The organism is Piezobacter thermophilus (assembly GCF_055386745.1).
The window spans coordinates 2609476-2664817 of record NZ_AP042380.1 but is presented as its reverse complement, the minus strand read 5'-3'; the positions used below and the strand labels follow the sequence as shown (position 1 = coordinate 2664817).

Annotated in this window: 53 protein-coding genes and 1 tRNA gene (1 of these 54 cut by a window edge); 32 read left to right on the top strand and 22 right to left on the bottom strand. The window is 68.3% G+C overall.

Features of this window, described 5'->3' with window-relative positions; genetic code table 11:
• The first annotated feature begins 171 nt into the window (after positions 1 to 171).
• Entirely contained in the window at positions 172 to 1092 is a 921-nt protein-coding gene (locus tag ACZ5CM_RS12870; RefSeq protein ID WP_464639172.1) for a manganese-dependent inorganic pyrophosphatase, read from the top strand.
• A 50-nt stretch (positions 1093 to 1142) separates the two neighbouring features.
• On the opposite strand, the gene ACZ5CM_RS12865 is transcribed toward ACZ5CM_RS12870, so the two are convergent.
• From ACZ5CM_RS12865 to ettA, 4 genes are all read right to left on the bottom strand, one after another.
• Positions 1143 to 1763 carry a thymidine kinase gene (locus tag ACZ5CM_RS12865; RefSeq protein ID WP_464639171.1) on the bottom strand — a complete coding sequence of 207 codons (621 nt, stop codon included), beginning with the start codon at positions 1761 to 1763 and terminating at the stop codon, positions 1143 to 1145.
• A gap of 283 nt (positions 1764 to 2046) precedes the next feature.
• A complete protein-coding gene (locus tag ACZ5CM_RS12860) occupies positions 2047 to 3174 on the bottom strand; it encodes a beta-ketoacyl-ACP synthase III (RefSeq protein ID WP_464639170.1) in 1128 nt (375 codons plus the stop codon).
• Between the two features lie 160 nt (positions 3175 to 3334).
• Positions 3335 to 6679 (bottom strand): carbamoyl-phosphate synthase large subunit, encoded by a 3345-nt coding sequence (gene carB / locus ACZ5CM_RS12855; protein WP_464639169.1) that lies wholly within the window; start codon positions 6677 to 6679, stop codon positions 3335 to 3337.
• 228 nt (positions 6680 to 6907) lie between these two features.
• Positions 6908 to 8563: an energy-dependent translational throttle protein EttA gene (ettA, locus tag ACZ5CM_RS12850; protein ID WP_464639168.1), complete on the bottom strand. Its 1656-nt coding sequence runs from the start codon at positions 8561 to 8563 to the stop codon at positions 6908 to 6910.
• Between the two features lie 153 nt (positions 8564 to 8716).
• On the opposite strand from ettA, the gene ACZ5CM_RS12845 reads away from it, so the two are divergent.
• On the top strand, positions 8717 to 9334 hold the full coding sequence (locus ACZ5CM_RS12845) for a nicotinate-nucleotide adenylyltransferase (protein WP_464639167.1): 618 nt from the start codon (positions 8717 to 8719) through the stop codon (positions 9332 to 9334).
• A gap of 70 nt (positions 9335 to 9404) precedes the next feature.
• On the top strand, positions 9405 to 10910 hold the full coding sequence (gene dacB / locus ACZ5CM_RS12840; RefSeq protein WP_464639166.1) for a D-alanyl-D-alanine carboxypeptidase/D-alanyl-D-alanine endopeptidase: 1506 nt from the start codon (positions 9405 to 9407) through the stop codon (positions 10908 to 10910).
• 29 nt (positions 10911 to 10939) lie between these two features.
• On the opposite strand, the gene ACZ5CM_RS12835 is transcribed toward dacB, so the two are convergent.
• Positions 10940 to 11308: a tellurite resistance TerB family protein gene (locus ACZ5CM_RS12835; RefSeq protein ID WP_464642602.1), complete on the bottom strand. Its 369-nt coding sequence runs from the start codon at positions 11306 to 11308 to the stop codon at positions 10940 to 10942.
• A 174-nt stretch (positions 11309 to 11482) separates the two neighbouring features.
• Here ACZ5CM_RS12835 and ACZ5CM_RS12830 point away from each other — a divergent pair, with 174 nt between their 5' ends.
• From ACZ5CM_RS12830 to ACZ5CM_RS12820, 3 genes are all read left to right on the top strand, one after another.
• Complete coding sequence (locus ACZ5CM_RS12830; RefSeq protein WP_464639165.1) at positions 11483 to 13057, top strand: lysine--tRNA ligase; 1575 nt, start codon at positions 11483 to 11485, stop codon at positions 13055 to 13057.
• Positions 13058 to 13214: 157 nt separating this feature from the next.
• Positions 13215 to 13940, top strand: a complete 726-nt coding sequence (locus tag ACZ5CM_RS12825; RefSeq protein ID WP_464639164.1) for a DUF4336 domain-containing protein — start codon at positions 13215 to 13217, stop codon at positions 13938 to 13940.
• 153 nt (positions 13941 to 14093) lie between these two features.
• Positions 14094 to 16382 carry a glycosyl hydrolase family 28-related protein gene (locus tag ACZ5CM_RS12820; RefSeq protein WP_464639163.1) on the top strand — a complete coding sequence of 763 codons (2289 nt, stop codon included), beginning with the start codon at positions 14094 to 14096 and terminating at the stop codon, positions 16380 to 16382.
• On the opposite strand, the gene ACZ5CM_RS12815 is transcribed toward ACZ5CM_RS12820, so the two are convergent.
• On the bottom strand, positions 16383 to 16868 hold the full coding sequence (locus tag ACZ5CM_RS12815; protein ID WP_464639162.1) for a HugZ family pyridoxamine 5'-phosphate oxidase: 486 nt from the start codon (positions 16866 to 16868) through the stop codon (positions 16383 to 16385).
• Between the two features lie 43 nt (positions 16869 to 16911).
• A complete protein-coding gene (locus ACZ5CM_RS12810) occupies positions 16912 to 17580 on the bottom strand; it encodes a hypothetical protein (protein ID WP_464639161.1) in 669 nt (222 codons plus the stop codon).
• 159 nt (positions 17581 to 17739) lie between these two features.
• Between ACZ5CM_RS12810 and ACZ5CM_RS12805 the strand changes: the two genes are divergently transcribed.
• Together ACZ5CM_RS12805 and ACZ5CM_RS12800 are read left to right on the top strand one after the other, a co-directional pair.
• The gene (locus ACZ5CM_RS12805; protein WP_464639160.1) at positions 17740 to 18060 is read left to right on the top strand and encodes an antibiotic biosynthesis monooxygenase family protein; all 321 of its coding nucleotides are present in this window, start codon (positions 17740 to 17742) and stop codon (positions 18058 to 18060) included.
• 94 nt (positions 18061 to 18154) lie between these two features.
• On the top strand, positions 18155 to 18562 hold the full coding sequence (locus ACZ5CM_RS12800) for a universal stress protein (RefSeq protein ID WP_464639159.1): 408 nt from the start codon (positions 18155 to 18157) through the stop codon (positions 18560 to 18562).
• A gap of 171 nt (positions 18563 to 18733) precedes the next feature.
• Here ACZ5CM_RS12800 and ACZ5CM_RS12795 read toward each other — a convergent pair.
• Together ACZ5CM_RS12795 and ACZ5CM_RS12790 are read right to left on the bottom strand one after the other, a co-directional pair.
• Positions 18734 to 18809: transfer RNA gene (locus ACZ5CM_RS12795), tRNA-Ala, on the bottom strand.
• Positions 18810 to 19014: 205 nt separating this feature from the next.
• A complete protein-coding gene (locus ACZ5CM_RS12790) occupies positions 19015 to 19335 on the bottom strand; it encodes a TIGR02300 family protein (RefSeq protein ID WP_464639158.1) in 321 nt (106 codons plus the stop codon).
• A gap of 99 nt (positions 19336 to 19434) precedes the next feature.
• Between ACZ5CM_RS12790 and ACZ5CM_RS12785 the strand changes: the two genes are divergently transcribed.
• From ACZ5CM_RS12785 to ACZ5CM_RS12760, 6 genes are all read left to right on the top strand, one after another.
• Positions 19435 to 20121 (top strand): M48 family metallopeptidase, encoded by a 687-nt coding sequence (locus ACZ5CM_RS12785; protein ID WP_464639157.1) that lies wholly within the window; start codon positions 19435 to 19437, stop codon positions 20119 to 20121.
• Positions 20122 to 20182: 61 nt separating this feature from the next.
• Positions 20183 to 20842, top strand: a complete 660-nt coding sequence (locus ACZ5CM_RS12780) for a GntR family transcriptional regulator (protein WP_464639156.1) — start codon at positions 20183 to 20185, stop codon at positions 20840 to 20842.
• A gap of 85 nt (positions 20843 to 20927) precedes the next feature.
• Positions 20928 to 21941 carry an ABC transporter substrate-binding protein gene (locus ACZ5CM_RS12775; protein WP_464639155.1) on the top strand — a complete coding sequence of 338 codons (1014 nt, stop codon included), beginning with the start codon at positions 20928 to 20930 and terminating at the stop codon, positions 21939 to 21941.
• A 49-nt stretch (positions 21942 to 21990) separates the two neighbouring features.
• Entirely contained in the window at positions 21991 to 22758 is a 768-nt protein-coding gene (locus ACZ5CM_RS12770; protein ID WP_464639154.1) for an ABC transporter ATP-binding protein, read from the top strand.
• Positions 22751 to 23542 (top strand): ABC transporter permease, encoded by a 792-nt coding sequence (locus ACZ5CM_RS12765; RefSeq protein WP_464639153.1) that lies wholly within the window; start codon positions 22751 to 22753, stop codon positions 23540 to 23542. The genes ACZ5CM_RS12770 and ACZ5CM_RS12765 overlap by 8 nt, the downstream gene beginning before the upstream one ends.
• 112 nt (positions 23543 to 23654) lie before the next feature.
• Positions 23655 to 24890, top strand: a complete 1236-nt coding sequence (locus ACZ5CM_RS12760; protein WP_464642600.1) for a lytic murein transglycosylase — start codon at positions 23655 to 23657, stop codon at positions 24888 to 24890.
• A 12-nt stretch (positions 24891 to 24902) separates the two neighbouring features.
• On the opposite strand, the gene ACZ5CM_RS12755 is transcribed toward ACZ5CM_RS12760, so the two are convergent.
• Complete coding sequence (locus ACZ5CM_RS12755; RefSeq protein WP_464639152.1) at positions 24903 to 25865, bottom strand: acetyl-CoA carboxylase carboxyltransferase subunit alpha; 963 nt, start codon at positions 25863 to 25865, stop codon at positions 24903 to 24905.
• A gap of 238 nt (positions 25866 to 26103) precedes the next feature.
• The gene (locus ACZ5CM_RS12750; protein ID WP_464639151.1) at positions 26104 to 27060 is read right to left on the bottom strand and encodes an L-malyl-CoA/beta-methylmalyl-CoA lyase; all 957 of its coding nucleotides are present in this window, start codon (positions 27058 to 27060) and stop codon (positions 26104 to 26106) included.
• A 297-nt stretch (positions 27061 to 27357) separates the two neighbouring features.
• Here ACZ5CM_RS12750 and dgcN point away from each other — a divergent pair, with 297 nt between their 5' ends.
• The 4 genes from dgcN to ACZ5CM_RS12730 all read left to right on the top strand — a co-directional run bounded on the left by dgcN (position 27358) and on the right by ACZ5CM_RS12730 (position 31249).
• Complete coding sequence (dgcN, locus tag ACZ5CM_RS12745; RefSeq protein ID WP_464639150.1) at positions 27358 to 28359, top strand: N-acetyltransferase DgcN; 1002 nt, start codon at positions 27358 to 27360, stop codon at positions 28357 to 28359.
• A 114-nt stretch (positions 28360 to 28473) separates the two neighbouring features.
• Positions 28474 to 29439, top strand: a complete 966-nt coding sequence (dgcA, locus tag ACZ5CM_RS12740; RefSeq protein WP_464639149.1) for an N-acetyl-D-Glu racemase DgcA — start codon at positions 28474 to 28476, stop codon at positions 29437 to 29439.
• Positions 29440 to 29485: 46 nt separating this feature from the next.
• Entirely contained in the window at positions 29486 to 30340 is an 855-nt protein-coding gene (locus tag ACZ5CM_RS12735; RefSeq protein ID WP_464639148.1) for a DUF6544 family protein, read from the top strand.
• 45 nt (positions 30341 to 30385) lie between these two features.
• The gene (locus ACZ5CM_RS12730) at positions 30386 to 31249 is read left to right on the top strand and encodes a D-amino-acid transaminase (protein ID WP_464639147.1); all 864 of its coding nucleotides are present in this window, start codon (positions 30386 to 30388) and stop codon (positions 31247 to 31249) included.
• A gap of 337 nt (positions 31250 to 31586) precedes the next feature.
• Here the strand turns inward: ACZ5CM_RS12730 and ACZ5CM_RS12725 are convergent, their stop codons facing one another.
• The 7 genes from ACZ5CM_RS12725 to ACZ5CM_RS12695 all read right to left on the bottom strand — a co-directional run bounded on the left by ACZ5CM_RS12725 (position 31587) and on the right by ACZ5CM_RS12695 (position 36905).
• Positions 31587 to 32576, bottom strand: coding sequence for a zinc-dependent alcohol dehydrogenase family protein (locus ACZ5CM_RS12725; protein ID WP_464639146.1), 990 nt, complete (start codon positions 32574 to 32576; stop codon positions 31587 to 31589).
• 34 nt (positions 32577 to 32610) lie between these two features.
• On the bottom strand, positions 32611 to 32925 hold the full coding sequence (locus tag ACZ5CM_RS12720) for a DUF1244 domain-containing protein (protein ID WP_464639145.1): 315 nt from the start codon (positions 32923 to 32925) through the stop codon (positions 32611 to 32613).
• A gap of 166 nt (positions 32926 to 33091) precedes the next feature.
• Positions 33092 to 33703: a glycerol-3-phosphate 1-O-acyltransferase PlsY gene (gene plsY / locus ACZ5CM_RS12715; protein ID WP_464639144.1), complete on the bottom strand. Its 612-nt coding sequence runs from the start codon at positions 33701 to 33703 to the stop codon at positions 33092 to 33094.
• On the bottom strand, positions 33703 to 34980 hold the full coding sequence (gene pyrC, locus ACZ5CM_RS12710) for a dihydroorotase (RefSeq protein ID WP_464639143.1): 1278 nt from the start codon (positions 34978 to 34980) through the stop codon (positions 33703 to 33705). Before pyrC ends, plsY begins: the two co-directional genes overlap by 1 nt.
• A gap of 43 nt (positions 34981 to 35023) precedes the next feature.
• Positions 35024 to 35422 (bottom strand): hypothetical protein, encoded by a 399-nt coding sequence (locus ACZ5CM_RS12705; RefSeq protein WP_464639142.1) that lies wholly within the window; start codon positions 35420 to 35422, stop codon positions 35024 to 35026.
• The gene (locus ACZ5CM_RS12700) at positions 35419 to 35967 is read right to left on the bottom strand and encodes a hypothetical protein (protein WP_464639141.1); all 549 of its coding nucleotides are present in this window, start codon (positions 35965 to 35967) and stop codon (positions 35419 to 35421) included. Before ACZ5CM_RS12700 ends, ACZ5CM_RS12705 begins: the two co-directional genes overlap by 4 nt.
• Positions 35964 to 36905, bottom strand: coding sequence for an aspartate carbamoyltransferase catalytic subunit (locus ACZ5CM_RS12695; RefSeq protein ID WP_464639140.1), 942 nt, complete (start codon positions 36903 to 36905; stop codon positions 35964 to 35966). Before ACZ5CM_RS12695 ends, ACZ5CM_RS12700 begins: the two co-directional genes overlap by 4 nt.
• A gap of 139 nt (positions 36906 to 37044) precedes the next feature.
• Here ACZ5CM_RS12695 and ACZ5CM_RS12690 point away from each other — a divergent pair, with 139 nt between their 5' ends.
• The 5 genes from ACZ5CM_RS12690 to ACZ5CM_RS12670 all read left to right on the top strand — a co-directional run bounded on the left by ACZ5CM_RS12690 (position 37045) and on the right by ACZ5CM_RS12670 (position 44141).
• The gene (locus ACZ5CM_RS12690; protein WP_464639139.1) at positions 37045 to 37860 is read left to right on the top strand and encodes a uracil-DNA glycosylase; all 816 of its coding nucleotides are present in this window, start codon (positions 37045 to 37047) and stop codon (positions 37858 to 37860) included.
• Positions 37857 to 38504: a metallophosphoesterase family protein gene (locus tag ACZ5CM_RS12685; protein WP_464639138.1), complete on the top strand. Its 648-nt coding sequence runs from the start codon at positions 37857 to 37859 to the stop codon at positions 38502 to 38504. Before ACZ5CM_RS12690 ends, ACZ5CM_RS12685 begins: the two co-directional genes overlap by 4 nt.
• A gap of 6 nt (positions 38505 to 38510) precedes the next feature.
• Positions 38511 to 39053 (top strand): molybdenum cofactor biosynthesis protein B, encoded by a 543-nt coding sequence (gene moaB, locus ACZ5CM_RS12680; RefSeq protein ID WP_464639137.1) that lies wholly within the window; start codon positions 38511 to 38513, stop codon positions 39051 to 39053.
• Between the two features lie 115 nt (positions 39054 to 39168).
• Positions 39169 to 40734, top strand: coding sequence for an efflux RND transporter periplasmic adaptor subunit (locus ACZ5CM_RS12675; protein ID WP_464639136.1), 1566 nt, complete (start codon positions 39169 to 39171; stop codon positions 40732 to 40734).
• Positions 40734 to 44141, top strand: coding sequence for an efflux RND transporter permease subunit (locus ACZ5CM_RS12670; protein ID WP_464639135.1), 3408 nt, complete (start codon positions 40734 to 40736; stop codon positions 44139 to 44141). Before ACZ5CM_RS12675 ends, ACZ5CM_RS12670 begins: the two co-directional genes overlap by 1 nt.
• Positions 44142 to 44176: 35 nt before the next feature.
• Here ACZ5CM_RS12670 and ACZ5CM_RS12665 read toward each other — a convergent pair whose 3' ends face one another.
• The gene (locus tag ACZ5CM_RS12665) at positions 44177 to 44983 is read right to left on the bottom strand and encodes a protein-disulfide reductase DsbD domain-containing protein (RefSeq protein ID WP_464639134.1); all 807 of its coding nucleotides are present in this window, start codon (positions 44981 to 44983) and stop codon (positions 44177 to 44179) included.
• 157 nt (positions 44984 to 45140) lie between these two features.
• Between ACZ5CM_RS12665 and ACZ5CM_RS12660 the strand changes: the two genes are divergently transcribed.
• Complete coding sequence (locus tag ACZ5CM_RS12660; protein WP_464639133.1) at positions 45141 to 45701, top strand: YqgE/AlgH family protein; 561 nt, start codon at positions 45141 to 45143, stop codon at positions 45699 to 45701.
• A gap of 180 nt (positions 45702 to 45881) precedes the next feature.
• Here ACZ5CM_RS12660 and ACZ5CM_RS12655 read toward each other — a convergent pair whose 3' ends face one another.
• A complete protein-coding gene (locus tag ACZ5CM_RS12655; RefSeq protein ID WP_464639132.1) occupies positions 45882 to 46832 on the bottom strand; it encodes an L-threonylcarbamoyladenylate synthase in 951 nt (316 codons plus the stop codon).
• Between the two features lie 134 nt (positions 46833 to 46966).
• Between ACZ5CM_RS12655 and ACZ5CM_RS12650 the strand changes: the two genes are divergently transcribed.
• From ACZ5CM_RS12650 to ACZ5CM_RS12615, 8 genes are all read left to right on the top strand, one after another.
• Complete coding sequence (locus ACZ5CM_RS12650; RefSeq protein ID WP_464639131.1) at positions 46967 to 48658, top strand: acyl-CoA dehydrogenase; 1692 nt, start codon at positions 46967 to 46969, stop codon at positions 48656 to 48658.
• Entirely contained in the window at positions 48655 to 49707 is a 1053-nt protein-coding gene (locus tag ACZ5CM_RS12645; RefSeq protein ID WP_464639130.1) for an MBL fold metallo-hydrolase, read from the top strand. Before ACZ5CM_RS12650 ends, ACZ5CM_RS12645 begins: the two co-directional genes overlap by 4 nt.
• 168 nt (positions 49708 to 49875) lie before the next feature.
• Complete coding sequence (locus tag ACZ5CM_RS12640) at positions 49876 to 50010, top strand: aa3-type cytochrome c oxidase subunit IV (RefSeq protein ID WP_464639129.1); 135 nt, start codon at positions 49876 to 49878, stop codon at positions 50008 to 50010.
• 14 nt (positions 50011 to 50024) lie between these two features.
• A complete protein-coding gene (locus ACZ5CM_RS12635; RefSeq protein ID WP_464639128.1) occupies positions 50025 to 50648 on the top strand; it encodes a hypothetical protein in 624 nt (207 codons plus the stop codon).
• A gap of 148 nt (positions 50649 to 50796) precedes the next feature.
• Complete coding sequence (locus ACZ5CM_RS12630) at positions 50797 to 51684, top strand: formate dehydrogenase accessory sulfurtransferase FdhD (protein WP_464639127.1); 888 nt, start codon at positions 50797 to 50799, stop codon at positions 51682 to 51684.
• Entirely contained in the window at positions 51681 to 52301 is a 621-nt protein-coding gene (gene mobA, locus ACZ5CM_RS12625; RefSeq protein ID WP_464642598.1) for a molybdenum cofactor guanylyltransferase MobA, read from the top strand. Before ACZ5CM_RS12630 ends, mobA begins: the two co-directional genes overlap by 4 nt.
• Complete coding sequence (mobB, locus tag ACZ5CM_RS12620; RefSeq protein ID WP_464639126.1) at positions 52298 to 52807, top strand: molybdopterin-guanine dinucleotide biosynthesis protein B; 510 nt, start codon at positions 52298 to 52300, stop codon at positions 52805 to 52807. The genes mobA and mobB overlap by 4 nt, the downstream gene beginning before the upstream one ends.
• Positions 52801 to 54054: a molybdopterin-binding protein gene (locus ACZ5CM_RS12615; protein WP_464639125.1), complete on the top strand. Its 1254-nt coding sequence runs from the start codon at positions 52801 to 52803 to the stop codon at positions 54052 to 54054. The genes mobB and ACZ5CM_RS12615 overlap by 7 nt, the downstream gene beginning before the upstream one ends.
• Positions 54055 to 54132: 78 nt before the next feature.
• Here the strand turns inward: ACZ5CM_RS12615 and ACZ5CM_RS12610 are convergent, their stop codons facing one another.
• Positions 54133 to 55164: a hypothetical protein gene (locus tag ACZ5CM_RS12610; RefSeq protein ID WP_464639124.1), complete on the bottom strand. Its 1032-nt coding sequence runs from the start codon at positions 55162 to 55164 to the stop codon at positions 54133 to 54135.
• Between the two features lie 13 nt (positions 55165 to 55177).
• A protein-coding gene (gene greA / locus ACZ5CM_RS12605) for a transcription elongation factor GreA (protein WP_464639123.1) crosses the window boundary here: on the bottom strand, positions 55178 to 55342 show its 3' end. Its footprint extends 306 nt past the window's final position; the window shows 165 of its 471 coding nt (coding positions 307-471); its start codon lies beyond the right edge, outside the window; it ends in the stop codon at positions 55178 to 55180.

The following is a 55342-nucleotide window of genomic DNA, read 5'->3' as shown; positions in this document are numbered from 1 at the left end:
CCGAGTCAAGCGCCGGGATGCGAAAATCAGGACGAATATGCCGGCAACCGGGATGCGCCCGCCGCCCGCGCCCATCTGCCCCCCCCGCCGCGCGGCGACAAGCCCGTGACAAGGCCGGCCCGCCTGCCTATAAGGCGCGCGAATTCATTTCCCGTGAACAGGAAGCTTGCGATGACCACTCTTGTCTTTGGCCACAAGTCCCCCGACACCGATTCCACCGGTTCGCCCATCATCTGGGCGTGGTACCTGAACGAGGTGAAGGGCACGCCCGCGAAGGCGGTACTCCTGGGTGAGCCCAATACCGAGGCCGCCTTCGTGCTGAAGCGCTGGGGGCTGGAGAAACCGGAGATCATCGCCGACGTCGATAACGGCCAGCCCTGCGTGATCGTGGACACCAACAACCCCGCCGAACTGCCCGCCAACATCAACGGCGCGGATGTGCGCGCGATCATCGATCACCACAAGCTGGCCGGGGGGCTGGAGACGAAGGGGCCGATCGACATTACCATGCGGCCGGTGGCCTGCACCGCCACAATCATGCACGACCTGATCGGCAAGGACATGGAGCAGATGCCGGAGGCGATCCGCTGCACCATGCTGTCCTGCATCCTGTCGGACACGCTGGAGTTCCGTTCCCCCACCACCACCGACCGCGACCGCGAAGTGGCCGAGGCGCTGGCGGCCGAGCTGGGCATTTCCATCCCCGACTATGCCGCCGAACTGTTCGCGGCCAAGTCGGACGTGTCGGCCTTTTCCGATGCCGAGCTGCTGCGCATGGATTCGAAGCAGTACGAGGTGGACGGGACGAAGTTCCGGGTTTCGGTTCTGGAGACCACCTCTCCGGCGACGGTCCTGGACCGAAAGGCCGGGCTGATGGAGGCGATGGAGGCGGTAGCGGCCGAGGACGGGGTGGATCAGGTTCTGATGTTCGTGGTGGACATTCTGAACGAGGAATCCACCCTGCTGGTGCCCAATGATCTGGTCCGCTCGGTGGCGAAGAAGTCCTTCGGCGTGGAAGCCGATGGCGACAGCGTGGTGCTTCCGGGCGTGGTCAGTCGCAAGAAGCAGATCATCCCCAACCTCAAGGTCTGAGGGTCAGGGGGGCGGAGGGGGGGCGCTGCCCCCCTCGGCCCTGGCGGGCCTCACCCCCCGGAGTATTTCGGGCAAGAGGAAGAGGGGCGAGGACGGTCGCCGACGGCCTCGCGCCAGTGGCGGCGGCAGAGCGAGACGTAGGTTTCATTGCCGCCGATCTGTACCTGTTCGCCGGTGGTGAGGACGCGCCCCTGTTCGTCCTGGCGTACCACCATCGTGGCTTTCTTTCCGCAGTGGCAGATAGTGCGCACCTCGCGCATTTCGTCGGCCAGCGCCAGCAGCGTTGCCGAGCCGGGGAAGAGTTCGCCCCGGAAATCGACCCGCAGGCCATAGCAGAGCACCGGCACGGCGAGGTCGTCCACGGCGCGCGCCAGCTGCCAGACCTGGGCAGGGGACAGAAACTGGGCCTCGTCCACGAAGATCGCGGCCACCGGGCCCCGGTTCAGTCTTTGGCGAATGCGGTCGAACAGGTCGTCGCCGGAATCGAAGGTGTCGGCTTCGGCGCCGATGCCGATTCGCGAGGCGATCCGGCCCTGTCCCGCGCGCCCGTCGATGCGGGCGGTAAGAAGGTAGGTATCCATGCCGTTTTCACGGTAGTTGTGCGCAGCCTGCAGCAGTACCGTCGATTTTCCGGCATTCATTGTCGAGTAGTTGAAGTAGAGCTTGGCCATGCCCGCCCTGTAAGGCCAGACCGGACCGGCGGGCAAGCCCCAAGGCGCCTTCCCGGTATCGGGGGGCGGATTCGGGCGCGAGCGGGGCCGGCTACTCACGAACAGCGGCGGAGCCCGAAAGGTCCGCCGCACACTCTTCAACCAAGGCGTCTTGACCGCCCCCACTCACGAATACTTCCCCCAACTCCGGGAAGCATCTCACTGTCTCACATTGATCTCATTTGGTAAAGGAGAATCCAGGGTTCAGCTATTCCATCTGGGCGGGAAAAACCCCGGCGGCGGCTCAGGCGTGGCGGCGCAGCAGGACCGAGCCCACCGAATAGCCGGCCCCGAAGGAGCAGATCAGGCCGAGATCGCCCTCCTCCAGGTCGTCGGAATATCGAGAGAAGCAGATGATCGACCCGGCCGAAGAGGTGTTGGCGTAGTCCTGCAGGATGTTGGGCTGTTCCTCGGGGGCGGGGGTGCGGCCCAGCACCTTTTTCCCGATAAAGTCGTTCATGGCCTTGTTCGCCTGATGCAGACAGAGGCGTTTGAGGTCGTTCGGGCCGATGTCTTCGGCCTGCATGTGGTCGGTGATGTGCTGGCTGACCAGCGGCAGCACCTCCTTGAACACCTTCCGGCCGTTCTGCATGAACTGCATGTCGCGCCGGTCCTTCATCCCGTCCGGCCGCGAGCGGCGCAGAAAGCCGTTGTTGTTGCGGATGTTGTTCGAGAACTGCGTGGCGCAGCGGGTGGAGAGAATCTCGAAGTGAGGTCCGTTCGCGTCCTGCCGGCGTTCGAGGACGGTTGCGGTGGCCACGTCTCCGAAGATGAAATGGCAGTCGCGGTCGCGCCATTCCAGGTGGCCAGAGCAGATCTCCGGGTTGACCACCAGCGCCGTGCGGACCGAACCGGCGCGGATCATGTCGGCGGCGGCCTGGATGCCGAAGGTGGCCGAGGAACAGGCCACGTTCATGTCGAAGGCGAAGCCGCCCGCGCCCAGCAGGTTCTGGATCTCGACCGCCATTGCGGGGTAGGCGCGCTCCATGTTCGAGGCGGCGCAGATCACCAGATCGACGTCCCCGGGCTGGCGGCCGGCCTGCGCCAGCGCCTTGCGCGCCGCGTCCACGCCCATTTCCGCCATCAGCGAGGGTTCGTCGTCGCTGCGCTGGCGGAACAGCGGGTGCATCACCTCGGGGTCGAGGATGCCGGTCCTGTCCATCACGTGCCGGCGTTCGATGCCCGAAGCCTTGACGATGAATTCTTCCGAGGAGTGCTGGATCGGCTCCATCCTGCCCGCGGCGATGGCGTCGGCGTTGCGTTCGTTCTGCAGATCGGCCCAGGCGTTGAAGGTCGCCACCAGCTCGGCGTTGGTGATGACCTGTTCGGGGGTGAAGACCCCGGTGCCGGTAATGGCAGGCGTGTGGGTCACGTCGGTTTCCTCGTGCAAGATGTCCGGGAAATGTAGGCGTCCCGTCGGAGGGGGGCAAGTGGTCCGGGGGAGGCAGGGGACCATGCCCTCCGGGCTGCGGGTCTGACCGGCGGCGCGGGGTGGCGGGTTTTCCGCCCATGTGCCGCGGGCGGGCGCCGGGTCAGCCCTGGAGCGGCTTGACCACGATCTCTCCTTCCGCCTGTGCCCGAATCGCCAGTGCCGCCGCATGGGCTCCGGCGGCGGTGGTGAAATAGGGGATCCGGTCCTGCAGCGCATTGGTGCGGATGTCGCGGCTGTCCTCGACCGCCTGCGCGCCCTCGGTGGTGTTCATCACCAGCTGGATGTCGCCGTTCTTGAGCATGTCCACCACGTTGGGGCGGCCTTCATAGACCTTGTTGACCACCTCGCAGGGGACGCCGCGGGATTCAAGCCAGCCCTGCGTGCCGCGCGTGGCCACCAGCGAAAAGCCCAGATCCACCAGCGTGCGCGCGGCCTCCAGCATCAGCGGCCCCTTGTCGTCGTCCTTGATCGAGATGAAGGCGCGCCCCTCGCGCGGGAGCGTCATGCCGGCGCCCATCTGGGCCTTGAGGAAGGCGCGCGGGAAGTCGCGGTCCCAGCCCATGACTTCGCCGGTGGAGCGCATCTCGGGGCCGAGAATGGTATCGACGCCCGGGAAGCGGTTGAAGGGCAGCACCGCCTCCTTGACCGAGAACCACGGCATCATCGGGTCGGCCAGCGTCATCGGGTCGGCCAGCGGCAGGACCGAGTCATAGTCCGCATCCGCATCATAAGGCGGCCGGTGGGGGAAGTCGGACAGCTTTTCCCCGGCCATGATCCGGGCGGCGATCGAGGCAATTGCGCTGTCGGTGGCCTTGGCGACAAAGGGGACCGTGCGGCTGGCGCGGGGGTTGACCTCGATCAGGTAGATTTCGTCGTCCTTCACGGCGAACTGCACATTCATCAGCCCGACCACGTTCAGCGCCCGGGCCAATGCTTCGGTCTGGCGCCGGACTTCGTCGATGATTTTCTGCGGCAGCGAATGGGGCGGCAGGGAACAGGCGCTGTCGCCGGAATGCACGCCGGCCTCTTCGATATGCTGCATGATGCCGGCCACATGGACGTTGCGGCCGTCCGCCAGCGCATCGACATCGAGCTCCACCGCGCCGGAAAGGTAGCTGTCCAGCAGCACCGGGCTGTCGCCCGAAACCACCACCGCCTGGGTGATGTAGCGTTCGAGCTGGGCCATGTCGCGGACGATTTCCATGGCCCGCCCACCCAGGACGTAGGAGGGGCGGATCACCAGCGGAAAGCCGATTTCCTGCGCGATCTTCAGCGCCTCTTCGTCGGTGGAGGCGATGGCGTTGCGCGGCTGCCTCAGGCCCAGATCCTGCACCAGCTTCTGGAACCGTTCGCGGTCTTCGGCCAGGTCGATGGCGTCGGGGCTGGTGCCGAGGATCGGGATCCCCGCATCGTGAAGCGCGTTGGCCAGTTTCAGCGGTGTCTGGCCACCGAACTGGACGATGACCCCGTGCAGCGTGCCGTTTTCCTGCTCGGCCCGCAGGATCTCCATGACATGCTCGAAGGTGAGCGGCTCGAAATAGAGCCGGTCCGAGGTGTCGTAGTCGGTGCTGACCGTTTCCGGGTTGCAGTTGACCATGATGGTCTCGAAGCCTGCCTCCGACAGGGCGAAGCAGGCGTGGCAGCAGCAGTAGTCGAACTCGATCCCTTGGCCGATCCGGTTCGGCCCCCCGCCCAGGATCACCACCTTCGTGCGATCGCTGGGGCGGGCTTCGCATTCCACCTCGCCCATCACCGGGGCCTCGTAGGTGGAATACATGTAGGGGGTTTGGGCCTCGAATTCGGCGGCGCAGGTGTCGATGCGCTTGAAGGAGGCCTTCACGCCGGCATCAAGGCGCATCTTGCGGACCTCGGCCTCGCTGCGGCCGGTCAGCTTTGCCAGCCTTGCGTCGGTAAAGCCCATCATCTTGAGCGCGCGCAGCCCTTCGGCGTCGCGCGGCAGGCCCTCGGCCTTGACCGTTTCCTCGGCCTCGACGATCTCGCGGATCCGGGCCAGGAACCACGGGTCGAAATGGGTGACGGCGTGGATCTCGTCGTCGCTCAGCCCCTCGCGCATGGCCTGGGCGATGGTGCGCAGCCGGTCTGGGGTCTGGGCGCTGATCGCCTTGATGACGGCGGCCTTGCCCGAGACCGGATCATCGGCGCCGGGGATGTCGATTTCGTCGAAGCCGGTCAGGCCGGTTTCCATCGATGCCAGCGCCTTTTGCAGCGATTCATGGATCGAGCGCCCGATGGCCATGGCCTCGCCCACCGATTTCATGGCGGTGGTCAGGTGTGGCTCGGCGCCGGGGAACTTCTCGAAGGCGAAGCGCGGGATCTTGGTCACCACGTAGTCGATGGAGGGCTCGAAGCTGGCGGGCGTGACCTTGGTGATGTCGTTGTCCAGCTCGTCCAGCGTGTAGCCCACCGCCAGCTTGGCCGCGATCTTGGCGATGGGAAAGCCGGTGGCCTTCGACGCCAGCGCGGATGAGCGCGACACCCGCGGGTTCATCTCGATCACCACCATGCGGCCGGTTTTCGGGTCTACCGCCCATTGCACGTTGGAGCCGCCCGTCTCGACTCCGATCTCGCGCAGCACGGCGATGGAGGCCGAGCGCATCATCTGGTATTCCTTGTCGGTCAGCGTCAGCGCCGGCGCCACGGTGATCGAGTCGCCGGTATGCACGCCCATGGGATCGACGTTCTCGATCGAGCAGACGATGATGGCGTTGTCGGCGGCATCGCGCACCACCTCCATTTCGTATTCCTTCCAGCCCAGCAGGCTTTCGTCGATCAGGATCTGGCCCACCGGCGAGGCATCCAGCCCCGAGCGGCAGAAATGAATGTAGTCGTCGCGGTTGTAGGCCACGCCGCCGCCGGTGCCGCCCAAGGTATAGGCGGGGCGGATGATGGCGGGCAGGCCGATCTCCTCCAGCGCCTCCAGCGCCATCTGCACGCCGGCGTCAAGATCGGTTTCGCCGTTTTCCTTCTTCGGCGCGGTGACGATGGTGGCGCGGGGGTTTTCCAGGCCGATGCGCGCCATCGCCTCGCGGAACAGCTTGCGGTCCTCGGCCTTCTCGATGGCCTCGCGGCGGGCGCCGATCATCTCGACCCCGAACTTTTCCAGCACGCCCATCTCTTCCAGCGCCAGCGCCGTGTTGAGGCCGGTCTGCCCGCCCATGGTGGGCAGCAGCGCGTCCGGGCGTTCCTTCTCGATGATGCGGGCCACGACCTCGGGGGTGATCGGTTCGATATAGGTGGCGTCGGCCAGGCCCGGATCGGTCATGATCGTGGCCGGGTTCGAGTTGACCAGGATCACGCGATAGCCCTCTTCGCGCAGGGCCTTGCAGGCCTGGGCGCCGGAATAGTCGAATTCGCAGGCCTGGCCGATGACGATCGGTCCGGCGCCAATGATCATGATCGACTGGATGTCGGTTCTCTTGGGCATGGCTGTTCCTTCGCTTCGCGGGGCGGCGGCAGGCCGCATGCGCTCAAATTGTCCTGCGTTATAGGGATGGGGGGGAAAGGTGCAAGACCCCGCCGGCCGGTGCGCGGACATGCGCGCCCGGCGCCGCTCCCGCCGCCACCCCCTCTTCCTCTTGCCCTCAAATACTCCGGGGGTGAACGGGCCGCAGGCCCGGAGGGGGCAGCGCCCCCTCCCCGCCGCGCCCGCCGCTCATCGGGTGAACTTCTTGTATTTCAGCCGCTTCGGTTCCAGCGCATCCGGCCCCAGGCGGCGTTTCTTGTCTTCCTCGTAATCGGCGAAGTTGCCCTCGAACCATTCCACATGGGCGTTGCCCTCGAAGGCGAGGATATGGGTGCAGATGCGGTCGAGGAAGAACCGGTCGTGGGAAATCACCACCGCGCAGCCGGCGAAATCGACCAGAGCGTCTTCCAGCGCGCGCAGGGTTTCCACGTCGAGATCGTTGGTCGGCTCGTCCAGCAGCAGCACGTTGCCGCCCGATTTGAGAAGGCGCGCCATGTGCACCCGGTTGCGCTCGCCCCCCGAAAGCAGGCCGACCTTCTTCTGCTGGTCGCCGCCGCGGAAGTTGAAGGCCGAGCAGTAGGCGCGCGAATTCATCTGCGCATCGCCCAGCTCGATCACCTCGGCCCCGCCCGAGATCGCCTCCCACACGGTATCGTCGGGGTTCAGATCGTCGCGGCTCTGGTCCACATAGGCCAGTTTCACCGTGTCGCCGTATTCGATGGTGCCGGCATCGGGTTCTTCCTGCCCGGTGAGCATGCGAAACAGCGTCGTCTTGCCCGCCCCGTTGGGGCCGATCACGCCGACGATGCCGCCCGGCGGCAGGCTGAAGGAAAGATCCTCGATCAGTTGCCTGTCGCCCATGTGCTTGGCCAGGCCGTTCACCTCGATCACCTTCTGCCCCAGCCGCGGGCCGTTGGGGATGACGATCTGGGCGCGGGTGATCTTTTCCCGTTCGGACTGGTTTGCCAGTTCGTTGTAGCGTTCAATCCGCGCCTTCTGCTTGGCCTGGCGGGCCCTGGCGCCGGCGCGGATCCATTCCAGTTCGCGCGCCAGCGTCTTCTGACGCGAGCGGTCCTCGCGCGCCTCCTGCTCCAGGCGCTTGGCCTTCTGTTCCAGCCAGGCGGAGTAGTTGCCCTCGTAGGGGATGCCCCGGCCGCGGTCGAGTTCGAGGATCCAGCCGGTGATGTCGTCGAGGAAATAGCGGTCGTGGGTGACGATCAGGATCGTGCCCTTGTAGTCGATCAGGTGCTGCTGCAGCCAGGCGACGGTTTCCGCGTCGAGGTGGTTGGTGGGTTCGTCCAGCAGCAGCATGTCGGGCGCCTCCAGCAGCAGCCGGCACAGCGCCACGCGGCGCTTTTCGCCGCCCGAGAGGGTGGTGACGTCGGCATCGTCCGGCGGGCAGCGAAGGGCCTCCATCGCCACGTCGATCTGGGCATCGAGATCCCACAGGTTCTGGCTGTCGATCCGATCCTGCAGTTCGGCCATCTCGTCGGCGGTTTCGTCCGAATAGTTCATCGCCAGCTCGTTGTAGCGGTCGAGGATGGCCTTCTTTTCCGCCACGCCCAGCATCACGTTGCCGCGCACGTCGAGCGCGGGGTCGAGTTCCGGTTCTTGCGGCAGGTAGCCCACGCGCGCGCCTTCGGCGGCCCAGGCTTCGCCCGAGAAATCGGTATCGATGCCGGCCATGATCCGCAGCAGGGTGGACTTGCCGGCGCCGTTGATGCCAACCACACCGATCTTCACCCCGGGCAGGAAGCTGAGATTGATGTTCTCGAAGCATTTCCTGCCGCCCGGGTAGGTCTTGGAAACGTCGTGCATGTGATAGACGTACTGGTAGGCGGCCATGGGTTCGGTGGTCCTCGGGTTGCAGGGATTTCGATTTGCGCGCTACCTAGTGGCTTTGCCCGGTGCCGGCAAGGGTGGCCGCGGCGGGACGGAACCGGGCGGGCGGTGAAATCCGCGGTTCAATTGCGCGCGGTGCTGCGGTAAGCGGGAGCGATGCGCGCCGGAATGCCATATGCCCGCGCGGGACTGAGCGTGGGGCTGCTGGGCGGGTCGTTCGACCCGGCCCACGAGGGGCATGTCCGCATCACCCGCGAGGCGTTGAGGCGGTTCGGGCTGGACCGGATCTGGTGGCTGGTCAGCCCGGGCAACCCGCTCAAGCCGCGGGGGCCGGCTCCGATGGAGCAGAGGCTGGCACTGGCCCGCGCCCTGATGCGGCATCCGCGCGTCGAGGTCACCGATCTTGAGGCTCGGCTGGGTACGCGCGTCACTGCCGACACGCTGCGGGCACTGGCGGTTCTGTATCCGGGGGTGCGGTTCGTCTGGCTGATGGGGGCGGACAACCTGGCCCGGTTCCATCTGTGGCGGGACTGGCGATACATCATGGACAGCGTCCCCGTGGGCGTTCTGGCCCGTCCGGGCGAGCGGCTGCCGGCGCGGCTGTCGCCGGCCGCTCGGATCTATCGTGAATACCGGCTGCCCGGAAATGCCTCTCATCTGCTGGCCCGGTCGCACCCGCCGGCGTGGTGCCTGGTCAACATTCCGATGGTGCAGGTCAGTTCCACCGCGATTCGAGCCCGAAGCGGCGCCCGAAGCCACAGTGGTCGCGGCTGAGGCGGCAGGCGGGCAGGTTGCCGCATCCGGGGCGCTTGCCAGTCGCGGGCCGCTGAGGTTTCATGCCGCCATGACGCGAGGGGTTTCACGCCGGTTCATGCTGGCAGGTCTGGGGGCCGCGCTGTTGCCGGCCTCGGTGGTGCGCGCGGGCGGTGCGCCGGCGGTATCGCTGCGTCCGGTGATGCGGCCGCCGGTGGCCGGCAGCCGGCCCGCGGTGGATCTGGGCGCGCTGATCGAGGCTGCCGGACCGGGGGGCGAAGTGGCCTGTGCGGTGGCCGAGGTGGCCACGGGGCGGGTGCTCGAATCGGTGCAGGCGGGCAGGGGGCTGCCCCCGGCCAGTGTCGCCAAGACGCTGACTGCCCTTTACGCGCTGGAGGCGCTGGGGGCCGGGCACCGGTTCCGCACCCGGCTGATGGTCGTGGGGGCGGTGGAGAACGGGCGCCTGGAGGGCGATCTGATCCTTGCCGGCGGAGGGGATCCGACGCTGGACACCGACGGGCTGGCCGATCTTGCCGCCCGGCTCAAGGCCGCGGGCATCCGCGAGGTGACGGGGCGGTTCGCGGTTTATGACGGATTTCTGCCCTATGTTCGCAGCATCGACCCGACGCAGCCCGACCACCTGGCCTACAGCCCGGCGGTATCCGGGATCGCGCTGAACTACAACCGGGTGCATTTCCAGTGGAAGCGGAACGGGCGCGGGCACGTGCTGACGCTGGACGCGCGGACGCGGCGTTATCGCCCCGAGGTCCGGGTGGCGCGGATTCGCGTCGCCGACCGGGCGCGGCCGATCTATACCTATGACGAGCAGGGCGGCGTGGACATGTGGACTGTGGCCGGGCGCGCTCTGGGCCGGGGTGGGGCGCGCTGGCTGCCGGTTCGGAACCCGGCGCTTTATGCCGGTGACGTGTTCGCGACGCTGGCGCGCGCGCACGGGATCGTGCTGAAGCCCGCGCAGGTGATGCGCAAGCTGCCGGGCGCGGCGCGGGAGGTCGGGGCGCGCGAGAGCCGCCCGCTGCGGGAGATCCTGCGACTGATGCTGAAATTCTCCAACAACCTGACGGCCGAGATGGTCGGGATGGCAGCCACCCGCGCCCGCGGCGGAAACCCCCGGACGCTGGCCGAGTCGGCGCTGGCGATGAATGCGTGGGCCGCTTCGGCATGGGGCATGACCGGCACGAAGATGGTCGATCATTCGGGTCTTGAGGATGCGTCGCGGATGACGCCGCGGGATCTGGTGGGGTTGCTGGTGCGGGTGCGCGAGAAGGGTCTGTTGCGCCCGCTTCTCAAGCCGCTGCCGGTTCTGGACGACAAGGGGCGCCCGCTTCGGGACATTCCCATCCGGGTGGATGCCAAGACCGGCACGCTGAATTTCGTGTCGGCGCTGGGCGGGTTCATCACCGCCGCCGACGGGCGCGAACTGGCCTTTGCCATCTTCACCGCCGATCCGGCCCGCCGGGCGCGGATCGACCGGGCCGAGCGCGAGCGCCCGCCCGGCGCGCGGGCATGGAGCCGCAAGGCCCGCCGGCTGCAGCACGCGCTGCTGCGGCGGTGGGGGACCATGCCGGCACAGGGCTGAAGCCGCAGCCGGCGCGGCCGGGGGCGTGATCAGGTCATGTGCCGCGCCCGGGCGCCGCGTTCGATGGCAGCGGCGTGCAGGCGGTCGATGTTCAGTTCATAGCGGATCTCTTCGAGCAGGCGCAGCTCGGGTTCGGCCAGCCGGCCGTCGGCGGCGGCAACGTCGCAGGCCAGCGCGTAGGCGGTTTCGAAGAGGCGTTCGGGCAGGTTGTCCCGGACCAGGCCGAACAGGGCGTCAAGCCCGTCTTCCTGTTCGAACAGGTCGAACACGATCTGCGACATGCGCTGCATCCGGTCGATGTCGTAATCGGCGAAGACCGGCAGGTGGTTCACCGCAGCCTGGATCTTCACGAGTTCGGACGTGCGAATGTTTTCGTCGGAGGCCGAGACTGCGATCATGATGGCGATGAGACAGTCCTGGGTGCTGAGCACCTTGGGGGCGGGATCGGACACGGGGGGAGCTCCTTCTGGCTGTCCGTTGTTGCAGTGCAGAATATTGACGGGCTCGGCCCGGCACAATAGGTAGCGGCGTCAGGTCGCGCGGGTTGCGTGGCCGTTGCTGCGGAGACCGACATGTCCGAACTGCGTGAAGCCGCTCTCGCGTCGAAAGCCTGGCCTTTCGAGGAAGCCCGGCGGATTCTGAAGCGCTATGAGAAGGCGCCGCCCGAGAAGGGGTATGTGCTGTTCGAAACCGGCTATGGTCCCTCCGGCCTGCCGCATATCGGCACCTTCGGTGAGGTGGCGCGGACGACCATGATCCGCCATGCCTTCGAGCGGATCAGTGACATCCCGACCCGGCTGATCTGTTTTTCGGACGATCTGGACGGGATGCGCAAGGTTCCGGGCAATGTGCCCAACCGCGAGATGCTGGAAGAACATCTGCAGAAGCCGCTGACCAGCGTGCCGGATCCGTTCGGGACCCATGCCAGTTTCGGCGACCACAACAACGCCATGCTGCGGCGGTTTCTCGACACCTTCGGCTTCGAATACGAGTTCATCAGCGCCACCGAGTTCTACCGCTCGGGGCGGTTCGACGAGGTGCTGCTGCGCGCTGCCGAGCGCTATGACGAGATCATGGCGATCATGCTGAAGTCGCTGCGCGAGGAGCGGCGCCAGACCTATTCGATCTTCTTGCCGATTCATCCCGAAACCGGGCGCATCCTTTACGTGCCGATGAAGGAGGTGAACGCGCGCGAGGGCACCGTCACCTTCGACGACGAGGATGGGCGCGAATGGACCCTGCCGGTGACGGGGGGACATGTGAAGCTGCAGTGGAAGCCCGATTTCGGGGCGCGCTGGGCGGCGCTGGGCGTCGATTTCGAGATGTATGGCAAGGACCATTCCACCAACACGCCGATCTATGACGGGATCTGCCGCATCCTTGGCCATCGCCCGCCCGAGCATTTCGTCTACGAGCTGTTTCTCGACGAGAACGGGCAGAAGATCTCGAAGTCCTCGGGCAACGGGGTGAGCATCGACGAGTGGCTGACCTATGCCAGCGCCGAGAGTCTGAGCTATTTCATGTATCAGAAGCCGAAGACGGCCAAGCGGCTGTATTTCGACGTGATCCCGAAGGCGGTGGACGAGTATCACCAGCAGCTGCGTGCCTTCCCGAAGCAGGATCTGAAGGCGAAGCTGGCCAATCCGGTGTGGCACATCCATGACGGCGAGGTGCCGGAGTCGACTCTGATCGTGCCGTTCTCGATGTTGCTGAACCTGGCCAGCGTGTCGGGCGCCGAGGACAAGGAGAAGCTGTGGGGATTCGTGCGCCGCTATGCCCCCGAGGCCAGTCCGGAGACGCATCCCGACCTGGACGCGGCGACCGAGCACGCGGTGCGCTATTACAACGACTTCGTCAAGCCGCACCGGGTTTATCGCGCCCCCACCGAGAAGGAGCGCGAGGCGCTGGAGGCCTTGCGGGGTGCGCTGGCCGCCTATGACGGGCCGGTCGAGGATGAGGCGCTGCAATCGGTGGTTTATGCCGTCGGGCGCGAGCGGTTCGATCCGCTGCGCGACTGGTTCCGGGCGCTTTACGAGGTGCTTCTGGGGGCCAGCCAGGGGCCGCGTTTTGGCGGTTTCATCGCCCTTTACGGGGTGGAGGAGACGATCGCCCTGATCGAGCGGGCCCTGGCCGGCGAGTTGGCCTGAGAGGCCCAGTCGGGAGCGGATACGGGAAGGGGGCTCTGCCCCCTCGGCCTTCGGCCTCACCCCCGGAGTATTTGGGGCAAGAGGAAGGCGGGCGGGGCGGATTGGGGCCGCGGGGGAAATCGGTATATGATGGCGGTGACGGTCGGGGAGCTGTCACATGACCGGATACGAACCGCTGAACGTGCTCAAGCCGGTGGCTGCCGGCATCTGGATTATCGACGGGCCGCCGGTTCGGTTCTATGGGATGCCGGTTCCGACGCGGGCCACGGTGATACGGCTGGAGGCTGGCGATCTGTGGGTGCATTCGCCCACCCGTCTGACCGAGGATTTGCGGGCGCAGTTGCAGGCGCAGGGGCGGGTGCGGCATCTGGTGGCGCCGAACTGGCTGCACTACTGGTGGATCGGGCACTGGCAGACGGCGTGGCCGGAGGCCGAGGCCTGGGCCGCGCCCGGGGTGGTGGAGAGGGCCGCGAAATACGGGTGGGATCTTCGTTTCGATCACGAGTTGGGGGTGGAAGCGCCCTGGGCGGGGCGGATCGAGCAGATACTGGTCGAAGGCAGCGCGTTGCATCGTGAAGTGGCGTTTTTCCATCGGCAGTCGCGGACGCTGATTCTGGCCGATCTGATCGAGAATTTCGAGCCCGGCAAGGTCGCGTGGTGGTTGCGGCCGTTGTTGCGGGCGGACGGGGTTCTGGCGCCTCATGGGGGAATGCCGCGCGAGATGCGCCTGGTTTTCCGCAAGGGCCGGGCCGAGTTGCGACGGGCGGTCGAAACGATGATCGATTGGGCGCCCGAGCGTATCATCATCGCGCATGGTCGTTGGTTCGAGCGTGACGGAACCGCGGTTCTGCGCCGGGCCTTTGCGTGGCTTCTGACGCGTTAACCTTTCCTTGATCCGACCGTGACGGTGCGGTGAGGGCGCGTTCATCGTCTTGGCCTATCCCTTCGCCTCGCGTCCGGGCGCCTCGGTCCGGGCGCCGGCAAGCTTCGAGGCCCGGGGGGCGGATTCGCGGGCGGTTCTGGGAAGGGGATCAGGATGAACAAGGCGATTACCGATGGCGTGCAATTCATGCCTCCGGCGTTCAAGGAGGGCCTTGACGTTTGGTCGAGCGGCGACGGCACGCCGGGGGCGGATACTTATGCGGGGGCGGTGAATGCCGCGCTGGTGCCGGCGGATCAGGATTTCGGGGGCTGTCTGGAGCTGCAGAAGACCGCCGCGGTGCAGAAGCTGCGCTATATGGGAGAGACGCCGATTCTGCCCGGCTGCTATCTGCGCATCCGGGCGCGGGTGAAGGCGGTCAGCGGCAATCTGCCCAATGTGCGGATTGCTGCCTGGGCAGGCGGAGCGGGAGGCGTGCATGTGGCCGGAGTGGTGGAGACCGGGCCAAGCGTGACCCTGCAGAGCTATGGCGAGGTTGTGGAGGTCAGCGCCATCGTCGGCACCGGCCTGCGCGGGGGCGTGGACATGGTCTGGGGCACGCAGGCGCTATATGGCCATTTCGGCCTGGATCTGACCGGGCCCAATGGCGGGGTGGTGCGTATCGACGACATCGTGATCGAGGACATCACCAGCGCCTTTCTGCGCGACATGCTGAGCCTGGTGGATGTGCGTGATTACGGTGCGGTGGGCGATGGCGTGACCGATGACAGCGCGGCCTTTCTGGCGGCGGATGCGGCGGCGGCCGGGCGGCGGGTTCTTGTGCCGGCGGGGGTCTATCATCTTGCGCAGACGGTTTCGATGGCCTCGGAAGTGGTGTTCGAGGGCACGGTGGTGATGCCCGATGATGCGATGCTGCTGCTGACGCGGAGTTTCGATCTGCCCACCTATGTGGCCGCTTTCGGCAGCGAGGAGCTGGCCTTTCGCAAGGCCTTTCAGGCGCTGCTCAACAACTCGGATCATGAATCGCTGGACATGGGCGGGCTGAAGGTGGCGGTATCGGCTCCCATCGACATGGCTGCCGCCGTCCCGAACAGGGACAGCTACGCCACCCGGCGGGTGATCCGCAACGGTCAGATCGAGGCGGTGGGTGCGTCGGCGGCCTGGGATCCGATGGTGGCCACCTCGCAGGCGACCTATTCGGCGGCTTCTCCGCGGCGGCTGACCAATGTGGTCAACGTGGCCAACATTCCCGTGGGGGCCCTGGTCGAGGGCAGCGGCGTGGGGCGCGAGATCTACGTGAAGGCGAAGAACGTGGGCGCCCAGGAGGTGACGCTGAGCGCGCCGCTTTACGATGCCGAGGGCACCCAGGTCTTCACCTTCCGCGATTTCCGCTACCTGCTGGATTTCAGCGGCTTCGGCAAGCTGAGCAAGTTCGTGATCTCGGATGTCGAGTTTCAGTGCAACGGGCTGAGCAGCGGCATCCGGCTGGCGCCTTCGGGGATCGCCTTTCAGCTGCGTGACTGTTTTGTTTCGCGCCCCAGGGATCGCGGGGTGACCTCGATCGGGACCGGTTGCCAGGGAATGCTGATCGATCGCTGCCAGTTCCTGTCCAACGAGGACCAGGCCAATGCTCCGGACCGGGTGACCATTGCGCTGAATGCCAATGCCAATGACGTGAAGCTGCGCAACAACCGGGCGACCAAGTTCCGTCACTTCGCGGTTCTGGGCGGGGCCAACAGCGTGGTGCTGGGCAACCATTTCTTCCAGGGCGACAGCGTGGCAGGCGGTGTGCGCACGGCGGGGCTGATCATCACCGCCACCTATACCAGCACCACGATCACCGGGAACTACATCGACAACTGCTTCATCGAGTGGACCAACGAGCGCGACGCGACCCCGGATTTCGTCACCGGCTATTCGTTCAGCGCGATGACGATTTCCGACAACATCTTCCTGTCGGGGGATGTGGCGCCGTGGTTCAGCTATATCGTGGTCAAGCCGCACGGGACCGGGCATTTCCTGAACGGGGTGACGGTTTCGGGCAACAAGTTCCGCTCGATCAACGGGGCCATCGACCGGGTCGAGCGGGTGGATACCAGCTTTGCCACCCTGGATATCGGGCGCAGCAAGAACGTGTTTTTCACCGGCAACAGCTATCACGCGGTCAGCTATCAGGTGGAGAACCCGCTGCGGGTGCGCCACAAGGTCTCGACCCCGGCGGCGACCTGGACGGTGGATGCGGGGGGCGAGCTGCCCTTCGGCGGCGAGGCGCGCGGTGTTGACGGGATCGTGGCGCTGGGGGCGCTGCGCAACGGGGCCAATGTGCGGACCTTTGCCACGCCGCAGGTCGATCTTCAGCAGGGGCCGAACCGCGATCAGGTGACGCTGGTCTGGCCCGAGCCGCTCAAGGGCGAGGTGGCGTTGAGCCTGCGCATGGACAAGTGATCACGAGGGCAGGTCGAGATCGGCCGGGGTGAGCGAAAAGGCGCGGCCGAAACCGCCGTTGAGATGGGCGCGGCGCACCGCGAACAGGACGAAGGAGAAGTCGGCAAAGCCGATATAGAGCCGGGCCTTGGGGTGGCCGTGCAGGTAGTGCGCGGCCACTTCTTCGTGGCGGGGATGGCTGCGCGGCAGGAAGGCAGCCCGCGCCTGCAGCGTCAGCCGGGGGTGAATGAGGGGGTCGCCCCGGTCGCCCGGTTCGCCCAGCAGCAGCGAGACCGCCGGGTTGGCCCGCATTGCCGCGCTGTGGGCGGCAAGATCGGAGACCAGCGTCAGCGGTGTGCCTTCGGGCGACAGGCCGAAGGCGATGCGGGTCACCATCGGTTCGCCATCGGGGGTGATTGTGCCGAGCGCAGCGCTGCGTGCCTCGTGCATGATCCTGCGGGCAAGGCTGCGGGCGTCGTCATCGGCGGGCAGGATCGGCGGCGGCATGGCTGTGGCTCCGGCTGAGGCGGTTGCGACGCGCCGCACCGTGTCAGAATTTCTGCCAGAGTTCGAGTCTGATCCCGATGCTGCGGACGGGGGTGAATTTGCGCTCCAGTCCCAGCACCCATGTGAGTCCGCCATGGCCCTCGATCATCACTGCCGGGGTCAGGGTGAGGGCCGTCCGCATGCCGGGGCGGGCGACGCTTTCCAGCCGCACAAGCGGGCGCAGGCGCGGTCCCGAGGACAGGCCGAAGGTGGCGTCGAGCTTGAAGAAGGGAGGGCTGAGGCCGCCGCGCAGCTCGGCCACGGCATCGAGATTCACCCAGCCGCTGGCGAGGGGCCCCGAAAACTCCCGGCCGAGAGAGAGGGAAAGCCTCGTCATTCCGCTCCAGCGGCCGGCGACATGATGGCCCCCGAGTGCCAGCTCGGCGGCAAGGCGGGTTGCGGGGCTGCCGGTTTCGATCGGCCGGCGCAGAAAGATCAGGGCGTGGCCGGCCGCACCGGGCCGCTCGTTCACGTCGAGCCCCAGCGTCAGCCGCGGCCGGACGCCGTATTCGGCATAGAGGCCGGTTTCGGCCTCTCGGCCGGCGGGGGTGGTCCGGGCGATGGTCGAGACGGAAAGAAAGCCGGCGCCGCTCTCGCGCAGCCAGGCCCCCGCCGCGGCCGGGGCGGCGAAGGCGGCAAGGGCGATTGTGACGATGACGGCCGCGCGCAGCATGTTTCCCCCACTTTGCCCCGAGCCTGCCGCGAAGTGGTAAACGGAAGGTTACCGGCGCTGACCGGTGGCCGGCCGTTACGGGGGATTGCCTCCGGGCGGCGAATTCGTCTCCCATTCCGCGGGAAATGCGCTAGTCTGACGGCGAAGAAGGAGGATCAGATGCCGACCATTTCCAGGAACAACGAGCTACAGACCGTCATCACGACCTTCGACACCACGCCGGGCATGTGCCAGGATCTGATCGATGAGCTGGTCGATGCCTACGAGAACTTCATTTCGAAACAGCCCGGTTTCGTGGCTGCCGGGTTGCATGTGAACGATGCACAGACGCGGATTGCCAACTACTCACAGTGGCGCCGGCGCGAGGATTTCCTGGCCATGTTGCGCACCCCCGAGATGCGCGAGCGTAACCGCCGGATCAATGACCTGTGCCGGAGCTTCGAGCCGGTGATGTATGACGTGGTTGCGACCTTCGATTGAGCTCTCTCTTTCGCCGGCGGTTTTCTCCTGACATGGATCAAGGCGCGCGCCGCGCGATTGTGGAAAACGGCATTGAAACCTGTGGAGACGCAAGATGTATCACAAGATTCTCGTTCCGATCTCGTTCGACGCAGAACGCGACGTGACCGGGCCGCTCAAGGTTGCCCGGCTTCTGGCCGCGCCGGAGGCCGAATTCACGCTGCTGCATGTGGTCGAGCATATTCCGGGTTATGCCATTTCCTACATGCCGGCGGACTATCTGACCGAGGCGCGCAAGGCGATTCAGAAGGAACTGGACGAGCTGGCCGGGCAGTTGCCCAACGCCAGGGGCGTGGTCATCGAGGGCCATTCCGGGCGGTCGATCCTCGACTGGGCCGAGGAGAACGAGCCCGATCTGATCATCATCGCGTCGCACCGTCCCGGCATGCAGGATCTGCTGCTGGGCTCCACCGCAACCCAGGTGGTGCGCCACGCCAGATGTGCGGTTCACGTCCTGCGCTGAGAGACTTTTCCCGGCCGGTGGGGCATGGGGCGCAGGCACCGTGAAGCGAAGGTGATCGGCATCAGGTCGTGGTCCGGCGAACCGGTCGCCTTGCGTCCGGCATCGGAATGCGCGGCCTCGTTCCGGCAAGAGGCGCGTGTGCCGCATGTTGGTAATCTTTTTTTGGGGGGGTGGTGGAGCCTAGGGGAGTCGAACCCCTGACCTCTTGCATGCCATGCAAGCGCTCTCCCAACTGAGCTAAGGCCCCGATGTTCCGCCCTGTCCGGCGGTCTCCGGTCGTTTATGCAAGCTCGGCGGCGAGTGCAAGCCCAAAAAGCATCCCGCAGGAGCGGTTTTTCGGGGTTTGCGGGGCGGGGCCGGAAAGGTCGGCCCGAACCCGGATTTCGCGCCGGATCATGCGCCGGAGGTTGGGTTGTCGCCGCCCATGCCCATCGGGGCGGCGACGGTCGGTGTCACTCTTCGTCTTCGGTCGAGACGTCGGCGATTTCTTCCAGCGGAACGCTGTCGTCATCGTCGTCTTCAAGAACGTCATCGCCCAGATCGACATCCACATCCGCATCGTCCAGGACCACGTCTTCCTCGTCCAGGACGGCCTCTTTCGCCTTCACCGTGGCCGCATCCTCGGCATCGGCCGCGATCATCCGCGTCTTGCCGGTGTCGAGCTCAACGACTTCGCCCGTGTAGGGGCTGACGATCGGATCCTTGTTCAGGTCGTAGAAACGCTTGCCGGTGGTTGGGCAAACGCGCTTTACACCCCATTCTTCCTTGGGCATGTGAATCCCCTTGATATCTGCTGAGTCGTATCGACGATTCCGGCCTCCTGCCATATGACATGGATACTGTCAAAGCCTTTGCCGCAACAGGAGCCCCGCATGGCCGAACATCGTCTGCCAGGAACCCCGCCGGTGGCGCTGGTGCTGCGCCGCTCGGCCCGCGCCCGGCGGATCAGCCTGCGCATATCGGGCCTCGACGGGCGGGTGACGCTGACCCTGCCGCGCGGGGTGCCCGAGCGGGAGGCGCTGGACTTCGCCCGCACGCGCGAGGACTGGATTCGCCGCCATCTGAGCGATCGGCCGGCCGAAATCCGCCCCCGCATCGGCGGCGAGATCCCGATCGAGGGGGCGGTGCGACGGATCGTTGCCGCCCCCGGGCGGCGGGTCGAGCTGCACGCAGGTGAGATCCGGGTGCCCGCAGACGCCCCCGCGCGGCGGCTGCAGGCATGGCTGCGCGAGCTGGCGCGCGACCGTCTGTCCGAGGCCTGCCGGTCCTATGCGCAGGCGCTGGGGCGGGAACATGCGCGAATCACGCTGCGCGATCCGCGCTCGCGCTGGGGGTCGTGTTCGTCGGGCGGGGCATTGATGTTTTCATGGCGGCTGGTGCTCGCCCCGCCCCGGATCCTGCGATACGTGGCCGCGCACGAGATCGCCCACCTGGCCGAGATGAACCACTCGCCGGCCTTCTGGGCCCATGTGGAGCGGCTCTATGGCCCGCATGCGGATGCCCGGCGGTGGCTGCGCGAGAACGGCCCCGAACTGCACCGTTATCGCTTTGACGGGTGATCGGGGCTCGGGATTCGCGACCGCCGCTTGACCTGTGCGCAAGTTGTGATCACAAAGGGGCATGACCACCTCGCCCCGCCCGTCCGACCCCGCGCCGGTCACGTCTTCGGCCCATGACCGGGTCTATCGCGCCCTGCGCGCGCGCATCATGTACGGCGATATCGGGCCAGGGCAGGCGCTGACCCTGCGGGGAATCGGCAAGGCCTATGACGTGTCGATGACGCCCGCCCGCGAAGCGGTGCGCCGGCTGGTGGCCGAGGGCGCGCTGGTCCTGACCGCCTCGGGGCGGGTGTCCACGCCCGAGCTGACCAACGACCGGATCGAGGAACTGGCGGCCTTGCGGGCGCTGCTGGAGGTTGAACTGGCCAGTCGCGCCCTGCCGCGCGCGCACATGGCGCTGATCGACCGTCTGCAAAGCATCAACGCCAATGTTGCACAGATGGTGACCAAGCGCGACCCGGTCGGCTATATCCGCGCCAATCTGGAGTTTCACCGCACCCTGTATCTGCGGGCGCAGGCACCGGCGATGCTGGCCATGGCGGAAACGGTCTGGTTGCAGCTGGGGCCGACGATGCGGCGCCTCTATGGCCGGCTCCAGCGCGCGCAGGCGCCGCAGTATCACAAGCTGATCATCGCCGCGCTCAGGGCCGGGGACGAACCCGGCCTGCGGCTGGCGGTGCGCTCGGACGTGACCCAGGGGTTGCGGATGCTGACCGGGTAGCTGCCTTGCCCGCGGAAACAGATCCGTTGCGCCTGGACGGGTTTGCGCCTTATCGTTGGGGGACAACATCAGGGAGGGGAGTCGAATGTCCGGAATTTCGCGCCGTGGCGCGCTGGGTATGCTTGGGGGTGCGGCCACGCTGCCGCTGATGGGGGCGCCGGCGATCGCGGCCACCAAGCTGCGGGTGGGCGCGCTGCGCTTTACCAGCCACGCGGCAAGCTTCGTCGCCTATGAGCGCGGCTATTTCGCCGACGAGGGGCTGGAGGTGGAATTCAAGTTCTTCCAGGCCGCGCAGCCGATGGCGGTGGCGATTGCCTCGGGGGATGCCGATTACGCGGTGACGGCGATCTCGGGCGGGCTGGTCAGCCTGGCCGAAAAGGGTGCGGCCAAGGTGATCGGCGGCGCCCTGCGCGAGGAGAAGGGGATCGACGGGCAGAAGATCCTGGCCTCGAACGCTGCATACGAGGCCGGCCTGACCAGCCCCGCGCAACTGGACGGCAGGACCTACGGCATTACCCAGGCGGGATCGTCCTTCCACTACATGGGGTCGAAGGTGGCGGCAGCCGAAGGGGTGAGCGTCAGGTTCAAGCCGCTTCAGAAGGTGGGCGCGATCATCGGGGCGCTGAAATCGGGCCAGATCGACGCCTGGTCCATCGTCCCCCACATCGCCAAGGCGCTGGCCGGGGCCGGCAAGGTGCAGATCATCGGCAACATCTCGGACTATCTGCCCGACTATCAGGTGACGACGGTGTTCACCTCGGCCGCCAATGCCGCGAACGAGCGCGCGCAGACCGAGGCCTTCCTGCGCGCCTTCTCGCGCGGGGCGGCCGATTTCAACGCCGCGCTGGTGGACCGCACCGCCGGCGAGGAGGCGGCCGAGGAGATGGTGAAGCTCATCCACAAATACGTCTATGCCGACAAGCCGCTCGAGAAGGCGGCGAAGTCGATCCGCAACGGCGCCATGCGGATCAGCCCCAACGCGGCGCTGAACGCGGCCTCGGTGCGCGATCAGCTGGACTGGTTCAGGTCCGAGGGGCTGATCAAGGACAGCATCACCTTCGAGACGCTGGTCGATCCGTCCTACGCCGAGATGATCTGAGGCCGGGGGCGGGGCCGCCCGGTCCCGCCCGCATCGCCCGGTTGCCCGGATGGAACTGAGACTTGAGCGCATCACGCACCGTTATGACGGCATGACGGTGCTCGAAGATGTCTCGCTGCGCATCGCGGCGGGCGAGATCCTGTGCGTGATCGGCCCCTCGGGCTGCGGCAAGTCCACGCTGCTGCGGCTGATCGGGGGGCTGGAGCGGCCCGATTCGGGGCAGGTGCTGCAGCTGGGCGCGCCGCCCGAGGGCTGCCTCAACCCGCTGACCTATGTCTTTCAGGACTTCGCCCTGCTGCCCTGGCGCAGCGTGGCGGGGAACATCTCGCTGGTGCTGGAAGATCACGGCATCCGCGGGCGGGCGGCACGGGCGATCATCGACGACGTTCTGGCCCGCACCCGGCTGTCGGATTTCCACGCCGCCCTGCCGCGGCAGCTGTCGGGGGGAATGAAGCAGCGCGTGGCGATTGCCCGGGCGCTGGCGGTCAACCCGGCGGTGCTGCTGCTGGACGAGCCGCTCTCGGCGCTGGACGCGCAAACGCGCGAGCTGCTGATGGACGATCTGATCGACCTGTGGCAGCGTCAGCGCTTCACCGGGATCTATGTCACCCACAACCTGGCCGAGGCGGTGCGGCTGGGGCACCGCATCGCGGTGTTGTCGCGGCGGCCGGGACGGTTGCGCGAACTGGTCGAGGTGCCCGTGCCCATGGGCGAACGCCGCATCGGCGATACCCGGCTCGAGGAGCTTCAGGCCCGCCTGTGGGACATGATGAAGGAAGAGGCCATGGCCGCCGACCGCGAGCTGCTGGATGGCTGAGGGTCGCCCGGTTCCCTTTCGCGGCGGCGGCTTCCGCCCGGTGCGCGTCCGCTGGGCGGGCACGGTGGTATTCGTCCTTCTGGTGGCGCTGACCGAATGGGGCACGCGGGCGGGGTGGATCTCGAACCTGACGCTGCCGCGCCCGTCGGACGTGGTGGCGACGCTGGTTCAGCTGTGGCGCTCGGGCCTGCTGTGGCAGCACCTTCTGCCATCGCTGGCGCGGCTGGCAGTGGGCAGCACGCTGGGGGTGAGCGCGGGCATTGCGGTGGGGGTGATGATCGGGCTGTTCTCGCTGGTCCGTGCCGGGCTGGTGCCGCTGGTCGCCGCCATCTTCCCGATCCCCAAGATCGCGCTTCTGCCGCTGTTCGTGATCTGGTTCGGCATCGACGAGGGATCGAAATACGCGCTGATCGCGCTGGGCACCTTCACGCCGACGGTGGTCGCCACCTACGGGGCGGTGGACAATGTGGACCGGACGCTGATCCGCATGGGGCAGAGCTTCGGCCTGCGATGGTTCAGCATCGTGCGCAAGATCGTCCTGCCTGGCGCCCTGCCGGGGATCCTCTCGGGGCTGCGGGTGTCGCTGGCCATCGGCATCATCCTGCTGGTGGCGGCCGAGATGCTGGGGGCCGAATACGGCATCGGCGCCTATATCCTCGAGGCCGGATCGCTTTACGATCTGGAACGGCTGTTCGCCGGGGTGGTAATCCTGTCGATCCTCGGGGTTCTGACCAGCTGGGTCATCGGGGTGCTGGAACGCCGGCTTCTGCACTGGCGGGGCTGAGGCGCCTTTCCGCCGATGAGGGCGCGCGCGGTGCCCGGGCGTATTTGCCGCCGGCCATGCCCGATGTAAGCTCGGCCGCAAAAGCACGAGCAGACAGGGCAGGGCGGCGATGATGCGCACAGGCAGGCGGCAGGTGGTGATGGGATTGGCGGCAACGGCCCTGGCCGGATGCGCCCGCGGGATCGGCTCGGCGCCGCCGGCGGAGGTGATGCGCGCCGCCCCCAACCCGGACTGGGACCGCTGGGTTGCCGCCTTCCGCGCCCGTGCCGCGCAAGGCGGCATCTCTTCGCAGACGCTGAGCCGCGGCTTCCGGGGCGCGGGCTACCTGCCCGGCGTGATCGCGCGCGACCGCAACCAGGCCGAGTTCAAGCGCTCGATCGAGGATTACCTTGCCATTGCGGCCTCGGATGAGAGAGTGGCCAGAGGGCGCGAGATGCTGCAACGCCACCGCGACCTGTTGCGCCGGATCGAGACCCGATTCGGCGTCGATGCCCGGATCGTGACCGCCATCTGGGGAATGGAGAGCCGCTATGGCGCGCATCGCGGCGACATCCCGGTGATCTCGGCCACCTCCACGCTGGCCTTCGACGGCCGGCGGGGGGCGTTCTACGAAAGGCAGCTGATGGCGGCGCTGCGGATCCTTCAGAACGGCGACACCACGCCGGCGCGCCTGACCGGCAGCTGGGCCGGTGCCATGGGCCACACCCAGTTCATCCCCACCACCTACGAGGCCTTTGCCGTCGATTTCACCGGCGACGGGCGGCGCGACATCTGGTCGGACGATCCGGCGGACGCGCTGGCCTCGGCCGCGGCCTATCTGCAGCGCTCCGGCTGGAAGACGGGCCAGCCCTGGGGCATCGAGGTGCGCCTGCCTGCGGATTTCGACCCCCGCCTTGCCGGGCGCACCCCCCGCCGCCCGGTCGCCGAATGGGCGGCGATGGGCGTGCGCGACATGGACGGCCGGAGCGTGCCCGATCACGGCCCGGCCGCCATCCTGCTGCCGGCAGGACCGCAGGGGCCGGCCTTCATGGCGTTCGGAAATTTCCGCGTGCTGACGCGCTACAACAATGCCGACAGCTATGTTATTGCGGTGGGGCATCTGGGCGACCGGATCACTGGTGGTCCCCCCATCCGCGGCCGCTTCCCTCCCGATGCGCAGGGGATGACCCGCGCCGACCGGCTGGAGATGCAACGCCTGCTGAACGCGCGCGGCTTCGATGCCGGCAGGCCGGACGGCGTGATCGGCCCCCGAACCATTGCCGCCATCCGTGCCTTCCAGAAAACCGCCGGGCTGCAGGTCACGGGGCAGGCCTCGCCCGCCCTTCTGGCGCGGCTGCGCGCGTCCTGAAACGGCCTGCGATCAGGCCGCCAGCCCCTTCGACCCCATGTCGAGATATTTCCTGCGCCGTGCCTTCACCAGCTGCGCGGGCTTCTTCTTCGACAACCCGCCCAGCATCTTCCCGATGGTCCTGCCGACCGCGGCAATGGCCGCCTCCGGGTCGCGATGGGCGCCGCCGCGAGGTTCGGGGATGATCTCGTCGATCACGCCGAGCTGTTTCAGATCCTGCGCGGTCAGACGCAGCGCCTGAGCCGCCTCGCGCATCTTTTCGGCATCCTTCCACAGGATCGAGGCACAACCCTCGGGGCTGATGACCGAATAGACCGAGTGCTCCAGCATCGCCACCCGGTCGGCCGTGGCAAAGGCCACCGCCCCGCCCGAGCCGCCCTCGCCGATGATGACGCTGACCAGAGGGACGCCGATCTTCAGGCAGGTCTCGGTCGAACGGGCAATCGCCTCGGACTGGCCGCGCTCCTCGGCGCCCTTGCCGGGATAGGCGCCGGGCGTGTCCACCAGCGTGATGACCGGCAGGCCGAACCGGTCGGCCAGCATCATCAGCCGGATCGCCTTGCGATAGCCTTCCGGGCGGGCCATGCCGAAATTGCGCTCGATCCGGCTCTTTGTGTCCGAGCCTTTCTCGTGCCCGATCACCACCACCGGCCGGTCCTCAAACCGCGCAAGCCCGCCCATCACCGCGTGGTCGTCGGCAAAATTCCGGTCCCCGGCCAGCGGCGTGTATTCGGTGAACAGGGCCTCGATATAGTCCTTGCAATGGGGCCGCTGGGGATGCCGGGCCACCTGGCACTTCCGCCAGGGCGTCAGCGAATCATAGAGTTCATCCAGCAGAGCTGCAGCCTTGGCATCCAGAGCCGCCGCTTCGGCCTCCACGTCCATTTCCGCGTTCGCCCGCGCCAGCGCGCGCAACTCCTCCGCCTTGCCTTCGATCTCGGCCAGCGGCTTTTCAAAGTCGAGATAGTGAGTCATCGCGAGTGTTCCGGCCCCCTGACATGCTTGGCAACGCGCCCTTGCGGGTGGCCGATATATGGCCCCGCTCCGGCCCGGATGCAACTCGCCATTCCCGCACCATGATCCCGACCGCTCTTCATCTCGCCCCAAATACTCCCGCCGGAGGCGCGGCCATTCCCGCCCGCGGCGGGGATGGCCGGGAACGGATGCAGACCGCTCCCGGGCACGGGCCTGTACTCGCAGGAGGGCGACCGGATCAGCCGGCAATCAGTTCGGCCTGCCGCACGATCACCTCGGCCTGCCTGATCGAGGCAATATCCACCAGCCGCCCCTTGTAGACCGTGGCGCCCGCGCCGCTGCGCCTGGCCTCCTCCATCGCGGCGAGGATCTCGCGGGCCTCGCGCACGGCCTCGTCCGAGGGGGTGAAGACCTGGTTGGCCAGCGCGATCTGCCGGGGGTGGATCGCCCATTTGCCCACCATGCCCAGCGTCGCCGAGCGCTTCGCCTGCGCGACATAGCCCTCGTCGTCGGAAAAATCCCCGAACGGGCCGTCCACCGGCAGCACCCCATGGGTGCGGCAGGCAGCGACGATTGCGGCCTGCACCCAGTGCCACGGATCGACCCAGTATCGCTCACCCTCGCGCAGCATGTAGTAGTTCTCCTGCGTGCCGCCGATGCCGGTGGTCTGCATCCCCATCGAGGCCGCGAAATCCGCCGCGCCGAGGCTCATCGCCTCAAGCCGGGGCGAGGCGGCCGCGATTTCCTCCACATGGGCGATGCCGGCCGCCGACTCGATGATCACCTCCAGCGAGATCCGCTTCTCGCGCCCCGCAGCGCGCTCGACCGCCGTCACCAGCGCGTCCACCGCATAGACATCCGCCGCGCAGCCCACCTTGGGGATCATGATCTGGTCCAGCCGCTCGCCGGCACGCTCGAGGATCTCCACCACGTCGCGATACCACCAGGGCGTGTCCAGCCCGTTGATCCGCACCGACAGGTGCTTGCGACCCCAGTCGATGTCGTTGATGGCCTCGATCACGTTGCGGCGCGCCGCCTCCTTGTCGTCGGGGGCCACCGAATCCTCCAGGTCGAGGTTGATCACGTCCGCTTCCGAAGCGGCCATCTTCTCGAACAGCCGCGTGTTGGAGCCGGGGCCGAACAGCTGGCAGCGATTGGGGCGCGCGGGCGGCGTCGGCTGGATGCGAAAACTCATGGCGGCACCTTTCGGGTAATGATGTTGCGTGTCTGGTCGCCCTCCGGGTATTAAATTGCGCGCTCTTGCGCAAGAGGCATTGTGGCGGTGCAGCATTTGCGGTGCAGCATGACGCGTGCGAAGGCGCAGATTCGAGGTGATGCCGGCGCTGCAACGCAGATTGCGCGAAAAGCTTCGAAAAGCATGGAAGTTTGCCGAAGGATTTTCTGTTCGGGGCTTTGCTGCGAGGCGACAACGCGAAACCCTTTCCGTGTCCCTGTCCTACGATATGTCCGGAATTCGGAGGAGAGCCGCGCGATGATCAAGACACCCTATCTTCTGTTTCTCGGGGATGCGCCCGATCAACTGGCTGCGAAGGTGGCGCAGGGCATCCGCGACTGGCGCCCGGAGCATGCCGTCGGGCAATTCCGCATGCCGGGCTGCAAGGCCGATCTGGGTCTGCCCGACATGACGCTGGCCGAGGCACGGGCGGCGGGCGCGAAGACGCTGGTGATCGGCGTGGCCAACCGCGGCGGTGTCATCGGCCAGGAATGGAAGAAGGTACTGGTGGCGGCGCTGGAGGAGGGGCTGGACCTGGCCTCGGGGCTGCACAACCTGCTGCGGGACGAACCGGACCTGGTGGCGGTGGCCGAAGCCACCGGCCGGGCGCTGCATGACGTGCGGGTGCCGGAGGTGGATTATCCGATTGCCAACGGGGTCAAGCGGCGCGGCCGGCGGGTTCTGGCGGTGGGTACCGACTGTTCGGTGGGCAAGATGTATACCGGGCTGGCGCTGGATGCCGGGATGCGCGCGCGGGGCATGAAATCGACCTTCCGCGCCACCGGGCAGACCGGCATCCTGATTACCGGGGACGGGGTGCCGCTGGATGCGGTGGTGGCCGATTTCATGGCCGGGGCGGTGGAGTGGCTGACGCCGGACAATGACGACGATCACTGGGACGTCATCGAGGGGCAGGGATCGCTGTTTCACGTTTCCTATTCCGGTGTAACCATGGCGCTGATCCATGGCGGGCAGCCGGATGCGCTGATCCTGTGTCATGAGCCGACGCGCGAGCACATGCGCGGCCTGCCCGGTTACGGATTGCCGTCGCTGGAGGCGTTGCGCGACATGGCGCTGCCGCTGGCGCGGGTGGCCAATCCCGCCTGCCGGGTGGTCGGTGTTTCGGTCAATACCCGTGACATGGACGAGGGCACGGCGCGGCGCTATCTGGCCGAAACCGAAGAGCGCCTTGGCCTGCCGGCCACGGATCCGTTCCGTTTCGGGGCTGACAAGCTGGTGGATGCATTGGCGGCGATGTGAGATCGTGGCGGGGGCGAGGGGCTCTGCCCGTTGCGTCGCAGGCGTACCAGGGGGGCGAGGGGCTCTGCCCCTCGCGCTCCCCGGAGTATTTGACGCAAGAGGAAGGAGAGCGGGGTGCGGATAGAGATCAGCCGTGAGAGCTTTCCGCTGGCACAGACCTTCACCATCTCGCGGGGAAGCCGCACGGAGGCGAAGGTGCTGACGGTGCGGGTGGAGGATGGCGGTGTCGTCGGGCGGGGCGAGTGTGTGCCCTATGCGCGCTATGGCGAGACGCTGGAGAGCGTGGCGGCGCAGATTGCCGGCTTGCCCGCGGGGATCGGGCGGGAGGCCTTGCAGGAGACCTTGCCGCCAGGGGCTGCGCGCAATGCGGTGGATTGCGCGCTCTGGGACTGGCAGGCCAAGCGGGCGGGGCGCCGGGTGTGGGAGCTGGCCGGGCTGCCCGGGCCGGGGCCGGTGGTGACGGCCTACACGCTGTCTCTGGACAGCCCCGAGGCGATGCGGGCGCAGGCCGAAAGGCACGCGCACCGGCCGCTGTTGAAGATCAAGCTGGGCACGCCCGACGACATGCCCCGGCTGGAGGCGGTGCGGGCGGGGGCGCCCAACACGAAGATCATTGTCGATGCTAATGAGGGCTGGAGTGCCGATGTCTATGCCGATCTGGCGCCGCATCTGGCGCGGTTGGGCGTTGCGCTGGTGGAGCAGCCCCTGCCTGCGGGCGAGGATGATGCGCTGCTGGGAATGCCCCGCCCGGTGCCGGTCTGTGCCGACGAAAGCTGCCATGACCGGGCCAGCCTGACCGCGCTGCGGGGCAAGTATGACGTGGTCAACATCAAGCTGGACAAGACCGGCGGGCTGACCGAGGCGCTGGTGCTTCGTTCGGCGGCGCGGGCGGAGGGGTTCGGGATCATGGTCGGCTGCATGGTCGGGACATCGCTGGCGATGGCCCCGGCGGTGCTGGTGGCGCAGGGGGCGGATGTGGTGGACCTTGACGGGCCGCTGCTTCTGGCCGAAGACCGGGAACACGCCTTGACATATGACGAACGCGGCGTGCATCCGCCGGAGGCGGCGCTTTGGGGGTAGTTCGCGGGAGGGCGGCCGCGGTGCGGTGTCGCGGGAAGGAGGTGCGATGATCGCGGGTCTTGCCCCGGCGCTGCTGTTCCTCGTTCTGGCGGGGTTGCTGGTCCTGCGCTTTCGCGATGATCGGGCGGATCGGGAAGAGGCCGCGCGGCTTTGCGCGTTGCAACCTGTCGCGCCGGCCCATTTCGATCCCTCCATGGTTGCCGGGCTGCCGGGGCCGGCTCGGCGGTTCTTCGGGTTTGCGATCCGGCCCGGAACGCCGCTTCTGCGCGTGGCCGAAATCGACATGGCGGGGCGTTTCGGCCCCGGCGACAGGGCGCGCCCGGGATACATGGAGATGACTGCAAGGCAGGTGCTGGCGGCGCCGGAAGGCTTTGTCTGGCAGATGACGGCCGGCCGCGGGCTGCGGCGGCTTTCGGGGTCGGACAGCGGGCGCTGGACGAGGTTTCGAATTCTCGGGCTGGTGCCCGTGGCCCGGCTTGGCGGCAGCCCGGATCACCGCCGCGCCGCTTTTGGCCGCTACGTTGCCGAGGCGGTGTTCTGGACGCCTGCCGCGCTTCTGCCGGGGCCGGGAATATCGTGGGAGGCGGTGGACGAGCGCACTGCCCGGGTGACGGTTGCCCATGACGGGCTGGTACAGGCGGTCGATCTTGTCACCGACGAAAACGGCATGCCGGTGCAGGTCGCGTTCGATCGCTGGACCGACGCCAACCCCGACCGGGTCTGGCGGTTGCAGCGCTTTGGCGGGTATCTGTCGGCCTTTCGGGAGTTCGGGGGATTCCGGTTGCCGACCCATATCGAGGCCGGCAACATGTTCGGCACGTCCGACTATTTTCCGTTCTATGTCGTCGATGTGTCCTCGATCCGGTTTCCCCGGTTGCGGCCGGCCGGGGTTGACTGTTGAATCGCCTGGCCGCAAGACGCCTGAAGACCGAAGAAGGAGCCCCCCATGACCCGCACCGTTTACGTGAACGGCGAATATCTGCCCGAATCGGAGGCAAAGGTTTCGATCTTCGACCGCGGCTTCCTGATGGCCGATGGCGTCTACGAGGTCACCAGCGTGCTGGATGGCAAACTGGTGGATTTCGAGGGCCACGCGGCGCGGCTGGCGCGGTCGCTGTCGGAACTGGACATGCGCAATCCGCTGAGCCACGAGGAACTTCTGGAGATCCACCGCGAACTGGTGCGGCGGAACGGGATCGAGGAGGGGCTGGTCTATCTCCAGATCACCCGCGGCACGCCGGCGGATCGCGATTTCGTTTATCCCGACCCCGAGGAGGTCACGCCCACGGTAGTCCTGTTCACCCAGTCGAAGCCGGGGCTGGCGGACAATCCGGCGGCCAGGGCGGGGATCAGGGTGATCTCGATCCCTGATCTTCGCTGGGCGCGGCGCGACATCAAGACGGTGCAGCTGCTCTACCCGTCGATGGGCAAGATGGCGGCGAAGCAGGCCGGCTGTGACGATGCCTGGATGGTCGAGGACGGTTTCGTGACCGAGGGCACCTCGAACAACGCCTATATCGTCAAGGGGGGCCGGATCATCACCCGCGATCTTTCCAATGACATCCTGCACGGGATCACCCGCGCCGCGGTGCTGCGATTCGCCCGCGAGGCGCAGATGGAGGTGGAAGAACGCCCCTTCACCATCGACGAGGCAAAGGCGGCGGACGAGGCTTTCATCACCTCGGCCTCGACCTTCGTCTTTCCGGTGGTGGAGATCGACGGCGTGAAGCTGGGCGATGGCGCGCCGGGGCCGGTGGCGAAGCGGCTGCGGGAGATCTACCTGGAGGAAAGCCGGAAATCCGCCATCTGAGCGGAGGCCGGGAACCGGAGGGCGGGGGTGCGTCGCGTCCGGCCAGGCGAAAATGAGGGTATCCGCTGGCCGGTTCTGGACAGGTTGAGCGATCGGTTGACATGCCAGTCATGCAGCGGATCAGCGCATGGGAGCCGATCGCGCGGATTCTGCCCGGGGCGCAACGCGGCCCGGGCATGCGCCCGCCCGCCCGTCGCACCGGAGGTGCGCCTTCGGCGCAACGGCGGGCGCATTCGCGCCCACCCGGTCGGGCGCCTGCCCTCGTTTCGGGGGGGAATGTCGCACCGGTCAGGCGCGGCCTTCTCCGATCCGTCCGCGGGCACTCGCCCGCCACCGCCTACGGCACCAGCACCGCCGCCCCCTGCAGTCGGCCCGCGCGCAGGTCGGCGAGCGCCTCGTTGGCGCGCTCCAGCGGATAGGGCGTCGTTTCGGTGTGCACGCCGGCGGCCGCGGCCTGGGGGAAGAAGGCCTCGCCATCGGCGCGGGTGAGGTTGGCCACCGACAGGATCTGCCGTTCTTCCCACAGGTCGGCATAGGGAAAGGCGGGGATGTCGCTCATGTGGATGCCGCCGCAGACGACGCGGCCGCCCTTGCGCAGATCCCTGAGCGCCTTGGGAACCAGCGCGCCCACGGGGGCGAAGATGATCGCGGCGTCAAGCGGTTTCGGCGAGGCCTCGCCCGAGCCGCCCGCCCAGGACGCGTCGAGGCGGCGGGCGAAGTCCTGTGCGGCGCGGTCCCCGTCGCGGGTGAAGGCGAAGACCTCGATCCCTTTCCAGACCGCGATCTGGCACAGGATGTGGGCGGCGGCGCCGAAGCCGTAAAGGCCGAGCCGTTCGATGGCATCGCCGCCGGCCAGCGAAAAGCTGCGCCAGCCGATCAGCCCTGCGCACATCAGCGGGGCCAGCGCAACCGGGTCGCCGTCATCGGGCAGGGCGAAGACATAGCGGGTATCGGCGACACAGTATTCGGCGTAGCCGCCATTGCGGGTATAGCCGGTGAATTCGGGCGCATCGCACAGGTTTTCGCGCCCTGCGTGGCAGTAGCGGCAGTTCCCGCAGCTGCGGCCCAGCCAGGGGACGCCGACGCGTTGTCCCGCCTTCAGGTCGTCCACGCCCCGGCCGGTTGCGGTGACGCGGCCGACGATTTCGTGGCCGGGCACCAGCGGCAGGGCGGGGTCGCTCAGCTCTCCATCGACGATGTGCAGATCGGTGCGGCACACGCCACAGGCCTCGACGCGGATCAGCACCTCGCCCGGCCCGGGTTCGGGGCGGGGCAGGTTACGCAGGACCAGCGGCGCGCCCGCCCGTTCGAAGATCATCGCCCGCATGGTGCCCTCCCACCCGTTCCGGCCGATACCGGGGTCATTCCTTCTTCAGCACGTTCTCGGCGAAGGCCTTTTCGAAGGCGGCCTGCTTTTCGGGGCTGGCCTCGGTCTGGTGTTTCGCCTTCCATTCGTCATAGGGCATGCCGTAGAAGATTTCCCGCGCCTGCGCCTTGTCCATGTCGATGCCGCACTCGGCGGCGGCCTCCTGATACCAGCGGGCAAGGCAGTTGCGGCAGAAGCCGGCAAGGTTCATCAGGTCGATGTTCTGCACGTCGGGGCGGTCTTCCATCAGGTGCTTGCGCAGGCGCCGGAAGGCGGCGGCCTCAAGTTCGATTTCGGTCTGCTTGTCCATGGCGGTGCTCCCCGTGGGCTGTCATTTTTCTGTCGCGTCAAGATGTGACCTCTTTGCTGCGGGGTTGCAAGCGGCCCGTCGCATCGGCGGGGAAGGAGAGGGCGGGAGCGGGGCTCTGCCCCGCACCCCGGAGTATTTGGGGCAAGAGGACGGGGGCGGGGCGATTTCAGCTGTTGCGGGCGCCGATCTTCGGTTCGGTGCCGGCGCGCAGCCGGGCGATGTTGGCGCGGTGGCGCCAGAAGATCAGCAGCGTGAGCACGATGCCCAGCGCCAGCGCCGTTCCCTGGCCCAGGAACACCGCCCAGACGGTCGAGAAGGCAGCCGCCGTCAGCGCCCCGACCGACGAGCGCCGACTGAGCGCGGCCGCCGCCGCCCATGTGGCGCAGATCGCCAGCCCCACCGGCCAGGCCAGCGCCAGCCACAGCCCGATGAAGGTGGCCACCCCCTTGCCGCCGCGAAAGCCCAGCCAGACCGGCCAGCAATGGCCCGCAAAGGCCGCCAGTGCGGCAAGCTGCACCGCGTCCTCGCCGGCGAATTTGCGCGCCAGCAGCACCGCGACCGCTCCTTTGCCCCCGTCGCCCAGCAGCGTCAGCAGCGCCGCCGTCTTGCTGCCGGTGCGCAGCACGTTGGTGGCGCCGATATTCCCCGATCCGATCTGGCGCAGGTTGCCCAGCCCCATCAGCCGCGCGACCAGGATGCCGAAGGGGATCGACCCCAGCCCGTAGCCGATCGCGGCCCACAGGATCAGTTGCGCGGTGCTGCTGTCCGGTTGCGGCATCACTCCCTCCGATAGACGTTTCGTCCGGCCACCCAGCTGGCCAGGACCCGGCCCTGCATCCGCTGCCCGTCGAAGGGCGTGTTGCGGGATTTCGACCGCAGCGTGGTGCGGTCGAGGATGAACGGCACGTCCGGGTCGAACAGCACCAGATCGGCCGGTGCGCCCGGTTCCAGCCGTCCACAGTCCAGCCCCAGCCGGCGGGCGGGGTTGAGCGCCATGGCGCGGAACAGGGTCGGCAGGTCGATGTCGCCGGCATGGTAGAGGCGCAGCGCCGCCGGCAGCAGGGTTTCCAGCGCCACGGCGCCGCTGGCGGCCTCCTCATAGGGCAGGCGCTTGCTTTCCTCGTCCTGCGGGGTGTGCATGGAGCTGATGATGTCGATGAGGCCGGTGCGGATCGCCTCGACCACCGCCCTGCGGTCGTCTTCGGAGCGCAGCGGCGGTTTGACCTTGAAGAAGGTGCGGTAGTCGGCCACGTCGAATTCGTTGAGCGTGAGGTGGTGGATCGAGGTGCCCGCGGTGACGTCCAGCCCGCTGTCCTTTGCCCGCTCCAGCGCCGGCAGGGCGCGGGCGGTCGTGATCTGGTCGGCGTGCCAGCGCGCCTGCGTCATCTCGACCAGCGCCAGGTCGCGCTCCAGCCCCATCCTCTCGGCCATGGGCGAGACGGCGGGCAGGCCGCGCAGGCTGGCGAACTTGCCCGAGGTGGCGGCGGCCCCGCGCGAGAGCCCCGGATCCTGGGGGTGCCCGATGACCAGCGCGCCCAGCCCGCCGGCATAGGTCAGCGCCCGCGACAGCACCCTGGTATCGGTCACCACCCGGTCGCAGTCGGTGAAGGCCACGGCGCCGGCATCCATGAGAAAGCCGATCTCGGTCATCTCGCGCCCCTCTCGCCCCTTGGTCAGGGCGGCCATGGGCAGCACGTTCACCGGCGCGTCGGCCTGGGCGCGGCGGTTGACGAATTCCAGCGTCTCGGGGCTGTCGATGGCCGGCATGGTGTCGGGGCGGGTGACGATGGTGGTCACGCCGCCGGCGGCCGCCGCGCGCCCGGCGGTGCGGTAGCTTTCCTTGTGCCGCTCGCCCGGTTCGCAGACCTTGACGCCGATATCGACGATGCCGGGGGCAAGGCAGGCACCGCCGCCCTCGATCACCTGTGCCCCCTCGGGCACCGGCAGCTCGGTGCCGCGTGCGGCGATGCGGCCGTCTTCCACCAGCAGGCTGCCGGGGCGGTCGGTGCCGGCGGCCGGGTCGATCAGGCGGACATCGGTGATGAGCAGGCTCATGGTTCGGGCTTCCCTGTCCGGGCCGGCGCGGGAGGGCGGCGCCTCATGCGTGCCCCCTGGCCCTGGCGGCCTCGATTTCGGCCACCACGCGGGCCGGGTCCGGTTGATGCTTGATCAGGTGCTTGTCGCCATCGGTGGTGATGATCTGGACCATCGGGCCGAGGGTGCGCACGCGGGCAATCCGGTTCAGCGTCACCCGGCGCCCGCCGGGGCCGGTAAGCGTGTCGCCGGACAGCTCCCACACGGCGGCCAGTTCCTCGTCCGCGAGATACCACGCGCGCAAGGCGATGGCAGCAAGGCCGCCGATGGCGCCGGTCCAGATGGCCTTTTCCCCCATCAGCCACAGCACCAGCATGGCGCCGGCCATGGCGATGGCGGCCAGCCACATGTTGGCGCGGATATAGGCGCCGCGGTCGGGGGTGAAACGGATCGTGTTCGTCATGCGAGCAACCATATGACAAGGGCGATGATGGCGATCATCACGCCGGTGAAGATGGATGCGCCGATGGCGCGGGCGCGGGCGCGGGCCTGCCGGGGCGGTTTGCGCGCCGGGCCCGATCCCATATGGGCGCTGGCCGCCTCCAGATGCCCGCCGGTCCAGTCCACGCCGGGTTCCACATAGGTGCCCACCGGCCGGATGCCGGGGGCCGGGTGCAGCCGGGCCGCCTTGCCGCCGAAGGCGCGGCTGCGCACCACCATCGCCCAGCCCGCAAGCGCCCGCAGCCGGTCGCGGTCGGGGGCAAGCTGACCCTCGTCGATGCCGAACCCTTCGGCGAGATAGCCCTCCAGCCCCAGCTCGTCCAGATCGCGCAGCGCGAACACCTCCACCTGCGCCGGATCCAGCGCCTCGACCCCCAGCGCCTGCGCCGCGGCGCCGGGTTCGCGCAGGAACCGGGCCTGCTCGGGCGGCATCTCCAGCGCGAAGAGGCGGACCACCCCCGCCTCGCCCGCGCGCACATGCAGCGGATCGGGGCGCGGCCCGGTCATGGCGCCCGCGCCGCGGCAAGGTTGCCGGCGAGCAGTTCCATCACCGCCATGCGCACCGCCACCCCCATTTCCACCTGGTCCTGGATGACCGAGCGGTGGATGTCGTCGGCGAGCGTCCCGTCGATCTCGACCCCGCGGTTCATGGGGCCGGGGTGCATGACGATGGCGTCGGGCGCGGCCAGCGCCAGCTTCTCCGCATCCAGCCCCCAGCGGTGATAGTATTCCCGCTCGGACGGGATGAAGCCGCCATCCATCCGCTCCTTCTGCAGGCGGAGCATCATCACCACGTCCGCGCCGGCCAGCCCTTCGGCCATGTCCTCGTATACCTCGACCCCGAATTCCCCGATGCCAGCGGGCATCAGCGTCGGCGGGCCGATCAGGCGGATGCGGCTTTCCATCTTGCCCAGCAGCAGGATGTTCGAGCGCGCAACCCGGCTGTGGGCGATATCGCCGCAGATCGCCACCGTCAGGCGATGCAGTCGGCCCTTGGCGCGGCGGATGGTCAGCGCGTCCAGAAGCGCCTGGGTGGGGTGCTCGTGGCGGCCGTCGCCGGCGTTAAGCACCGCGCAGTTGACCTTCTGCGCCAGCAGGTCCACGGCGCCGGAATGAGGGTGGCGCACCACCAGAAGGTCGGGGTGCATGGCGTTGAGCGTCAGCGCCGTGTCGATCAGGGTTTCGCCCTTCTTGATGGAGGAGGCCTGCATGGACATGTTCATCACGTCCGCGCCCAGCCGCTTGCCGGCCAGTTCGAAACTGGCCTGGGTGCGGGTGGATGCCTCGAAGAACATGTTGATCTGGGTCAGCCCGGCCAGCACGTCGGCATGCTTGGCCGCCTGGCGGTTCAGGTCCACATAGCTTTCCGCCAGATCGAGGATGGTGGTGATGTCCTGCGGCTTGAGCTGTTCGATCCCCAGAAGATGACGGTGGGCGAAGGACATGGGCCGCGACTCCGACAGGCGTTTCGGGTCGCTTATAGAAAGGCCGGCGGTCAGGAGCAACGGGTGGCGGCTGCCGCCGGGGCCGAGGGGGGGCGGCAATGCGGTTTTCGTCGCTGCCAAGGCGGGCTAGGCTTGCGCCATGGAATCGGGGATTGACCACCGCGCGGCGCGGGAACTGCTGGAATGGCAGATCGAGCTGGGCGCGACCGAGGCCATCGGCGATGTGCCGGTGGACCGTTACGCCCTGCCCGATCGCCCGCCCGAACCTGCGGCGGCCCGTGGCGCTGAGGCCCGTGGTGCCGCGACAGGTGCACCGCCGCCCGTCGCGCCGGTGGTCGTTGCCGCCGATGCCGCCGGTTCCGTTGATCCCGTCGCCATGGCCCGCGCCGCTGCGGGCGCGGCGACGTCGCTGGAAGAGCTGCGCGCCGCCATCGCCGCCTTCGATCTGTGTGAGCTGAAGAAGGGCGCGCGCAACACCGTCTTTGCCGATGGCGTGCCGGGGGCGCCGGTGATGATCATCGGCGAGGCTCCGGGCCGCGACGAGGACCGCGAGGGCCGGCCCTTCGTGGGCCGCGCCGGGCGGCTGCTGGACCGGATGCTGGCGGCGATCGGGCTTGATCGGGCGAAGAATGTCTACATCACCAATGTCCTGCCCTGGCGGCCTCCGCAGAACCGCGACCCGCGCCCCGAGGAAATCGCCATGATGCGCCCCTTTCTGGAACGTCACGTGGCGCTGGCCGATCCGAAGATCCTGGTGCTGATGGGCAACGCCTCGTGCCAGGCGGTACTGGGTCGGCGCGGGATCACGCGGCTGCGCGGCCGGTGGGAACAGGCCTTCGACCGGCCGGCCCTGCCCATGTTCCACCCCGCCTTCCTGCTGCGCAAACCCCATGCCAAGCGCGAGGCCTGGGCCGATCTTCTCGAACTCAAGGCCCGGCTGAGAGGGGACGCATGAAGATCCTGGCCTTTTCCGACCTGCACCTGTCCCGCCCGCGCGCGGGTGATCTGGTGGCGGCGGCGCAGACGGTCGATCTGGTGATCGGGGCGGGGGATTTCTGCGTGATGCGCGAGGGGCTGGCGCGTGCGATGGAGATGCTGGCCGGCATTTCCTGCCCGGTGGTGGCGGTGCCCGGCAATGCCGAAAGCGCGGCCGAACTGACCGCCGCCGCCCCGCCGCACTGGCATGTGCTGCACGGGCAGGGGGTGGAAATCGGGGGGCTGCGCCTGTTCGGGCTGGGATATGCGGTGCCGGTGACGCCCTTCGGCGACTGGTCGTGCGACCTGACCGAGGCGCAGGCCGAAGATATGCTCGCGCGCTGCGCCGAGGCGGATGTGCTGGTGAGCCATTCGCCGCCCGCAGGCATTGCCGATCGGACCTCGCAGGGGCTCTCGGTGGGCTCGCGGGCGATCCGCGCCGCCATCGAGCGGCTGCAGCCGGCCCTTGCGCTTTGCGGCCACATCCATGACAGCTGGGGCGAAGAGGGCCGGATCGGGCGCACGCGGGTGGTCAATCTCGGCCCTGCCCCCAGACGGTTCGAGGTTGCCCCGCGAATCGCGGCCGAAAAACCGGCCGGGAACCCGGATGGAAAAGAGGACTGACACCCCATGTCGCGCATTGACGAAAGCAAGGACTTCATTCCCGTCCGCATTGCGGTGCTGACGGTTTCGGATACCCGCTCGCTGGAGGATGACCGCTCGGGGCAGGTGCTGGTCGAGCGGCTGACTGCTGCCGGCCACATCCTCGCCGACCGCCGGATCGTCCGCGACGAGCGCGAGGAAATCGCCGCCCAGCTGCGCGCCTGGGTGGCCGATGCGAGGGTGGATGTCATCATCTCGACCGGGGGCACCGGGCTGACCGGGCGCGACGTGACGGTCGAGGCCCACCGCGATGTCTACGAAAAGGAGATCGAGGCCTTCTCGACCGTCTTCACCCTCGTCTCGATGCAGAAGATCGGCACCTCTGCGGTGCAGAGCCGGGCCACCGGCGGGGTGGCGGGGGGCACCTATCTGTTTGCGCTTCCCGGCAGCCCCGGCGCCTGCAAGGACGCCTGGGACGAGATCCTTGCCCCGCAGCTGGACTATCGCCACCGGCCGTGCAACTTCGTCGAGATCATGCCCAGGCTGGACGAGCACCTGCGGCGCAAATAGGGGCGGCACGAACCGAAGCGGGGCGCGGGGCATCAACCGCTTGTGGGTTGGCATTTCCAGCCGTGCGGCTACCTTATGGGGGTGGCCGCGCGGTGCGGTCCGGGGATTACGGCGCATGCGGTTTCTGCGGCAAAGTCTGATCGGCCTGTTCCTGGCGGCGCTGGCGCTGGGGCTTCTGGCCTATGCCGGGCAGACGGTTTTCAAGGCGCTGCAATCGCGCATGGCGGACGGCGGCCACCCGGCCCCCGCGCGCGAGCGGGTCTTCGCCGTCAGCCTGCGCACCGCGCGCCTGCAGACGGTTTCGCCGGTTCTCCAGGCCTTCGGGAAGATCCAGAGCCGCCGGACGCTGGAGCTGCGCGCGGCGGTCGGCGGGCGGGTGGTCTGGCTGTCTCCGCGCTTCGAGGAAGGCGGTCGCGTGGCCGCGGGCGAGGTGCTGGTGCGCATGGACCCGGCGGATGCGCAGGCGGCGCTGGCGCGGGCCGAAAGCGATCTTCAGGATGCCCGGGCCGAGATCCGCGAGGCCGCGCGGGCGCTGGAGTTGGCCCGGGACGAGCTGGACGCGGCCGAGGACCAGGCCGATCTGCGCGCCCGGGCGCTGAAGCGGCAGAAGGATCTGCGGGCGCGGGGGGTGGGCACCGAGGCGGCGGTGGAGGCGGCCGAACTGTCGCTGGCCTCGGCGCGGCAGGCGGTTCTGGCCCGCCGCCTTGCGCTGGCGCAGGCCGAGGCGCGGGTGGACAAGGCGCGCACCCGCCTGGCACGGGCGCAGATCACCCTTGATACGGCGCGCAGGACGCTGGACGACACCACCATCCGCGCCGCCTTCGACGGCAGGCTCAGCGGCGTCCGGGTGGTCGAGGGGCGGCTGGTGGCGCCGAACGAGAAACTGGCCGACCTGGTGGATCCCGATCAGCTGGAAGTCGCATTCCGCATCTCGACCCGGCAGTATGTGCGGCTTCTGGGCGATGACGGGCGGCTGATACCGGCGCCGGTGCGGGTGTCGCTCGAGGCAGGCGGTACCGACCTGGTGGCGCAGGGCGTGATCGACCGCGAAGGCGCCGCCGCGGGCGAGGGGCAGTCGGGGCGGCTGATCTTTGCCCGGCTCGAGAACGCGCCGGCCTTCAAGCCGGGGGATTTCGTCGCCGTGTCGGTGCAGGAGCCGCCGGTGGAAAACGTGGCCCGGCTGCCGGCCTCGGCGCTGGATGCGCGCGGAACCGTGCTGGTGATCGGCGAGGGCGACCGGCTTCAGGCGCTGCCGGTGGAACTGGTCCGGCGGCAGGGCGACGACGTGCTGGTGCGGGGCGAGGGGCTTGACGGGCGCGAGGTGGTGATCGGCCGCACGCCGCTTCTGGGGCCGGGGATTCGCGTCCGGCCGCTGCGCGAGAGGTCCGAGGCCGCCGTTCCCGAAACCGTCCCCGGGGCCCTGTCCGCCCCCGGTGGGGCGCGGCGGGACGCGATGCTCGAACTCAGCGACGAAAGGCGGGCCCGGCTCGTCGCCTTCGTGCGCGGCAATGCGCGGATGCCGGCCGAGGCCAGGCGGCGGCTGCTGGATCAGCTTGCCGGCGCGCGGGTGCCCGCGCAGCTGGTGGCGCGGATCGAGGCGCGCATGGGCGGGCAGGTCTCACCCGACCGGGCGTCGCGGCCGGGTGATGCGCGCTCCGACGAGACCGGAGGCGAGGGGTAATGCGCCCGGTGCCCGGCGCCGCGGGCGGGGTCATCGGCTATTTCACCCGCCACAGGACGGCGGCCAACCTGCTGCTTCTGGTCATGCTGGTCCTGGGTGCCGCGGCGATGCCGCGGATGCGCGCGCAGTTCTTCCCCGACGTGATCGTCAACACCATTTCCGTCTCGGTTGCCTGGCAGGGCGCCGGCCCCGAAGAGGTGGATGCGGCGATCGTCCAGATCCTCGAGCCGGCGCTGCTGGCGGTGGACGGGGTGGCGGGCTCGAAGGCCGTCTCGCGCGAGGGGCGGGCCCGGATCTCGCTGGAATTCGAGCCCGGCTGGGACATGGGGCGCGCGGCCGAGGACGTGCAGGCGGCGGTAGATGCGGTCACCAACCTGCCCGACGAGGCCGACGACCCTGAGGTCAGGCGCGGGGCGTGGCGCGACCGGGTGACGGATGTGGTCATCACCGGCCCGGTCGGGACCGAGCAGCTGGCGCTTTTCGCGGACGAGCTGGTGCGGCGGCTGTTCAGCGCCGGGGTGACGCGGACCACGATCCGCGGCGTGGCGGCGCCGCGCACCATCGTCGAGGTCCCCCTGGCCGCCCTGATTGCCAACGACGTGACCATGGAGCAGATCGCCGCTGCCATCGCGGCCGAGGTGAACACCGCGCCCGCGGGCGACGTATCGGGCGCCAATGCGCGGGTGCGTGCCGGCACCGAAAAGCGCAAGCCCGAGGACATTGCCGGGATCGTGCTGAGGTCGAACCCGGACGGTTCGAAACTGACCATCGGCGACGTGGCGAAGATCCGCATCGAGGGTGTCGCGCGCGAGCGTGGCTATTTCGTGGGCGACAACCCGGCCATGTCCATCCGGGTCGATCGCGCCGGGCAGGGGGACGCCATCGAGGTTCAGGCCACGGTCCGGCGGGTTGCCGCGGAAATGCAGGCCTCCCTCCCGCCCGGGGTGAGCATCGACCTGATCCGCACGCGGGCCGAATCGATCACCGCCCGGCTGGAACTGCTGGTCAGGAACGGCGCCATGGGGCTGGCGCTGGTGCTGGTGCTTCTGTTTCTGTTTCTCAACGCGCGCACCGCCTTCTGGGTGGCGGCAGGCATCCCTGCGGCGATGTTCGCGGCCGTGGCGATGATGTATGCCTTCGGCCTGACCATCAACATGGTCAGCCTGTTCGGCCTGATCATCACCCTGGGCATCGTCGTGGATGACGCCATCGTGGTCGGTGAACATGCCGACTATCGCGCCCGCCGTCTTGGCGAAACCCCCGCGCAGGCGGCCGAGCGCGCGGCCCGGCGGATGGCGATGCCGGTCTTTGCCTCGACCATCACCACGGTCATCGCCTTTTCCGGGCTGATGGCGATCGGCGGGCGTTTCGGGGACCTGATCCGCGACATTCCCTTCACCGTGATCGTGGTGCTGATTGCATCGCTGGTCGAATGTTTCCTGATCCTGCCCAACCACATGGTGCACGCCATCGAACAGTCGCAGCGCCGGCACTGGTACGACCTGCCCAACCGGCTGGTGAACGAAGGCTTCCGCTGGCTGCGCGACCGGCTGTTCCGGCCGCTGACGCTGATCGCCGTGCGGGCGCGCTATGTGGTGCTGGCCGGTGCGGTCCTGATCCTGGCGACCCAGGTTGCGGTGTTCATCCGCGGCGACGTGCCGTGGCGGTTCTTCAACGCGCCCGAGCGCGGATCCGTCACCGGCAATTTCGCCATGGCCGAGGGGGCCTCGCGGGCCGATACGCTGGAGATGATGCGCGAGATGCAGCGCGCGACCGAAGAGCTGGGCCGCGAGTACGATGCGCGCTATGGCCGCAATCCGATAAAGTTCGTCCTGGCCGAGATCGGCGGCAATGCCGGCCATCCGCTGGCCGGCGCCAACAGCAAGGATCGTGATCTTCTGGGCAGCATCTCGATCGAGTTGATCGACGCCGATCTGCGGCCCTATTCCAGCTTTGCCTTCGTGGGCGAGCTTCAGGACCGCGTGCGCCGCCACCCCAAGCTGGAAACCGTCAGCTTCCGCGGCTGGCGGTCGGGGCCGGGGGGGGATTCGTTGGACGTGCAGTTCTATGGCGCCGAGGTGGAGACGCTCAAGGCGGCAAGCGAGGATCTTCAGCAGGCGCTGGCGCGCTATCCGGAGGTGTCCGGGCTGCAGGACAACCTCGCCTATGACAAGGAAGAGCTGATCCTGGAGCTGACGCCGCAGGGGCGCGCGCTGGGCTTTACCATCGATGCGCTGGGCCGGGCGCTGCGCAGTTACCTGAACGGGATCGAGGCGGCGACCTACCCGGACGGGCCGCGCAGCGCCGAGATCAGGGTCGAGCTGCCCCGCGGCGAACTCACGGCCGATTTCCTCGAACGCACGCAGATGCGCGCGCCCGCGGGGGTCTATGTGCCGCTGGAAGACATCGTCAGCGTTCAGCGGCGCACCGGGTTTTCCACCGTCCGGCGCGAAAACGGGCTGCGCCTGATTTCCGTGACCGGCGACATATCCGAGGACGACCCCGAGCGCGCCGTGGAAATCGACCGCGCGCTGCGCGAGGACATCCTGCCGAAGATCGCCAGCGAGCGGCAGGTAGAATGGCGGATGGGCGGGCTGAAGGAACAGGAAGACAGGTTCCTTGCCGATGCGAAGACGGCGCTGGCGCTGTGCCTGACCGGGATCTACCTGGTGCTGGCCTGGGTGTTTTCCAGCTGGACGCGCCCGCTTGTGGTCATGTCGGTGATCCCCTTCGGGCTGATCGGGGTGATCTGGGGCCATGCTTCATGGGGCGTACCGCTGAGCATGTTCTCGGTGGTCGGGCTGATTGGCATGACCGGGATCATCATCAACGATTCCATCGTCCTGGTGACCACCATCGACGAATATGCGAAAGAGCGCGGCCTGATCCCGTCGATCGTGGATGCCACCGCCGACCGGCTGCGGCCGGTGCTTCTGACCACGATGACGACGGTGCTGGGGCTGGCGCCGCTGCTGTTCGAACGCTCCCAGCAGGCGCAGTTTCTCAAGCCGACGGTCATCACGCTGGTCTACGGGCTGGGTTTCGGCGTGATCCTCGTGCTCATGGTGGTGCCGGCGCTGGTGGCGGCGCAGCGCGACTTCTCGCGGCCGCTCGGGGCGCTGCGGCGGGCGTTGCGGCTGCGACGGCGGCGGTCCCTGAAGGCAGCGGTCGCCCTGACCGGGCTGGTGCTGCTGGCGTGGTTCGGCGGCACCATGGTGCCGGTGCTTGCTGGCGCCGGGCTGCCCGGGCCCCTGGCGGCCCTGTTGCCGGCGCTGACGGAGAGCGAGCCGATGCGCGCCGCGCTGGCGGCATTCCTGGGCGGTGCGCTGGTCATCGTGGTCGCGGCCTGGTTTCTGTCGGCGTTTGCCCTGGCCGTCGCCTCGGCCCGGCGCCGGCGCCGGGCCTGAGCCCGATTCGGTTGCCGTGCTCCCCGCCAGTGGCCTCAGCCGGGGCGGCAGCCGCGGATATCCACCGCGTAGCGTTCCCCCAGAACGGTGAAACGGATCCTGGACCGGTCAAGCGATATCGGCCCCTCGTCGTTGCTCAGGATCTCGGTGGCGGCGACCAGTGTCCGCCCCTTGCGCCTTGCCTGCGTTTCAGTGGCCCAGAGCATCGGGTTTCCCGGCTCGATCACAACGATTTCGCGCCCACCCGCCGACGGCATGTCGATCCGTGCCTCCAGCCGGATGCCGTCGTCAAGCGGCGACACCCGGCAGCTGGCCGCGCGCACCCCGGCCGCGCGCGCCGGGCGGGGCTGGCGGGCAAGCGCGGCTTCGATCGACGGATCGGGCGGCGCGTCCGGGTCGATTTCGTGGTCGAAGGAAAGCGAGGCCGGCACGCAGACCTCGTTGCACACGCCGATGTCGATCTGTCCGCGCAGGCGCACGGGCTGCCCCGGCCGGGCCGGTGTCACCTCGATCGGCAGGACGAGCTGCCCTTTGTAGCCGATCGACTGGAGACCCGCGAGTTCGAACACCACCGGTGTCGGCCAGGAGATCGCGATGTCTGCCACGTTCCGGGACCCGCGCCAGTCGAAGCTGGGCGGAATGCCGGCCACCCCCGGCTGGCGCCAGTAGGTCTTCCAGCCTTCCGCCATGGTCAGCTTCATCGCGGTGCGCAAGCTGCCGCGGGCGGTCCTGCCGCCGTCGAGCATGTCCAGGCGGACCAGAATGTCCGGGTCCCCTTCGGCGCTTGCCGTCGCGGCGAAAAGGAAACACATGATGGCGGTGACTGGAAAGGTCCTCGACATGGGCTCTTGATCGCCCGGCGCGGGGCGATTGCCAAGTCACTTTCGCTCGATGGGCGCGTCGGCGGGGGCAAGGGCGGCCCGGGCGGGGCGTTCCCACCTTGCGCGTGGGCGTCCGGGGGGCCATGTTCGGAGCAGCAAGGGTGGAATCGTTGGCATCATGGAACTGACCGGAAAACTTCTGATCGCCATGCCCGGCATGGGCGACCCCCGGTTCCAGCATTCGGTCGTGCTGCTGTGCAGTCACGGCGATGAGGGGGCGATGGGGCTGATCGTGAACAAGCCGGCCCATGACATCAGCCTTTCGGATCTTCTCGAACAGCTTGCCATCGGCAAGGACGGCGATGGCCCGGGCGTTGACGCGACGGTCTATTTCGGCGGCCCGGTGGAGCCGTCGCGGGGCTTCGTGCTGCATGGCAGCGACTACGTGTCCAACATTCATTCCCTGGCGGTGACGCCCGAGATCGCGATGACCGCGACGCTCGACATTCTCGAGGACATGGCCGCCGAGAAGGGGCCGCGCAAGGCGATGATGATCCTTGGCTATGCCGGCTGGGGGCCCGAGCAGCTGGAGGGCGAGATCGCCATGAACGGCTGGCTGACCGTGGATGCCGATCCGGAGCTGATCTTCGACCTGCCCGACGATGAAAAATGGGGCGCGGCGCTGGGGCGGCTGGGGGTCGATCCGCTGACGCTCTCGGCCAGTGCCGGACGGGCTTGAGGCCGGTCCGGGGATGGTTTTCGGATTCGGTGCCCGGGCCGTACGCCCGGAAACCGCGCCTGTGGCGCGGTGCCTCCGGCGGGAGTATTTCCGGCAAGAGGAAGGGGCCGTTCCCGGGCATGTCCCGTGCGTGCCTGCGGTCCGGTTCCGGTGTTTGCCGGGGCGGCGTGGCCCGGCCCGTCAGTCGCGCGGCGCGGCGGCGCGGCGCAGCCGGTCGTTGATCGCCCGTCCCAGCCCGCGATCGGGAATCGGAGCCACCGCGACGGGTTGTCCCCGTGCATCCAGACGATGGAGGAAATCGAACAGATTGGCCGCCGCCTCGACCAGGTCGCCGGTGGGCGAAAGGTTGAGGTCGCACTCCATGGCGCCCAGGCCCAGGAACAACTCGTCCGGGGCTGGCCCGGCGGCCTCCAGCCGCAGCGCGACACCGGGCGCGTAATGCGAACGAAGCTGACCCGGCGCGGTGACCGGCCCCTGTTCGTCGCGCCCCTCCAGCCGGCAGCCCAGCGCCTCTTCCAGTGCCTCGACCGCCAGTCCTCCGGGGCGCAGCAGCACGGGCGCGGGACCGGCCAGGCCGACGATGGTGGATTCCACCCCGACCGAGCAGGGCCCGTCGTCGATCACCGCGGCGATCCGCCCGTCGAGACCGGCCAGCACATGGGCAGCGGTGGTCGGGCTGATGCGCCCCGAGGGGTTGGCCGAAGGCGCGGCAAGCGGGCCGTCGAAGGCGTGCAGCAGGGCGCGCGCGGCCGGGTGGGCGGGCACGCGCACCGCCAGCGTGTCCAGCCCCGCGGTCACCAGCGGCGAAATCCCGCAGCCCGCGCGCAGCCGCAGCACCATGGTCAGCGGCCCCGGCCAGAAGGCCCGCGCCAGCGTCTCGGCCTGGGTGGTCCATTCCACGTAGTGGGCTGCCTGCGCCGCATTCGCCACATGCACGATCAGCGGATTGAAGGCGGGCCGGCCCTTGGCCTCGTAGATGCGCGCCACTGCCTTGCCGTTGCGGGCATCCGCCCCCAGCCCATAGACCGTCTCGGTGGGAAACGCGACCAGCCGGCCCTCGCGCAGCAGCCCCGCCGCACGGTCGAGATCGGCGCTGTCGGCGGTGAGGATTTCGGTGGCGGAGGCATTCATGGCATGACGCTGCGTTCCGGTTGCTTGACAGGTCGGTTACGGTAGGTAATCGCCCGGATGAAGATCCTTAGCCGCGCCTCCGGCCGAAGCCAACCCCTCCGGGCGGCGCACCGCAGCAGTTGAAGAGGTCGTCCATGTCCTATCGCGCTCCCGTTTCGGAACACGCGTTTCTCCTGCGCAAGGTCCTCGGCTATGACCGTATTGCCGCGACCGATACCTTTTCGGAAGCCTCCGAGGACATGCTGAGCGCGATCCTGACCGAAGCCGGCCGCATGTGCGACGAGGTGATGGCGCCGCTGCAACGGGCCGGCGATCTGGAACCCGCGCGGCTGGAAGGTGGCGCGGTGCGCACCTCGCCGGGCTTTGCCGATGGCTGGAAGGCGATTGCCGAGGGCGGCTGGATTTCCATCTCGGGCCCGCCCGAACATGGCGGCATGGGCCTGCCCATGGCCATCACCACCGCGGTCAACGAGATGATGAGCGGCGCCTGCCTGTCGCTGCAGCTGGCGCCGCTGATGAGCCAGGGCCAGATCGAGGCGCTGGAGCATCACGCCAGCGACGCGATCAAGGCGCTCTACCTGCCGAAGCTGATGAGCGGACAGTGGTCGGGCACCATGAACCTGACCGAACCGCAGGCGGGTTCGGACGTGGGGGCGCTGACGACGAAGGCCGAACCCGATGGCGAGGGCACCTATGCCATCACCGGGCAGAAGATCTTCATCAGCTGGGGCGACAACGATTTCTGCGAGAACGTCTGCCACCTGGTGCTGGCGCGACTACCGGGGGCGGAGCCCGGCACCCGGGGCATCAGCCTGTTCCTGGTGCCGAAATTCATCCCCGACGCGCAGGGCAATCCGGGCCGGGCCAACAGCGTGAAGGTGGTATCGCTGGAACACAAGATGGGCCTGCATGGCTCGCCCACATGCGTGATGGAATATGACGGCGCCACCGGCTGGCTGATCGGCGAAGAGCACCGCGGCATGGCGGCGATGTTCACGATGATGAACAACGCCCGCCTCGGTGTCGGGGCGCAGGGCGTGGGGGTGGCCGAGGCGGCCTTTCAGCAGGCGCTGGCCTACGCGCAGGAACGCCGCCAGTTCGGGCCCATTGTCGAGCACCCCGATGTGCGGCGGATGCTGCTGGAGATGAAGGCCGACATCTTTGCGGCCCGCGCCATCCTGCTGGCCTGTGCCGTGGCCACCGACCTGGCCCGCGCTACCGGGGATGACACCTGCCGGGCGCGCGCGGCGCTGCTGACGCCGATTGCCAAGGCCTTCGGCACCGAAACCGGGATCCGCGTGGCCGATCTGGGCATCCAGGTCCACGGGGGAATGGGCTACATCGAGGAAACCGGCGCTGCACAGTATCTGCGCGACGTGCGGGTGACGGCAATCTACGAGGGCACCAACGGCATCCAGGCGATGGATCTCGTGGGCCGCAAGATGGCCGACGGGGGCGAGGCCGCCACCCGTCTGCTGGAAGAGATCGAGGCCAAGGCCGAATCCGCCCGCGCCGATCTGCCGAAGCTGGCCGCCCCGGTCTGGGAAGCCGCACAGAACCTGCGCGAGGCCACCGAGTGGCTGGTCGCGCAGCAGGACAGGACCACGCGCCTTGCCGGGGCGCTGCCCTATCTGCGCGCCTTCGCCCGGGTACTGGGCGGCTATGCCCACCTCGCCGCGGCGCTGGCCGAGCCGGGCGGCGCGCGCGAGGCGCTGGCGCGGTTCTACATCAACCGGATGCTGCCCGAGCATGCCTCGCTTCTGGTGCAGGCGCAGGCGGGGGCCGAAGACCTCTATGCGCTGGACCGCGACGAACTGGCCGGATGACAGTGCGGGACGGGGCGGAAACGGCGCTGCGCTACCCGTGGGAATCCCCCCCGGCGCCGGGCGCGGCGATCGAGGTGGCCCAGGGCGTGCTCTGGATGCGCCTGCCGCTGCCCTTCGCGCTGGATCACGTGAACATCTACGCGCTGGACGACGGCGACGGCTGGACGGTGATCGACACCGGGATCGGGTCGAAACGCAGCCGCGCGGCGTGGGAGGGGCTGATGGCCGGCCCGCTGGCGGGCAAGCCGGTGCGCCGGGTAGTGGTGACCCATCACCACCCCGATCACGTGGGCCTGGCCGGCTGGTTCCAGGGCGAACACGGGGCCGAGCTGCTCACCACCCGCACCGCCTGGCTGTTTGCGCGGATGCTGACGCTGGACGTGCAGGACAGCTGGCCGCAAGAGACGCTGGACTATTACCGCAGTGCCGGGATGGATCCCGATATCCTGCATAAGCGCATGGCCGAGCGGCCGTTCAACTTTGCCGACATGGTGCATCCGATGCCGCTGGGCTTCACCCGGATCCGGCAGGGCGACGTGCTGCGCATGGGCGGGCGCGACTGGGAGGTTCACGTGGGCCACGGCCATGCCCCCGAACACGCCACCTTCTGGAGCCGTGATGACAACCTGGTGATCTCGGGCGACCAGATCCTCAGCTCGATCAGCCCCAATATCGGCGTCTACGCGACCGAACCCATGGCCGATCCGCTGGCCGAATGGCTGGAAAGCTGCGAGCGGCTGCTGAAGCTGGCACGCCACGATCACCTGGCGCTGGGCGGGCACAAGCTGCCCTTCACCGGCCTGCCGCTGCGGATGCGGCAGCTGATCGACAACCACCACGGCGCGCTTGCCCGCCTGCTGGAGCATCTGGAGACCCCGAAGAGCGCCGCCGAATGTTTCGGCCCGCTGTTCCGGCGCAGCATAGGCGAATCCGAATACGGCCTTGCGCTGGTTGAGGCGGTGGCACATGTGAACCACCTCTTTCACACCGGAGAGGTGACACGCACGCGCCGCGCCGATGGCGCCTGGCTCTATCGCCGCAAGGGCTGAGGGTGAACTGCAGACGCCCCTGCACGGGGTTGCCCCGGCGGAGGGGATTCGGCTATCCCGGATGCAACACCGCCCCGGCGGCCGGAGAAACTGCGCCCGAATGACCGGATGACAGGCGCGAATGAATCCGGTAGTTTCCGGAAAAACACGCGAACGGAAGGGTCCGACATGGCAGAGCACAAGCACGGAGAGATGGATATCTCGGAGCATGAAGAAACGTTCCACGGGTTCGTTAGGTTCATGACCCGCGCGGTCATCGTGATTCTTGCGATCCTGATCTTCATGGCCATCTTCACCTCCTAATCCGGGCGAATTACATGTTCCGGCTGGTTGCTCTGGTCTTTCTGGTTCTTGGTGTTGCCGGTTGCGTGAACAGGCCGGCGGGCCGGGCGACGGACGATCAGATCGCCACCGTGTCCTACCGCGATTCGGGGCCGGCCTCGCTGACGCTCTACACGGTGGTCAACAACCGCACGAACGATGGGGCGCATACCGCGCTTCTGATCAACGCGTCCGAGCGGGTGATCTTCGACCCGGCCGGGTCGTTCAGGGCCGAAGTGGTGCCCGAACGCGGCGACGTGCTTTACGGCATCACGCCGGCGGTCGAGCAGGCCTATCGTTCGGCCCATGCGCGTTCCACCTATCGGGTCGAGATGCAGACCATCCAGGTCACCCCGGCGCAGGCCGAAGCCGCCTATCGCGCAGCGGTAACCAACGGCCGGGTGATGGGCGGATTCTGCGCCAGCGCGACAGCGAACATCCTGCGGCAGGTGCCCGGTTTCGAGGACATCCGCACGACGCTTTTCCCGCGCAAGCTTCAGGCACAGTTCGCCAGCCTTCCGGGGGTCGAGTTCGAACAGTATTTCGAGGACGACAGCGACGACCTGGCCGAGGGGCTGGCCAAGGCCGATGCCCGACTGAAAGCGCAATACGGTGGCTAGATGCGGCGGCTGGGCCGTGCCTGCCCCGGTTGCCGAACCGGGCCGCGATTTCCCCGGCCGGACGGGCAATTCATGGTGGTGATCGCGCCGGCTTGATCCTAGACTGTGCCCGCCGGCGGGACCGGATCAGGCACGAGGGGGAAAGCCATTGGCGACAGGCACGGAGGATGTGACCGGCTACATCATTGCGCCCGATCCGCAGGCGGCGCGCCTGACCCGGGCCGTCGAGGGGGTGGACCAGACCGGGGCACCCGCCCGGATCCCGGTGGTCGAGGAGCGCCCGCTCACGATCTTCCTCAACGGCCACGAGATCGTCACCGCGATGACCATCGGTGACTACCCGGAATATCTTGCGCTCGGCTTTCTGCGCAACCAGCGGATGCTGCGCGAGGATGAAACCATCATTGCCGTCGATTACGACGAAGAGATCGAGACCGTGGTGGTGCGCACCGCCTCGCAGACCACCTACGAGGAAAAGCTGAAGAAGAAGACCCGCACCAGCGGGTGCGCCGTGGGCACCGTGTTCGGCGACATGATGGAAGGGCTCGAAGGCGTGACGCTTCCGGGCGCCGAGCTGCGGACCTCGTGGCTTTACGCGCTGGCGCAGAAGATCAACCGCACGCCGTCGCTCTACCTCGAAGCCGGGGCGATCCACGGCACCGTGCTGTGCCGCGAGGACCGGCCGCTGGTCTACATGGAGGACGTGGGCCGCCACAACGCCGTGGACAAGATCGCCGGCTGGATGCTTTCGGAAGGTGAGCCGGGTGCCGACAAGATCCTCTACACCACCGGGCGGTTGACCTCCGAGATGGTGATAAAGACGGCGTTGATGGGGATCCCGGTGCTGGCCTCGCGATCGGGTTTCACCGCCTGGGGGGTGGAAATCGCCCGACAGGTGGGGCTGACCCTGATCGGGCGGATGCGCGGGCAGCGGTTCATCTGCCTTGCGGGGGCCGAGCGGCTGGTCTGGGACGCGAACCCGGCCTCGGTCCCGCCCGAAGACCCCCGTCACCGCCGCAAGAGCGCGCGGGGCTGATGCGTCCGCTGGGGGTCATCCTTGCCGGCGGGCTGGCCACGCGGATGGGCGGCGGCGACAAGGGGCTGCTGAGCCTTGGCGGCCGGCCTCTGCTGGCGCATGTCATCGACCGGCTTGCCCCCCAGGTGGCGGGGCTTGCGCTCAATGCCAATGGCGATCCGGGCCGCTTCGCCCAATTCGGCCTGCCGGTGATCGCCGATTCGGTTCCCGGGCACCCCGGCCCGCTGGCCGGGGTGCTGGCCGGGCTCGACTGGGCCGCGGGGCTGGGGGCCGGGGTAATCGTCACCGCCGCTGCTGACACGCCCTTCTTCCCGTCCGACCTGGTGGCCCGGCTGGTGGCGGCGGCCGAGGGGATGGAATGCCCTCTCGTGCTGGCCGCCACGCCCGACCCCGCGCGGGGGCGCGCGCGCCACCCGACCTTCGGCCTGTGGCCCGTGGCCCTGCGCGAGGATCTGCGCCGCGCGCTGGCCGGAGGCGTGCGCAAGGTGGTTCGCTGGACCGATGCCCATGGCGGGCGTGAGGCGCTGTTTCCGGCGGGCGCGGTGGATCCGTTCTTCAACGTCAACACGCCCGGCGATCTGGCCCGGGCCGAGGCCCTTCTGGAGGAGCTGCAATGAAGGTCTATGGCGTGGTCGGCTGGAAGAACGCCGGCAAGACCGGCCTGATGGAGCGGCTGGTGCGCGAGATCACAGGGCGCGGGCTCACCGTGTCCACGGTCAAGCACGCCCATCACAACTTCGACATCGACCAGGAAGGCAAGGACAGCTGGCGCCACCGTGCGGCCGGTGCGAAAGAGGTGCTTCTGGCCTCGCGCCACCGTTTCGCCCTTATGCACGAGTTGCGGGGCGAAGAGGAACCGGCGCTGGAAACCCTGCTGACGCGCCTGGCGCCGGTGGATCTGGTGCTGATCGAAGGCTACAAGCGCGACCGCCACCCCAAGGTCGAGGCCCACCGCGCCGAAACCGGCAATCCGCTGATCGCGCCGCAGGATCCGACCGTGCGCGCGGTGGCCAGCGACGTGCCTCTGGAGCTCGACCTGCCGGTGTTCGACCTGGACGACACCGGGCGGATCGCCGATTTCATTCTTGCCGAAACCGGATTGCGGGAGAGACCTCGATGCTGAAACCGCCCCCCCTGCGCAATGACTGCTTCGCCCTTCCCGCCGGCGTGAACTGGACCCCGGTTGCCGACGCCCTGGCGCTGCTGCGCGAGCGGTTGCACCCGGTCACCGCCACCGAAAACGTCCCGCTGGCCGAGGCGCTGGACCGGATCCTCGCCAAAGACGCCATCGCCCGGCGCTCCAACCCGCCGCAGGCCAATTCCGCGGTCGATGGCTACGGCTTTGCCGGCCCGGTCGCACAAGGCGCCCATGTTTTGCCGCTGACCCGTGGCCGCGCTGCCGCCGGAGTGCCGTTTGATGGCGTGGTGCCGCCGGGCGAGGCGATCCGGATACTGACCGGGGCGGCGCTGCCCGAGGGGGTGGATACGGTGGTCCTGGAAGAGGACGTGACCCTGGGCCAGGACCGGATCGCCTTTCGCGGGCCGCTGAAGAAGGGCGCCAATGCCCGGGCCGCCGGCGAGGACGTGGTCGCGGGCGCGGTCGCACTCGGGGCCGGCCGCCGCCTGACCCCGGCCGACCTCGCCCTGCTGGCCGCGGTGGGTATCGGCGCGGTGCCGGTGCACGAACGCCTCCGCGTCGCGGTCATCTCCACCGGCGACGAACTGGCCGAGCCGGGCCAGCCCGCCGCTCCGGCGAAGATCTATGACGCCAATCGGCCCATGCTGCTGGGGCTGATCCGCCGCATGGGCTTCGCGCCGCGCGACATGGGGCGCGTGCAGGACGACCGCCAAGCCCTGCGCGCCCGTCTCGACCAGGCGGCGCAAGAGGCCGATGTCATCCTGACGTCGGGCGGGGCCTCGGCCGGTGACGAGGATCACGTCTCGGCGCTGCTGCGCGAAAGCGGGGCCATGCAGGAATGGCGCATCGCCATCAAGCCGGGCCGCCCGCTGGCGCTGGCCATGTGGAACGGCCGACCGGTGTTCGGGCTTCCCGGCAACCCGGTGGCGGCCATGGTCTGCACGCTCGTGTTCGCATATCCTGCCATGGCGCTCATGGCGGGCATGGGCTGGCGCGAACCGCAGGGTTTCGACCTGCCCGCCGCCTTCGAGAAGCGCAAGAAGCCGGGCCGACGCGAATATCTGCGCGCGCGCATCCGCAACGGCCGGGCCGAGGTGTTCCACTCGGAAGGCTCGGGCCGCATCTCGGGGCTGAGCTGGGCCGAAGGGCTGGTCGAACTCGCCGACGGGGAACGCCACATCCGCCCTGGCGACCCGGTCCGCTTCATCCCCTGGGCGGGGTTCGGCCTCTGATCTTCCCTTCCTCTTGCCAAAAATACTCCGGGGTGCGGGGCAGAGCCCCGCGAAATGCCGCGCCGACGGGCGCGCGCCTCAGTCGAAGGTGCCGGCGACGCGCCCCAGCAGCATGAAGGCCCGCGCCGTGCGGGTATCGGCCAGCGCCGTGATCTCCTCGTCGTTGGCCGTGGCCTCGAATTCGGCAAAGACCTGGTCGAAACGGCGCAGGAAATGATGCGCGGCATCTCGGAAGATCGGATCCTGCTTCATCCGCGCCGCGCTCAGCGCCAGCGAGCTGCGGTCGCGGATACCGCCCAGCACCGCCACTTCACGCCCGCGCGCGCCCTTGGCAAAGCGGCGCCAGATCTCGGGGCGGGCCATGTCGGGGCGCAGATCGTCCATGTAGATCCCGTCCTGGCTCAGCAGCGTCAGAACATCCTGCGCGGCCCGGATCAGAAGCGCGGCCCGGCGGTCCTTCAACGCCCGCCGCAGCGCCGCAAAGCCATCCGTATCCTCGGCCGTTTCGGGGAAGTTCAGCGCGCGGATGAAATCCCGGGTGCTCAGCGGCGGCGCCATGTCCTCGGCCCGCGTTCCCAGCGGCAGGGCGCCCTGGCTTTCGGTCGGTTCCGTGGCCGGTTCCGGCGCCGGTTGCATGGCCGGCCGGTTGCGGTCCAGACGCGTGGTGTGAAAGGTGGCCAGCGCGGTCTCGGTCTTTTTCGCGGTCTCGGCGATCTCGTCGAGCTTGCGCGCGACCGCGGGCTCGGGGGCGAGCGCGCCACGCTGGGCCTGGGCGATCTGCGCCTGCCGAAGCGCATCGATCGCCGCCTGCAGGCGTTGGCTCTCCTCGCGCATCACCCGCGATGCACGCGCCGCCGTCGCGCCGACCCAGATCACCGCAACCGGCATGAACACGACCAGCACGGTCATCAGGAACCGACCCGCAGCCGACCCGTCCTGCGGCGCCGGCGGGGACAGGACCAGGAAGGCCGTCACCACCACCAGCCAGATGGCGCTCAGAACGACGGCGGTAATCTCGATCCCCGTGACCGCCGGCGACTCGGGGCGTGCGTAGAGGTCCACCGGCGGCGGACCGGCAGCTTTTCGCGTCCCTTCGGCTGCGCGGGGCATCGACGACCCTCCGTCAGCAATAGACGATCTTCACCACCTCGTAATAGCGCTCGCCGCCCGGCGTGCGAACCTCGACGCTGTCGCCCACGTTCTTGCCGATCAGCGCCCGGGCGATGGGCGACTTCATGTTGAGCAGACCCTTCTCGATATTGGCCTCGTGCTCGCCCACGATCTGCCA

Coding starts and splice junctions, on each gene's coding strand:
- ACZ5CM_RS12870 (WP_464639172.1), top strand. CDS start 172: ATGACCACTCTTGTCTTTGGCCACAAGTCCCCCGACACCGATTCCACC.
- ACZ5CM_RS12865 (WP_464639171.1), bottom strand. CDS start 1,763: ATGGCCAAGCTCTACTTCAACTACTCGACAATGAATGCCGGAAAATCG.
- carB (WP_464639169.1), bottom strand. CDS start 6,679: ATGCCCAAGAGAACCGACATCCAGTCGATCATGATCATTGGCGCCGGA.
- ettA (WP_464639168.1), bottom strand. CDS start 8,563: ATGGCCGCCTACCAGTACGTCTATCACATGCACGACGTTTCCAAGACC.
- ACZ5CM_RS12845 (WP_464639167.1), top strand. CDS start 8,717: ATGCGCGCCGGAATGCCATATGCCCGCGCGGGACTGAGCGTGGGGCTG.
- dacB (WP_464639166.1), top strand. CDS start 9,405: ATGACGCGAGGGGTTTCACGCCGGTTCATGCTGGCAGGTCTGGGGGCC.
- ACZ5CM_RS12835 (WP_464642602.1), bottom strand. CDS start 11,308: ATGATCGCAGTCTCGGCCTCCGACGAAAACATTCGCACGTCCGAACTC.
- ACZ5CM_RS12830 (WP_464639165.1), top strand. CDS start 11,483: ATGTCCGAACTGCGTGAAGCCGCTCTCGCGTCGAAAGCCTGGCCTTTC.
- ACZ5CM_RS12825 (WP_464639164.1), top strand. CDS start 13,215: ATGACCGGATACGAACCGCTGAACGTGCTCAAGCCGGTGGCTGCCGGC.
- ACZ5CM_RS12820 (WP_464639163.1), top strand. CDS start 14,094: ATGAACAAGGCGATTACCGATGGCGTGCAATTCATGCCTCCGGCGTTC.
- ACZ5CM_RS12815 (WP_464639162.1), bottom strand. CDS start 16,868: ATGCCGCCGCCGATCCTGCCCGCCGATGACGACGCCCGCAGCCTTGCC.
- ACZ5CM_RS12810 (WP_464639161.1), bottom strand. CDS start 17,580: ATGCTGCGCGCGGCCGTCATCGTCACAATCGCCCTTGCCGCCTTCGCC.
- ACZ5CM_RS12805 (WP_464639160.1), top strand. CDS start 17,740: ATGCCGACCATTTCCAGGAACAACGAGCTACAGACCGTCATCACGACC.
- ACZ5CM_RS12800 (WP_464639159.1), top strand. CDS start 18,155: ATGTATCACAAGATTCTCGTTCCGATCTCGTTCGACGCAGAACGCGAC.
- ACZ5CM_RS12790 (WP_464639158.1), bottom strand. CDS start 19,335: ATGCCCAAGGAAGAATGGGGTGTAAAGCGCGTTTGCCCAACCACCGGC.
- ACZ5CM_RS12785 (WP_464639157.1), top strand. CDS start 19,435: ATGGCCGAACATCGTCTGCCAGGAACCCCGCCGGTGGCGCTGGTGCTG.
- ACZ5CM_RS12780 (WP_464639156.1), top strand. CDS start 20,183: ATGACCACCTCGCCCCGCCCGTCCGACCCCGCGCCGGTCACGTCTTCG.
- ACZ5CM_RS12775 (WP_464639155.1), top strand. CDS start 20,928: ATGTCCGGAATTTCGCGCCGTGGCGCGCTGGGTATGCTTGGGGGTGCG.
- ACZ5CM_RS12770 (WP_464639154.1), top strand. CDS start 21,991: ATGGAACTGAGACTTGAGCGCATCACGCACCGTTATGACGGCATGACG.
- ACZ5CM_RS12765 (WP_464639153.1), top strand. CDS start 22,751: ATGGCTGAGGGTCGCCCGGTTCCCTTTCGCGGCGGCGGCTTCCGCCCG.
- ACZ5CM_RS12760 (WP_464642600.1), top strand. CDS start 23,655: ATGCGCACAGGCAGGCGGCAGGTGGTGATGGGATTGGCGGCAACGGCC.
- ACZ5CM_RS12755 (WP_464639152.1), bottom strand. CDS start 25,865: ATGACTCACTATCTCGACTTTGAAAAGCCGCTGGCCGAGATCGAAGGC.
- ACZ5CM_RS12750 (WP_464639151.1), bottom strand. CDS start 27,060: ATGAGTTTTCGCATCCAGCCGACGCCGCCCGCGCGCCCCAATCGCTGC.
- dgcN (WP_464639150.1), top strand. CDS start 27,358: ATGATCAAGACACCCTATCTTCTGTTTCTCGGGGATGCGCCCGATCAA.
- ACZ5CM_RS12735 (WP_464639148.1), top strand. CDS start 29,486: ATGATCGCGGGTCTTGCCCCGGCGCTGCTGTTCCTCGTTCTGGCGGGG.
- ACZ5CM_RS12730 (WP_464639147.1), top strand. CDS start 30,386: ATGACCCGCACCGTTTACGTGAACGGCGAATATCTGCCCGAATCGGAG.
- ACZ5CM_RS12725 (WP_464639146.1), bottom strand. CDS start 32,576: ATGCGGGCGATGATCTTCGAACGGGCGGGCGCGCCGCTGGTCCTGCGT.
- ACZ5CM_RS12720 (WP_464639145.1), bottom strand. CDS start 32,925: ATGGACAAGCAGACCGAAATCGAACTTGAGGCCGCCGCCTTCCGGCGC.
- plsY (WP_464639144.1), bottom strand. CDS start 33,703: ATGCCGCAACCGGACAGCAGCACCGCGCAACTGATCCTGTGGGCCGCG.
- pyrC (WP_464639143.1), bottom strand. CDS start 34,980: ATGAGCCTGCTCATCACCGATGTCCGCCTGATCGACCCGGCCGCCGGC.
- ACZ5CM_RS12705 (WP_464639142.1), bottom strand. CDS start 35,422: ATGACGAACACGATCCGTTTCACCCCCGACCGCGGCGCCTATATCCGC.
- ACZ5CM_RS12700 (WP_464639141.1), bottom strand. CDS start 35,967: ATGACCGGGCCGCGCCCCGATCCGCTGCATGTGCGCGCGGGCGAGGCG.
- ACZ5CM_RS12695 (WP_464639140.1), bottom strand. CDS start 36,905: ATGTCCTTCGCCCACCGTCATCTTCTGGGGATCGAACAGCTCAAGCCG.
- ACZ5CM_RS12690 (WP_464639139.1), top strand. CDS start 37,045: ATGGAATCGGGGATTGACCACCGCGCGGCGCGGGAACTGCTGGAATGG.
- ACZ5CM_RS12685 (WP_464639138.1), top strand. CDS start 37,857: ATGAAGATCCTGGCCTTTTCCGACCTGCACCTGTCCCGCCCGCGCGCG.
- moaB (WP_464639137.1), top strand. CDS start 38,511: ATGTCGCGCATTGACGAAAGCAAGGACTTCATTCCCGTCCGCATTGCG.
- ACZ5CM_RS12675 (WP_464639136.1), top strand. CDS start 39,169: ATGCGGTTTCTGCGGCAAAGTCTGATCGGCCTGTTCCTGGCGGCGCTG.
- ACZ5CM_RS12670 (WP_464639135.1), top strand. CDS start 40,734: ATGCGCCCGGTGCCCGGCGCCGCGGGCGGGGTCATCGGCTATTTCACC.
- ACZ5CM_RS12665 (WP_464639134.1), bottom strand. CDS start 44,983: ATGTCGAGGACCTTTCCAGTCACCGCCATCATGTGTTTCCTTTTCGCC.
- ACZ5CM_RS12660 (WP_464639133.1), top strand. CDS start 45,141: ATGGAACTGACCGGAAAACTTCTGATCGCCATGCCCGGCATGGGCGAC.
- ACZ5CM_RS12655 (WP_464639132.1), bottom strand. CDS start 46,832: ATGAATGCCTCCGCCACCGAAATCCTCACCGCCGACAGCGCCGATCTC.
- ACZ5CM_RS12650 (WP_464639131.1), top strand. CDS start 46,967: ATGTCCTATCGCGCTCCCGTTTCGGAACACGCGTTTCTCCTGCGCAAG.
- ACZ5CM_RS12645 (WP_464639130.1), top strand. CDS start 48,655: ATGACAGTGCGGGACGGGGCGGAAACGGCGCTGCGCTACCCGTGGGAA.
- ACZ5CM_RS12640 (WP_464639129.1), top strand. CDS start 49,876: ATGGCAGAGCACAAGCACGGAGAGATGGATATCTCGGAGCATGAAGAA.
- ACZ5CM_RS12635 (WP_464639128.1), top strand. CDS start 50,025: ATGTTCCGGCTGGTTGCTCTGGTCTTTCTGGTTCTTGGTGTTGCCGGT.
- mobB (WP_464639126.1), top strand. CDS start 52,298: ATGAAGGTCTATGGCGTGGTCGGCTGGAAGAACGCCGGCAAGACCGGC.
- ACZ5CM_RS12615 (WP_464639125.1), top strand. CDS start 52,801: ATGCTGAAACCGCCCCCCCTGCGCAATGACTGCTTCGCCCTTCCCGCC.
- ACZ5CM_RS12610 (WP_464639124.1), bottom strand. CDS start 55,164: ATGCCCCGCGCAGCCGAAGGGACGCGAAAAGCTGCCGGTCCGCCGCCG.